Here is a 57,671-nt window from a genome sequence, read left to right on the forward strand (position 1 = left end):
ACGACCATGACCACTAAAACAGGTATGTTTACTTGCAACCGCCTTTAGTATTTACAATTAAATCCGTTAGCTTTAAAAAAAGAAACTAGGAATACGCTAACATGGAGCAAAGGGTACGGCATCAAAAATTCTATAGTCTTGGAATTTGTCTTTGGTCCCTAGTACTGTTTTTAAGTGCTTTTATAGGAGTACTCTTCCTTATCTTCCAAGCCAAAACATCTTACTTTAACACCTATTCCTATTGGCTAATCGGCTATGGCCTCATTTTCGCCACATCACAGCTAATACAAATAAACTACTACCTTTCTAAAAAACAGTATTGGGCCATCGTGGCCTGTGCCAGTTACCTGATAGCTTCTTTGGCACTGTTTACCGTTACTTATTTTATGGTTACTTCCCAACGTTTAGAGCGTTTTCACCTGAGTATTCAAAACTTAATGCTACTTTCCGTCATTTTTTACGGACTCGTTTTAATTGTATCCGTAACCAGGAAAAAGAAATGGTTACAAATAGCAGGTTGGTCCCTTCTACTAATTGGAATTGCCTACCTAACCCTTTTTTATGCGAAGAACTTCAGCTCGAGTTTTGAACTTAAATTAAAGATGACCAAAGCCATCCACATTATCTCCTTGTTAAGTAGTTTGGTGGCTATTCCCTTTATCTTACATTTTAGAAAGGAATTAAAAACACTAAGAACAACCGAAGCGCATTCCTTTTCAAAGTCCTTTAAAGGAGTTATGGGTCTACTGGTCGCCCTAGCCTTAGTGGGTTCCCTTTTTTTAATCAAAGATGTGGTATCAAATACATTGCGACAACCAACTCCCACAACCAAACAACTGGAAATTGCTTCGGCTTTTAAAGCCTTTACGTATACCAATACCAAGGGACAAAAATTGCCGTATCGTCTGCTATTGCCATCAGATTACCAACCAAATAACAACTATCCATTGGCCATATGTTTACATCACGGGGGAGGAAACGGTACCGATAATGTTCGCCAGGTAGAAGCCTCCATGTTTGCCAGAACCTTGGCCACACCTGAAAATCAGCAAAAATTTCCTGCCATTGTATTCGTGCCACAAGCCCCACCGGGATCCTGTTTTGGCGGTATTCCCGAATATGAGGATATCAGCCCCCTTGTCATGGAAGCTATCAAAGAAATTGAAGCTACTTACTCGGTAGACACCCATAGGCGCTACGTCATGGGAATGAGCCTGGGTGGTTTTGGAACATGGACATTGATCGGCAACCATCCTCAACTGTTTGCCGCCGCCATGCCCGTTTGTGGAGGTGGCGACCCCGCAAAAGCTGAACATATGCTGCAAACGCCTATTTGGGCCTTTCACGGGGCGGAAGACCAAAATGTCCCTGTACAACTATCGCAAGATATGGTCAATGCCATTCGTGAAATAGGAGGCCAACCCAAATACACTGAGTACGAAAATGTGGGCCACAACGTCTGGAACCACGTGGAAAAGACCCCCGGAAAATTGGAATGGATTTTTGACCAATCACTAGCGAACTAAACTTTTTCCAAAAATTTTCAGTTTTTAAAAATACCCCTGACATATTTTGACATATGCCCCCGCTACTTTTGGTGCATTGATAATCCTAAAACATACAACATCATGACCAATGCAATCAACTGGTTTGAAATTCCAGTAAAAAAATTCGAAAGGGCCAAAGACTTTTATTCCTCCATTTTGGATATTGAGATCAAAGAAGTACCTATGCCCCAGATGAAATATGGGGTTTTTCCGTATGACTCGGACAATAACAAAACGGGAGGAGCCCTAATGCAAATGGAGGGTGCGGAACCTTCTATCAACGGGGTTACCGTTTACTTAGATGGTGGCCATGATTTGGCCCTTCCCCTTTCCAAGGTAGAAAAAGCGGGAGGTAAAATTATGATTCCTAAAACGGACATAGGCGAAAACGGCTATATCGCCCATTTTATGGATACCGAAGGCAATAAGGTAGCCCTGCACTCTTGGAATTAACCATAAGATTTAGGTCATTTGAATACAACCCCCGTTCAAATGACCTTCTCTTTACGGTAGTTTGTTACCTTTACCTAGCATGTCTCAGTTAAGCCGCCTCATCAATATCCTTACCCTTTTAAAATCACGTAGGGTGCTTACCGCCACGGAACTGTCCAAACGGTATGATGTTAGCATTCGTACTGTTTACAGGGATATTCAAAAATTGATTGCTTCGGGTGTCCCCGTAGTTACTTTGGAGGGCAAGGGCTATACGCTTATGGACGGTTATACCGTGGCCCCGGTTCAGTTTACGGAAAAACAGGCCAACGCCTTGATAACGGCCCACCACTTGGTCAATAAGAGTAAGGATGCTTCCTTTGTCAAGGATTTTGAAGAGGCCCTTATCAAGATCAAATCGGTTTTTCGTTCTTCGGTATTGGAGAAAAGTGAAATACTCCATTCCAAAATCCATGTTTTTGAACCACAACAAGAAAATCTGGCCTCCAATTCCCTTTCAGAACTGCAACTGGCCATTACCAACCTCAACTATGTGGAAATCAATTATCGCAAGGCCAATGACACCCATATTTCGTTCAGAAAAATAGAACCTTATGTGTTTTTCTCTACCGAAAACAAATGGATATTGCTCGCCTGGTGCCATTTAAGAAATGAATACAGGGCCTTTAGGGTAGATCGCATTCAGCACTTTAAGATACTTTCCGAAAAATTTGTAGACCGTAAATTCAACATTCAAGACTATTTTGCCGCCCAGGCCTATGCATACAAAAAACGGAACCCTACCGAAACCTGATTTCCTTTCAGGTCAAAAATAAAGCGAATCCTTCCCTTTTTAATCGTTAACTTTCTGGGACTTAAAATCTAAAAGTTATGGAATCGAATTATAGAAAAATTTACTCCGGAAACCGTTTTACCGTTCAGCGAATAGAAGAGAAACTGGAAGAAATAGGAATCAAGGCCGTTTTAAAGGATGAATCCGAATCTGCCAGACTTGCCGGTTTTGCTGCCAATGTAGGTGGTGAACTGGAAGTACATGTTCACGAAGACCAATTTGAACAGGCCATGATGGTGGTAAGGGCCATTAAAGCCCAGCAGGAAGATTGACATTATCTTGGTCAAAATATTGAATTGTCTATATAGAAATCCCTATTTTTATCGGCTAGCAGTATTAAAACCAAACTTTTATAATGAAATTCAATTCTCGACTCAACTATTTTTTACCCCTTTCCCTGCTTTTAATCAGCCTTGCTTCGTGCGACAACAAACCTCAAAAACCCAAGGAAACCCCTTTGGTCATTAGGGAAGATTCACTTACCGAAGTCTCTAGGGCCCAAGAAATCAGGGAAGGAATTACGCCAACGATTGCGGACGGATTGGAACTGAGCCTCTGGGCATCCGATTCTTTGGCCCCAGACCCCATCGCCATGCAAATGGACAAATACGGAAGGGTCTACCTTACCCGTACCAACCGACAAAAAAATTCGGAATTTGATATTAGAGGCTACCGCGATTGGATGACACCTTCCATTTCTTGGGAAACCCCGGAAGACCGTAGAGCGTTCTTGCACGAAACCTTCGCCCCTGAAAAAAGCGAAGAGAATGAGTGGTTGAAAGATTTGAACGGGGATGGTAGCCATGACTGGAAAGATTTGGCCGTGGAAAAGGATGAAGTCTGGATGCTGGAAGATAGTAACAAGAATGGGGTGGCCGATAAAGCGACCCGAATTCTGGAAGACTTTCACGATGAGATTACCGATGTTGCCGGAGCCCTTTTGGTACGTGACGAAGATGTTTTTGTGGGAATCGGGCCTGATATGTGGCGATTGACCGATACCAATGATGATTTGGTGCTGGATGAAAAGACCTCCATTGCCAACGGTTTTGCCGTGCATATTGGTTTTGGTGGTCACGGTATGTCCGGAGCGGTGGAAGGTCCGGACGGGAAAATTTACTGGGGTATTGGCGATATTGGCGCCAATATTACTACGGTAGATGGTGAAAAGCACAAATATCCCAACCAAGGGGTCATTGTAAGGTCCAACCCTGACGGAAGCAATTTTGAAGTGTTTGCCAGGGGACTAAGAAACACCCATGAGTTTGTTTTTGATGCCTACGGAAATATCATTTCTGCGGACAACGATGGCGACCACGCCGGTGAAAGCGAGCGTCTGGTACACATTGTAGAAGGTTCCGATGCCGGTTGGAGGGCCAACTGGCAATATGGTAAGTATACGGATGACAAAAACAATGGCTACAATGTTTGGATGGATGAAAAACTGTTTGTCCCCCGTTGGGAAGACCAAGCGGCGCACATCATCCCTCCTATCCAAAATTTTCATAACGGACCTACGGGCATGTTGTACAACCCGGGTACGGCCTTGGGCAAAAACTGGCAGGACAAATTTTTCCTGGTAGAATTTGTGGGCAATCCGGACCGTTCTCATATCTGGGCGTTTGACCTGCAACCAAAAGGAGCGTCTTTTGAGCTAAAAAGCGATGAAAGCATCCTGAGCGGTGTATTACCTACGGGAATTCAGTTTGGGCCTGACGGAGCCCTGTACCTGGCCGATTGGATTACGGGCTGGGGTACCAAAAACTACGGCCGTGTATGGAAATTGGACGTAACCGATGAAAAAGACGATTTGGAGGCGCAACGCAAGGAAACGGAGCGCTTGATGACCTTGGACTATGCCGAACAATCTGAAGCGGAACTACAACAATTACTTTCGTATGAAGATATGCGCATTCGTAAGCGCGCCCAATTTCAGTTGGTAAAAAATGGGAATAAGGGCTTCGAAACCTTAAAGGAAACGGCGCAGAACGGTACGAATCAATTCGCCAGAATCCATGCCATTTGGGGAATTGGCCAATTGGCAGCAGAGGATGCCGGGAAGGCCGCTGTTCTTCGCGAACTCTTGGGCGATAGCGATGCGGAAATCATTGCACAATCCCTAAAAGTATTGGGTGATGTAAAGGATACGGAAGCAGCCAGCACGTACATTTCACTTTTAAAGAACAACAACCCTCGGGTACAATTTTTTGCGGCCCAGGCTTTGGGAAGAATACAGCATGAAGCCGCTATTCAGCCTTTGTTGAATATGATTGCGGAAAATGATGACGAGGACGTTTACATTAGGCATGCCGGGGTATTGGCATTGACCCGAATTGGCAAGGCGGCCCCCATGGTTGCTTTGGCAGGGAACGAAGACCGTAGCTTACGCATTGCAGCCGTTTTGGTCTTGCGAAGATTACAGGATGCACAGGTACAGGAATTTTTGAACGATGAGGACGAATTTGTAGTAACGGAAGCTGCCCGTGCTATTAATGACGATTGGTCCATTGAGGCGGCATTGCCGGCCTTGGCCAATATGTTGACCTCTGAAAAATTTGTATCGGAGCCCTTACAGAGAAGGGCGATCAACGCTGCTTTACGCGTGGGTGGTGACAAGGAATTGGAAAACCTTCTGGCCTTTGCCAAAAGGCAGGATGTTCCCAATGTGTTGCGGGGCGAGGCTTTGGCAGCTATCGGTACTTGGGCGGAACCATCGGTGTTGGACCGTGTAGATGGCCGTTACCGTGGGGAAGTGAAGCGCGACCTAGAGGGTGTAAAAACCAAGGTGGAAAAAGAAATTCCAGCTTTTATAGAGGACAGGGACCCAGAAATCTTGATCGGTATCAGCAAAACGTTGGCCAATTTGGGTATCGATAGCCAGAATGACCGACTGTATCAAATCATGAAAAGGCACAACGCGCCCGAGGTACGCGCTACCATTTTAAAGGCCTTGGGAGACCTCAAATACAATGATATTGCCGGTGCCATGCAATTGGGCATGAAGGACAAGGAAGCATCGGTACGTACCACCGCTTTGGGCCTAATTCCGCAATTGGAAATTTCCAAAGAGCAATTACCCAACGTGGTCAACCCTATTTTTAGAAGTGGTTCGGTACGGGAGCAACAGCGTATGTTAGGTGTTCTTGGGGAACTTCCTATTGAAAAAAGTGGTGATGTCCTCGCGGGATTAATCGCGGATGCCAAAACCAACAAATTGAATGAAAGTGTGATTCTGGACTTGGTGGAAGCAGTGGAAGCCACCGATTCCGAACCATTGATTGCCCAATTGGAAGAAATTAAGGGCGATGGCAATTCCGTAGAGGCCTATAAAGAAACCTTGGTGGGCGGTAACCGTAGAAATGGCAACCGTGTCTTCAACAACAATCCTACGGCCCAATGTACCCGTTGCCATGCCGTTGGTGGTGCCGGTGGTACGGTAGGTCCACCGTTGGAAAACATAGGGAACATCCTTACGAGGGAACAAATTTTGGAATCGTTGATCGAACCTTCTGCTCGTTTGGCACCGGGTTACGGTAGTGTTTCCTTGACTTTAAAGGACGGACAGGAAGTCAACGGAATTTTGGAAGCGGAAAATGAGCACGAGCTGATTTTGAGAACGAACCAAGCGGAACCACTTGAAGTTCCTGTTTCCAGAATTGCGAAACGACAAAATATGCCTTCTGCCATGCCGGCCATGGGCAAACTGATTACCAAAAGAGAGTTACGAGATCTTATAGAATTCCTAGCAGGATTAAAACAAGAGCCTACTTCATAAAGTGCTTGCTTCTTGCTTGGCCAAATTGAATTCAGACATCAGATCGGTTACAATACGTGCAGCCGGTTTGATGTCATGAATCAAGGCCGATACCTGACCTATTTCCAATTCCCCATCGTCCATATTGCCTTCAAACATGCCCAATTTGGCACGCCCGCGACCTAACAGGTTTTTTAACTCTTCTACCGAAGCCCCTTTGGCATAAGCGGCCTGCACTTCCTCATAAAACTTGTTCTTGATCAAACGCACGGGCGCCAGTTCCTTTAAGGTCAATTGGGTGGCCCCTTCCCCAGCCTCCACTACTTTTTGCTTAAAAGAAGCATGGGAAGAAGCTTCCTCACTGGCCACAAAGCGGGTACCCACCTGTACCCCATCGGCACCTAAAATCATGGCGGCCAACATGGCGCGACCCGTAGCAATCCCTCCGGCAGCGATTAGGGGAATGTCTATTTTTTCCTTTACGGCGGGAATCAAGGCCAGCGTGGTGGTCTCGTCCCTACCATTATGGCCTCCGGCTTCGAAACCTTCGGCTACAATCGCATCTACCCCAGCTTCTTGGGCCTTGAGGGCAAATTTTACACTGCTCACCACATGCACGACGGTAATGTCTTTTTCCTGCAGCTGGGCCGTCCATGTTTTGGGATTTCCGGCAGAGGTAAACACAATTTTGACTCCGTTGTCAATGATAATGTCCATCAATTTGTCGATATCCGGATAGAGCATAGGCACGTTCACCCCAAAGGGCTTTTCGGTCGATTTTTGACATTTTTGAATTTGCTCGCGCAATACTTCGGGGTACATGCTTCCCGCTCCTAAAACGCCCAGACCACCAGCATTGGAAACGGCTGAGGCCAATCGCCAACCACTGGCCCAAACCATTCCGGCCTGTATGATGGGGTATTGGATATTAAATAGTTGGGTGATTTTATTCGGCATGGGTAAAATTTTATTTACGTCAAAATACTTGTCAGGTCGAGCGGAGCCGTGAATTGTCAGGTCGAGCGGAGTCGAGACCTTATTCAAACTCACAACTTCAAAACACCTCTCGACTGCGCTCGAGGGGACACCAATCTGTTCAGGGAAATTACAAAATAACTAAATAGTCCTAATGTCCAAAAATGGTCAGGTCGAGCGGAGCAGAGGATTGTCAGGTCGAGCGCAGTCGAGACCTCATTAAAACTCACAATTTCAAAACACCTCTCGACTGCGCTCGAGGGGACACCAATCAGTTCTGGAAAATTACAAAATAACTGAACAAACCTGATGTCCAAAAATTGTCAGGTCGGGTGGAATCTTGAATTGTCAGGTCGAGCGGAGTCGAGACCTCCTCAAAATGGGTAAAAAACAATACCTCTCGACTGCGCTCGAGGCGACACCAATCTGTTCAGGGAAACTACAAAATAACTAAATAGTCCTAATGTCCAAAAATGGTCAGGTCAGGCGGTGCCGTGAATTGTCAGGTCGAGCGGAGTCGAGACCTCCTCAGATTGGGGAACAATAAATACCTCTCGACTGCGCTCGAGGGGACACAATTGCACCTTACGCTATCACGCCCGAACCCAAAAGCTCATCGCCTTGGTACCAAGCCACAAATTGCCCTTCAGTGATGGCGGATTGCTTTTCCTCAAAATCAACGTAGAGTCCGCCCTCAATTTTGTACAAGGTCGCTTTTTGCAAAGGCTGACGGTAGCGAATGCGGGCCATTACTTCCATATGTTCGTCAGGTTGCAAGGCCAAATCGGTACGTACCCAATGCAGTTCATCGTCGGAAACAAAAAGCGTTTTTCGGTACAGCCCCGGGTGGGCCTTGCCCTGTCCCGTATAGATCACGTTTTCTTCCACATCGGTCTCGATGACAAACAGCGGTTCTTTGGTACCGCCTACATCCAAACCTTTGCGCTGGCCTTTGGTAAAATAGTGCGCGCCTTGATGCTCGCCCACCACTTGGCCGTCTTCTACATGATAGACCGGTTTGCTGGCGTTGAAGGCCAATTCTTCTTCCTTAGAGGCAAAAACGGGTACTTCTTGGCGGTATTGGTCTACCGTGGAAGGCACCTCAACAATCACCCCTTTTTTAGGTTTCAATTTTTGTTGTAAAAACTCCGGAAGGCGCACTTTCCCGATAAAACACAAACCTTGGGAATCTTTTTTATCTGCCGTGATCAAATTGTTCTCTGCGGCAATTTTACGTACCTCCGGTTTGGTAAGTTCGCCAATGGGAAACAAGGTTTTGGACAATTGTTCTTGTGACAGTTGGCAAAGAAAGTACGACTGGTCTTTGTTGCCATCTACGCCCGCCAATAGACTATATATTTCCTTTCCGTTAGCATCCACGGACGTGGCCTTGCGGCAATAGTGGCCGGTAGCCACATAATCGGCACCCAATTGCAAGGCGATCTTTAAAAAGACATCAAATTTTATTTCGCGATTACAGAGCACATCAGGGTTGGGGGTTCTGCCCTTTTCATACTCGGCGAACATATAATCTACAATACGCTCTTTGTATTGCTCACTTAGGTCTACGGTCTGAAAGGGAATGCCCAACTTCTCGGCCACGATCAAGGCATCGTTGCTATCTTCTAACCAGGGGCATTCTTCAGAAATGGTCACGGAATCATCGTGCCAGTTCTTCATAAACAGGCCAATGACCTCATAGCCCTGCTCTTTTAACAGATAGGCCGTTACGCTAGAATCTACCCCGCCGGAAAGCCCTACCACTACCTTTTTCATTGCGTTTTATTTAGCGTACAAAATTAAGGATTCTTGTGGAATTTTGGGTGAATGTTGGAATGGGTTGTAATGGAGAAAAGTAATAAGGAAATTAATTGAGCAATATCATTTCAATAACTAGGTAAAAAATCTATTTTACAATTTCATGAGTTAATTTTATATCTTTTATTTCATAAACGTTGCTTTTAAAGCATTCCAATTTTTTGGGGTTAAAAATTGCAATATTGTACCCTTCTGAATTTAATGAACTTTGGTATTCAACACCATCAAATCCTAAAGATTTAATAAATTCGGATATATATTGAGTAGGAATATAATCTAAAAGTTTGTCACGTTTTCTAATTGGTAAGGAAAGCTCCTTCTGCAATGTTTGAATAAAAGGAATATATATTAGATAATTTTCTATTTCCTCAAATTCTGACCAATAAATTGGGTCGTCTTTTGGATTTCGAAGGTTTAATATTTTGATATCGTCTGTAAGTTTGAATTCACCAACTGTAACATAATCAAACAGTGATGCTCTAGTTTCATACATTGACGTTTCAAGACTATCAGCAACATATAAGTATGAAATTCCTTTTGGGTTTGCTCTTCCACTAGAGGCAAGTTCAATTGGTGGATTTCCCATCTTTTCACAAGGAAAACCATTTTTATCTGAAACTCGACACCTAAAAAAGATTCTACCTTTTTTAATTTCTTTATAAAAACTTTCGTGAAGAAAGTAAGTCTTTAATTTATCAAGATTAATTGTATTTTGAATATGGTAACGATTAACAAATTTGATTTCTTCTTTAAAATTATCCCAAACGTCATTTAAGTTGTCAGATTCTGCTTCCAATAACTCCTTATTTTGAAAAGAAACATTAGTTTCAAGAAGTTTCATTAAGCTTTGTTCTTCATCTTGAAATATTGATTTCAGAAGATTCGATGGTATTCTTACGTTTTCTGTAAAAAGTCCAAAATCCTTTTGTAATGATTCAATTAAAGATGTATTTGAGTTTTCGTCTGGTATATACAAAGAGAGTATGGCTCTAAATTGGTCAGGAAGCTCTCTTGCTAAATAGATTGAAGTATTTTCAGTTTCACAAAAATCACAAGTTCCAACTCTATCATCAGCATTTATTATACTAATCAAGTATGAACTTGTAAAACAATTAGCACAACAATTCATAATTAAATATTGTTGATTACTAGTTCAATGTGATTTATTATAGATAGTTTTTTTAATGTGCCTAGTCCTGGAAAATGACCTCTTTGTTGTAAGTCTCTAAACACATTTATAGCTGAAGTATTTAGATTATTTTGGTCACACCAAATAACTAATTTGCTAATTGCTTCTGAAAATTTACCGCCAATATCTGAAACATCTTCATTCGAATCAGAAACAAAATGTTTTACTTTAATTCTGTCATTATCTAAATAACTTAAATGAATAGCAACAGCTCTAGGTAAGAATCCAGATTCAGAATAGGTGTCTCCAATTGTGAGGAAATCTGAAAAACCTACAAAACCGTCTTGTTGATAAAACCTGTACTCATTCGAAAAATCACTCTCTTGGTTTAAATAGTCTGCATTTCTTGATAATTCTTCAAAGTAGTCGTCTAGACTTACTAAAGTCGATTGGTCAAATTCACGATAATATCTTCGACTTGTTTTCGAAAAGTATATTAAATTGTATGTGATATTTAGCTCATTATGCAATAATTGAATATTCTGATTGCTTATTTCAGTTTTATGAATTAATGTTATTCCGTTGTATTCTAATTCCAATCCATTCAAAAAGTCAATTAGAGGCTGAATGTTTCTTTCAGTTTCTGGGTGAATAATAACTGCTAATTGATAATTAGTATAACCATTAGATAGAGCAGAGCTGATAATTTGTATAATCTCATCATATTGATTTTTTAAGTCTCCAACTCTTGGATTGATGATAATATTGAAATTAGCATTTCGGTTAGCCAATTCACCAAGTGTAGAACTCAAAGTACTAGATGGTTTTACAGGCTCAATTACAGGTGAAATCTTATCTAAATCATCTGGAAATAGAGTGCATAACTCTCTTAGTGCAATTAATTCAAATTGCTTTCCTCTTAAATATGGGAAATACATATTTTGCTATTTTTATTAAGAAATGAGTTTAATTCCTCATATTCATTTTCGGTAAAATCCAATGTATAACAAATATGTTTTAAGCTTTCAGGAATAGATTCTTCTTTGATTATTTTGGGATTAGATATATTTCTTGCTTTAAGCTTATTTATTACCAGTTTTTGAAAAATTGAAATCTCAATTTCTTTAGCAAGCTTTAAACATTCTCTAAAAATCAATGTATTTGAGACTTCTGGTATAAACTTGAAATGCTCTTTGATTAATTCAAGATATTCTTGCTTTCTCAAGGTCTTAAATAAAATCTCGTGGTTTAAAGTTGATAAGTTATTTTCAGCCTCGTTTACAATTTTTAAAGCATTTCTAGAAGTTAACTCAATTATGCCAATTGAAGAATTACCATAAAGTTCAATTAGTTTTTTTATGTGTTTTGAACTAGTAACTATATAAACTTTATCTGCAAATTTGCAATAATCTAAAACTTGCTTATCTAATTTTTCAAGATTATCAAGCTCTGTTTTTATTTCATAAACTCTTGCTTCTCCATTTAACAAAACAAAATCAGCAATTGACTTGCCAATATTGAACTCGTTTAAGGCAATTGTGTTTCTTAAACTATACTTTTTGAGAAGTAATTTGTTTGTAAGTATATTTTTATAGACGTATTCGTTTTTATAATTTTTTAAAAGTGATTTGTAAATAAAATTAATTACTTCTAGGTTGGTAGTGGAGTCTGTAACTTTAGTATATCTTTTTATCTTATAAAATGTTGAATAGCAATCACCTTTTCGCACAATCTTTTTAAAATTAGCTGGCGAAATAATTTGTGATAAACTACGAATCTTACTTATTTCGGTCGTTATTTCCATTCAAAAACAAAGTTACAAATTAAAATTTCGAAGTTCTATGTAACAGAATTAGCAAAATGATCTTGTTTTCTATTCGATATGATGGGGGAGGGTTTAATCAAAAATGATTACAGTCTAAATATAGCTAAAATCTTACTGTTAAGCATGTTTACTTATCCACTTTTACTTAAAAACGAGCCTTTACCAGCAACTTACGTTTGGGGGTAACTGTGGGCGGTGTTTGAAGGGGGTAATCAAGGGGTTGTTTAAGGGGTTGTTTAAGGGTGGCCCATTGCTGGGCGTAGTTAATTATTCATTTTTTTCCTCAACTCCACAGGTCATTTTGTAATATTCTATAAACCTAGGTAAATTCCGCAGAGTTAATTTGTCTTCCTCCAAGTCCAGTTGAATATCAGGACAGTTTTCAATTATAGGCCTAGCTTTCTTTAAAAAACGTTTGTTCTTTTCGCTTTTATAAAGTATCGAATCTCCCTGTTTTAAAAGATAGTAACTTAATGTTGGGCTAATTCCAGAGGCACTTCCGTAACTCAGATTGTAATAGTATGAGTACCTTATTGGCAATGCTATTTTCTTACCATTTGGCAATTCTAAAGTATCAGAACTTTTGAGTCTATTAAAATGTCCAGTGCGATTGTCAAATCTTGCTTGAGCCATCATTTCAGGTATGCTTTGTCTGTCAAAATCCGAGTAAAAAAGTTCATCGGCATCAGATAAGGAGATGTAGATGCTTAAAAAGTCCTGGTAAATTAATTCGGTGAAAATTTTGAATTTACTGTAGTTGTGATTTAGGTATTGAAAAGTCCGTTCGTTTTCTGTATACGGATTGGTTATAATTTTTTCGACTAACTCATAGTCAATTTTACTTTCTTTGTCGCCTTCCTTTTCTTTAAACCTAAGTTTGAAGACGGAACTAGCCAATCTTAAAAATCCGTCTTTTGAACTCCCTTCCTTGAATACAATTTTACTTTTAATGAATGGGGTTATTCTTAGTTCGAAATCTTGGGAGTGAAGATTTGAAAAGCATATAACTACGAACAATAATGATAGTTTTTTCTTCACAAATTTTTGGTCTAATTACACACAACGCAGGGCTATGTGTAGTCGTGCGTTTGATTTTTGATTATAGTACCGACAAGGTACATAAAAAAGAAAAACATGAAGAGCGCAGCATATGGCATACCCGCCAGAACGGTTTTATCGGGCTGGTAGGGGTTGATCCGTACAGTTATGATCGAGGGTCCCTTTAGGTGACCGAGCGAAACAACCATTGAATGCCTTTAAAAAAATAAAGTGTTTTATGACTCATTGAGCATCATCGATCATGGTTTTGAAACATAGGGCATTTCGAAGCACTTTCCTTTTGTCCGAATCAAACTTGGCTACAACGCAAAAAACTTGCAGTTGCCGTTCACCCGTTATGAGCTATATGCGTCTTTAGCGGCAGTATTTTATTATTCAGTACTCTTTTGGTCAGTATATGGTTCTTTGGCAATTTGACTTATTCTTGAAAGAATTTGCCACATACCACCATCATTTTTTTTCCATATGTCAATCATATCAAAATGAGGTGGTAATTTGCCAACACCTTCCTGTTCCCAATCCAATGTCATCGTAATTCTTGCAACAACTATTGAATCCAATTCTTCAGAAATATTTAATGATGTAACATCTGCCGATAAGGCGCTCATTCCTTCCATTCCAAGATACATATCTTTACTAATAGGTGGTGCATCGCCATATGCTCTAATTAGCCGAAAATCTCTATGCATTAAAGAGGCTACCGTGCTCATCTCATTAGCGACTAGAGCAGCTGCCCAAGCATTTTCTTGTGCTAAAATCTCTTCAATAGCTTCACTCTTGAGTGCAATTTCGTTCGATTCATTCTCAATTTTAGTTTCTGGATTGGTTTCATTTTTATCGTTTTTACAAGCTTGAATTAGAAAGCACGTAACTACAATAAATAGAAGTCCTATTATTCTATGACTAGTCGAAAAGAAATGTTTGGAGTGATTCATAATTATTTACTTTGGTTGGTTGTTATTACCGCTAACAAATAGAGATTTTAAACTTCGCAACTATATACATCTATAGACTAACCCTTTATAGGTATAAAGCTGATTTTTTGTATATCAAATAACATCATGCAATACTACACTTGTTTATTTGATATGTTTTAGGGGAGAATTTTAATCTTAACGATCAACGTCTAAATATAGGTAAAATCTTATTACCTAGTACGTTTACTTATCCGTATTCACTTAAAAAACAATCCTTTACCAGCAACTTACGTTTTGGGGTAACTGTGGGCGGGGTTAGAATAGGGCGTTTGAGTTCATCTTTAGGTGACCAAGCGAAGCGACCAATGAATACATTTGAAAAACAATAAAAGTGTTATGAATCATTCTTCAACATAGGCTCCTTTAACCATAGTTACGTCTCAATATGCATTAATTTTCGGTTTTGTACTTGCTTTAGCAATTTCAAGCGGATTTAGGCGTGATTGTACCGATAGGCATGGGTACCCCAAAATTGGGGTTATATAAAATTGCAATAGTTTATTCCATCATATTAGTTGTAGCAACTTCTCTGTGTAATTTCCATCTACCATTATTTTTGTCCTTTTTTAAAATAGCTAAAAAAGTGTCAGTAATTTCTACTGTTTGACCCTCTGTATTAGTATAATAAACAGAGCTCGTACCAAAATCATAAGCGACGCTATCACTTACTATAATTGTCTCTTTGGGTCTCATAACCAAACTGTCGTAACTAAATAATTCATTGGGGTTCGCCCTTTGGGTTTTATATTGCTCCCATTCCCCACAAACAGGTGTTAACGAAATAATATCTTTCGTTCCGTACATTTTAAGATCTCCATACCTTTTTTCTTTAATTGCAAGTTCGAAACCACTTCTTAATTCTTCAATTGAGTTTAATTCTGCTTCTAGGTCTATTCCCTTTGAATTTGACGTTTTTAAATCATTTTCTTTGTTTGTTTCGTGACAGGAAATCAAAAACAAAGCCAGCAGAATAAATAATGTATATTTCATTTGATATCGGATTTATGATTATTCCAAATTATTGCAACGCAGGGCTATGTGTAGTCTCGCGTTTGGATTTTTGACTGTCCAACCGAAAGGTACGTAAAAAAGAAAAATACAAGGGAGCACACCAGATTGCATACTCGTCAGAACGGCGTTGTCGGGCTAGTATTGGTTGATATGATCAAATTATATGGAAGTAGGCCGTTGGTAACGATGGTTTTAGGGTAACTGAATTCATCACCCAAACTATAATCTAAAGTCCGTAAAATTCTTCCACCACCTTTGCTCGCCAAATATCGTTTTCTTTGAACTGGAGTAAGGTACCACCCCAAATGTCATTAGGATTACTCATGATTTGTTTGACCATAAGATTGATATGCGGAAAGGTTATTGTTTTCATCACTTCATCAACAGAAAGACATTTAATTTCCGATACACCCTCAGGCCTTTTGGCCATACCTTTCTGAACTTTGGCCGTGTAAACGTTTCGTAAAGAGGTATAACTTGCTCCTTTTAGTTCCCTTTTAAGCATAAAGGTTCCACTTAAATGAATTTCTTTTAATTCGAGACCATATGTTGAAGCGATACTAAACCATCGATAGATTTTACCGCTAAATCATTTTGTTCAAAAATTAAATCACTGTTTTTTTTCAAGACTCAAATTCATTTATCAATTATTTTTTTGAATTGCCTTCGGAAAGGGCCAAATACAACTCAAAAAGCATGGGGTCTTTAAATTCATTGTTCCAGAGAATAACTATTCGGTTTTCTTTCAAAAACCGGAGTGCATAGCTGGAGGTACCCTTACCTGCCCCACCGTGGCTTATGGTCTTAGCGGTTTGATTAGGGGAATATGGAAGATCTATCAGGCTAAAGCCATACCCATAGGGACTTTGGTGCGGACCCCAATCGCTCTTTGCTTCCGAAGGAAGCGAATGGGGAGTAAAAGCGAGGTTCCAAGATTCTTGAGAAAGCAATTGGTTCGTTCCCGCCGCCAGCATGAACTTATGCATATCACGAAGGGTAGTTTTTTCCCCTCCGGCACCTGTGAAATCACGATCATGTAGCGCTAAGTAGGCATTGCCATCTTGAAGGTATAGCACCGGAGTATTGGGTCCGTATACGGCTTCTGACCAATAGGTTTGTTTCATCCCGAGGGGAATAAAAAGGCGCTCTTGCAAGATTTTGTTGTAGTCGGTTCCCCAATTTCCCATGATTATTTCGGAAAGTAATACATAGCCCGTATTGCTGTATAAAAAGGCGGTCCCCGGTTCAAATGCCAAATCTACTTTTGAAATCTTGTGTTCTAGAATACTTCGCTGACTTTTTTCATTGTGCTCAGCCTTGTCTCGTTCCTCATACACCGTACTCTTGAATCCCGAACGATGCGCAAGCAAGTCATGAATGGTTATTTTATCACTCTCTGGGTGTTTGAACCAAGTTAGATGTTTCGAGATGGGGTCATTTAATTGGAGTTTACCCTCTTCCACTAATTGAAGTATAAGTACAGCGGTAAACATTTTACCTATACTTGCATTCCAGAAACGCATGTGAGGGGAATTGGGAATTTTCAGGTTTCGATCGGCAAAACCAAAAGCCCCTTCATAAATGATTTCTTCCCCTTCAGCCACCAAGAGTGCGCCATGTAATTTTCCCTCTTCATATAACTTTTGGGTAAGTTCCTCTATCTTAGTGCGTAGGTCACCGTCTGCTTGAGCAACCACCGCTAGCGCATTTAGGAATAAAGTAATCAATACTATGGCTATTTTTATCATAATGCCTTCGGTTCTATAAACGGTTTCTACTAACTTTCTCACTCATTAAATATTTAACCTTTAGTCACGATTTAATGTAAATATCAAACTAAGGGGGAAGTTGTAACGGTTCTTTTTTTAGGGGAAGATGTTTAATCCGTTGGATTCAAGACGAATATAAATAAAATATTGCTCCCGCCCCACCTATCTTTTTAATTGAATTTTTCGGTATGCCCATTTGCTCCCTTTTTCCACCACCAAAAAACAATCCCGCTAAAAACAATGGCCATAAAAATCCATGGGAGTTGTAAGGCGGTTAGGGATAAGGTCTCCAAATCGACATCTGACTGAAAAACCCCTGATGGTATGGCTTGGCTTTCATTTACAGGCCTCAAGTCAAATATACTGATCGTGACAAAATTAGCACCGGTATGAATGCCCAAGGCAGCGCCCAATCTTCGGGTCTTAAAATAGATGATACTAAAAAATAGGGTGTGTAGTACCGGAATCAGTATGGTATAGAAAAGGAGTTCGCCTGTCACTTGAGAGGAATAACTTTTGAACCCCACGAAAACCATCATCAACAAGATTGCTGAGTAGGACCCGACACTTTTCTCAAAGGATTGTAGCGGGTAGCCTCTTGTAAAAAGTTCGGTACCCAAATCGGCTATGAAAATAAAAAGGAGACCATAGACTACGTAGTACCAGGTAACATTCGGTTTTAGCTCCCAAGAAAAACCTGCGGTGAAGGATTGCAACAATGAAACGACCGCCCACAAAACGACTCCGATTACAAAACCATAATAAAACTCACGCCGGTTTTGAGCACTTAAGGTAATTCCCAAATCTCGGAGCGTCATTTTATCCGATTTCCCAAACCAGCGGGTCAACTGCCAAGCGGATAAGGCAAACAGCGTAAAAAGAAGCAATATGTTGGTATTCTGCGGCAGTTGAAAGGGCAGGTAAAAAGCAAGCAAGCCCTTACGAAGCAAAAAATCGAGAGCGGTGAGCAGCAGTAAGAATAAAATAGCTTTGAAAAATGATTTCATCCTATTATGATTGGCTATTACGTTTATAGAATTGATTACGATACCTTTTATCCAATAGAGCTCTTCTCCCTGTTTTGAAATTCTCCCATATACATCCCAATTCTTTACCCATGGTAAACCCATTTCCAGTTTGCACCGCTTTTCTCCGCAAAACCAAGACCAGGAAAGTTAAAATGAAAAGCGTTGATCATCATGCGCTCCGTATGTGCCAAATGCAACAATTTATTTCGCGTTTTTTTGGCATTTGCATGATCAAAATCAAAACTGGTCTGCCAATCCAACTTCTCCATATGAAATGGGTGTAAGAAAGCATCTGATATATAGAGGAGCCTTTCATCTTTATCCCCAATAATAAGTGCTATCTGACCTGCCGTATGTCCTTCAGCATTTACCGCCACTACCCCCTCACAGATTTCATGATAGTCTTGGGCGATCAATTGTACATTCTCTTTTTTTAAGGGTGTGATATTGTTATCAACAAAGAATTTGAACAATGGCGGCTGGGAATCCGATTTTGAGGAATGCCAAAAATCCCATTCCTTTTGATGCATATGAAAGGTGGCATTTTTAAAAAGTAGGGTTCCATCAGAGGAAAACAGCCCCCCAATATGGTCCGGATGAAAGTGGGTAATGATTACGTCAGTAATATCATTTGTAGCTATGTGCTCCTTATCCAACAACTGTTGCAATCTTCCTTTTAGCACAAAACTATTTCCTTTAAATTCTATGGGTTCTTGGGAAAATCCTATACCCGAATCAATAAGGATTTTCTGGTTTCCCTTTTGAAGTAGCATGGCTATGTAAGGAGAAGCAATATTTTCGGGATCAATTTTATAGGAGTCCAAGGCTTGCTTCAATTCCTGTTCTGGGGCATTGATAAAATAATCCTTCGCCTTATAAGTGAACATTAGGTCTTTAAAGATGGTGCATTGAAACTCGCCAATGTTACATTTATGAATCTCAGTATTCATAAAATCAAGTTGTAAGGGTTGAAGTCCAATGAGTGGAACTGAAGCTAAAAGACCACAGTTACGTGCAATGAAATGTCTTCTTTTCATGGCCAAGAAATGTTAAGGATGATTGCTTTAACGATCGGGAGGAGTGTAAATATAAGAATATCAGAAATTTACACCTTTACAGATTTCAAAAAAGTTTTACTAGGTTATTACTTGAAGATTTAACATGAGGGTTATCTATAAATTCTCATCCTGCCATTACCTAAAATGTAGGTTCAAAACCTACGGTACCAATAATCCTAAAAAATAGCCTAGCTAAACCACCCCTAGTTGATGTAGTACTTCCCTATAAATCCAATTGAGCCTTACCAAAACTAAAAACGTTCAACTTTTTTTCAAATAAGTTAAACAAATGTGGTTTATAAAAATACCTTGCTACCATTATTAAGTGTAAAGCATTATCCAAAGAAGTGCTTCCAAGAAAATTATTAACTATTTAATTTATGAATTATGAGACTTAACAACATTAAATTACTGGTACCCATGGTCCTAATGCTGTTTTTTGCAGTATCCTGTAGCGACGATGACAACGGGATAACCCCTCCAGACCCTGAAATGGAAGAGGAAATGGAAGAAGAGGAAGAGGAAGAACAAGAAGAGGCCACAACAATTGTTGATTTAGCAGTTGCCACGGCCGACCTTAGTATTTTGGTGGAAGCACTTACCGAAGCTGAATTGGTAGAAACATTACAAGGAGATGGTCCTTTTACCGTTTTTGCCCCTACCAACGCTGCTTTTGAAGCATTCTTGGCAGATAACAATTTTGCCTCATTAGATGATATTCCAGAAGATGTTTTGGAGCAAGTGCTTTTGAACCATGTGGTCTCCGGTGATTTGATGTCCGGTGATTTATCAACTACCTATGTAAGTTCTCTATCTACTGCCGGAGTTGGTGAAAAGAATATTAGCCTGTACGTAGATACAGCAGACGGTGTAAAAATCAACGGATCCACTGTGGCTACGGCCGATGTTGAGGCTTCCAATGGAGTGGTTCACATCGTTGACCAAGTAATTGGTTTGCCAAATGTAGTTGATCACGCGCTGTACAATGCCAGTTTCTCCGAATTGGTTGGCGCTTTGACCATGGATGACAACACAACTTTTACCGATTTATTGAGTGATGGAGAACAGATGTTCACCGTTTTTGCTCCTGTAAACGATGCTTTTACGGCTTTTGAAAACCCTAATGGAAACGACTTAAATGCCATTCTATCCAATCACGTGATTGCGGGTGCTTCTTTGGCCGCTGCCGACTTATCCAATATGTATGCGAGTACCGCCGCCACTAATGAGGATGGTGATAATTTGAGCATCTACGTGAACGTGGATGACGGTGTGATGCTAAACGGACAAAGTATGGTAGTTGTGAGCGATGTTGTAACCACCAATGGAATTATCCATGCGGTTGATACCGTTATTGACCTACCTACCGTAGTTACTTTTGCAGTTGCCGATAGCGAAAACTTTTCAAGCTTGGTTGGCGCATTGATCGCCGATGACCAGCCCGATTTTGTTTCAGTATTAAGTTCTACCACAGAAAACACTCCTTTTACAGTATTTGCCCCAATTAACAGTGCATTTGAAGCCTTGGAAGAAGTGCCTTCCGGTGAAACATTAACGGCCGTTTTAAATCATCATGTTATTGCGATGGCCAACGTTAGGTCTGAAGATTTAAGTGACGGTCTTGTGTCACCTGCTACTCTTGAAGGTGATTCCGTAACCTTCACTGAGGCAGATGGTTCTTTCACCATTACCGACGGCGCCGGAAACATGGGAGTTGGAATTGTGAAAGCAGACGTTCAGGCAATGAACGGTGTTATTCATGCAATTGATATGGTATTGATTCCCAATACCGAAGACTAAATAAATTTTTCCCCCGAATTAAAAAAGAGCCGCTAGAAATAGCGGCTCTTTTAATTTACAAACACCTCTCCGTTTGGCAATAGCTAAATCAATTTATGGACAAGACCACTACTTCTAACTAGTTAGCATACAGTTTTGACCGCTTTACAACTCTATTTTTTTTGAACAGTGATTATGTTGCATCTTCACAATCCCAAATCTTACCAAACCAGCCTAACTAATGCTATAAAACCCTGACGGAGACCGTCAGGGTTTTTGCATTTTATTATTTAAGATATCGGTTCGGCTATGGCAAGTAGGGCAGGCTAGGAAACTTTTCGTTTCCGTCTGGTCCGCTAACCAGAGCTTTTTGTTTTGTAATTATCTTTTCTTTTCAAATTGCCAATTCCAAAAGATTTGGCGGACTTAATAAACAAACCCAAGCCATTAAACATAGCACTTTACACCTTATTTGCTATAGGTACTGTTGACAATAGTTTTTACTTTTTGGTTATCAATTTTTCAATCGAGTCAATTGCTTTTTGACCAATATTTTGAGTGGTGTAAAATTCAGTTTTAGAATTTTGCCAATCCTGTCCTTTTTTCTGAACATCCATCGCTAACTCTCCAATCCTTTGATTCAATTCCGGTTTATCAACTAGCGTTGAGTCAAAAATACTTTCAACGAAAACAGGAATATTTTCTTCCAATAATTTAACGGATTCTAGATAAGTAATAGTTGATTCAAATAATGATGTCACACTATGGTCTTTTTTTTCAACCGATAGTAAATCGATATTTTTTTCAGTTTTCTTCACCAACTGTTGCGATAAGCTATGAATACCCATAACGTCCTCCATTTCAAAATTGTTGTCGCGGACTTTATACAATAGTGAATTAATATTTTCGGAGGCCAAATAAGTTTCATATCCAATATTTAGCGAGGTATGAGCTTGTTCAAGTGCCTTTGTTTTATCGTATTGTTCTTCTACACAAGAATTAAGCAAGAGAATTATGAAAATCCATAATGCTGTGAAGTAATTCAATTGTTTTTATCCTTTCAATTAGTGTTATTTAATTTATTGCCAACAAGGGGCTTACTTGTTTTTTTGCTGACGTTCTGCCTCTTCCATCATTTCCCTCATTTTTTTCTGGAACTTATTCTCCTTTTTAGGCTTTTTCTTGTTCTCTTGTATCCTAGCATGAATTTTATCATTGTCCAAAATAAAGTTCTTAATCACCAACATAATACCGATGGTAATTAGGTTGGATACAAAATAGTACAAACTAAGTCCGCTCGCATAGTTGTTAAAGAAGAACAACATCATCACCGGCATCAAATACATGATAAATTTCATGTTTGGCATACCCGGTTGTTGTGGCATATTCTGCCCGGTTGTCATCGTCATATAAAAGAAGATTGCTACCGATGCCAAAATGGGAAACAAGCTTATGTGATCCCCATAGAAAGGAATATTAAATGGAAGCTCTGCAATGGTATCGTATGAGGAAAGGTCATCTGCCCATAAAAAGGACTTCTGCCTTAAAGCGAACGATGTTGGGAAAAACATGAACAATGCATAGAAAATAGGCATTTGTAGTAAAGCGGGTACACAACCACTCATGGGGCTCACACCGGCCTTGCCGTACAACTTCATGGTTTCTTGCTGCTTTTTCATGGCGTTGTCCTTGTACTTTTCATTCAGCTCATTGATTTCCGGTCTTAAAACCTTCATCTTCGCTTGGGACAAGTATGACTTGTAGGTAGCTGGAGACATGGCCAAACGCACCAATATGGTCATGACCACAATGGCCAATCCGTAAGGTAAAAAAGAACTAAGGAAGGTGTAGAAAGGCGTAAACACATAGCGGTTCAACCATCCAAAAATTCCCCATCCAAAAGATATGGAGTCATCCAGTCCCAATTCCTCATACTGTTCCAACACCTTAATATCCGTAGGACCGTAATACCAGTGCATGTTTTGCGCCAATTCACCTCCGGCCAATTCCAAGGGAATCACGGAACTAAAGGCTTTGGTAAACTTGGTATCCTTACTTTCTTCCTCTACCAGGTTCTTAGAAGAAAATTCCACTGTTTTAAATTTGCTCTGATTAGTAGCCAAAATGGAACTGAAAAAGTGTTGTTTATAGGACAACCACTTAACATCCTCTTCCGTTTCCTCATCATCACCACCAACGGATAAGTAGTCGATCTTATCATCCTCGTAATTATAGGTAAGCTCTACATACCTATTTTCATACTCCACACTTTGGTCCAGCCTAAAGCTTTTTAGGTCCCATTGAAGTTCAATAGGCTTGCTACCATCGATTATTCCGTTTAAACCTTGGGAACGTACGGTAAAGTCTACCAAATAATCATCTTCCTTCATTTCATAACGGTACTCCAGAAAGGCGGTTGGTCCTGCTTTCGCTTTCATGGAAAGTACTTGGTTACCATTACTTTTGCTCAATGAAGGCTCAAAATAAAGATCTTTGGTATTTAATACCCGATTATCCGATGTGGTAAAATTAAGTCCGTATGAAGCGTTTCCGTCTTTTACGAGGTATACGGGTACCGAATCATAGGTATGGAATTGCTTCATTCGAGCTTCCACAATTTGGCCACCCTTATTGCTAATTTCAAGGGAAACGAGCTTATTCTCCAGTTTGGTGATTTTGTCGCTAGGATTTGTGAATCCAAAAGCACCTAACTTGCTTTTGTAGTTGGCTACCGCCGATGAATCTTGAAAATTAACTGCTGGGGCCACGGTATTGGACTCTTCTTCTACTTTTTGGGCTTCTTCCGCCATTTGCTCCTGTTCCGCTTTTTGAGCTTCCAGTTCTTCAGGTGTAGGCCTGTTTTGATAGAACATAAAAATTAGAATCCCAAAAATGAGTACAAACCCTATAATTGAGTTAACGTCCAGTTTCTTTTCTTCCATTGAAATATAATTACTTGGAACCTTGATGTGGTTCAATATCTGTATTGGTCAGAATTGCGATCTGCAAATATATGCCCAAATACGCATATTATGCCATACTGGCACTCGATTGTTTCTTTTTATATGCCAAAGCGGCTTTTACAAAACCAACGAACAACGGATGCGGATTGGCCACTGTACTTTTATATTCAGGGTGGTATTGTACCCCAATAAACCATGGGTGCACCTTAGGTTCCAATTCCACTATTTCAACCAAGTTGGTTTCCTTGTTGATGCCACTGGCCCTTAAGCCAGCTTCCTCCAATTGGGTCTTGTATTCGCTATTAAACTCGTATCTGTGGCGGTGCCTTTCAGAAATTTCGGAAGCTCCTTCATAAACTTCCTGAACCAAACTGCCATTGGAAAGTTCGCATCCCCAAGCTCCAAGTCTCATGGTACCTCCCTTTTCGGTAATATTCTTCTGCTCTTCCATCAAATTGATAACAGGATTTTCCGAGTTGCCGTTCATTTCAGTAGAATTGGCATCGGCCAGTCCAACCACGTTACGGGCGTATTCAATGACCGCCATTTGCATACCCAGACAGATTCCTAAAAAGGGAATTCCGTTTTCCCTTGCAAACTTTACCGCATTTATTTTTCCTTCGATTCCTCTTTCCCCAAATCCCGGGGCCACTAAAATTCCGTCAAGGCCTTTCAGCTTCTTTTCCAGGTTACCATCTGGCAGGTGTTCTGAATGAATGGAGCGAATATTCACCTTCACCTCGTTTGCGGCACCTGCATGAATAAACGACTCTAAAATGGATTTATAGGAATCTTGAAGTTCCACATACTTACCGATCAATCCTATGGAAACCTCGTGCTTTGGATTCTTGTGTCTTTCCAAAAACTGGCTCCATTGGGTGAGGTTGGGTTCCATGATATTGGCAAGGGCCAATTTTTGTAAAACCACCTTGTCCAAGCCTTCTTCCTGCATTAAAACCGGTACGTCATAAATGGTGGAGGCATCAATGGATTGGATAACGGCCTCTCTTTTTACATTGCAAAAAAGCGCCAATTTATCCTTTATTTCATCTGATATCTGATGCTCGGTCCTACAGACAAGAACATCTGCTTTAATTCCACTTTCCATCAAGGCCTTCACGGAGTGCTGTGTAGGCTTGGTCTTTAATTCTCCTGCCGCTGCCAGAAAGGGCACTAAGGTCAGGTGAATGACAATAGCGTTATTTTCACCCAGTTCCCAGAGCAATTGCCTAACCGCTTCAATGTAGGGAAGCGACTCTATATCACCAACGGTACCACCTATTTCGGTAATAACGATATCATAATCGCCCCCGTTGCCCAATATTTGGATTCGTTCTTTAATTTCATTGGTAATATGGGGTACTACTTGCACCGTTTTACCTAAAAATTCTCCCCTACGTTCCTTATCAATTACACTTTGGTAGATACGTCCTGTAGTAACGTTATTGGCCTGTGAGGTCTTAACGTTCAAGAAACGCTCATAGTGGCCCAAATCCAAATCGGTTTCAGCACCATCATCCGTAACATAGCATTCACCATGTTCGTAAGGGTTTAATGTTCCCGGATCAACGTTGATATAAGGGTCTAATTTTTGAATGGTGGTCTTATAACCACGTGCTTGAAGCAGTTTGGCGAGTGATGCGGCTATAATACCTTTTCCTAGAGAAGAAGTAACACCTCCCGTAACGAAAATATACTTTGTCTGAGACATATTGGGTTTCTTTGTTACGGGGCACAAAGATACAAATTGCCCTAAGATATCACAGTTTAAGGGGAGGAAATTCTTTCTGAATTTTACGGATCAAGGACTCTAAACCGTTCTCTTTGATTTCAAGTGTAGATTTCAGTAATAAGCCTAATTTTCCTTCTGGAAAGCCTTTTTGCTTGAACCACACCAGGTAAGCCTCGGGCAAGTCTACCAAATAGCGGTCTTTGAACTTACCAAAAGGCATGCGGTAATGTGCCAATTCTATGAGTTTTCTCTTATCGGGAAATACTTCCATATACCAATACTTCTACAATCATTTTTCCAATTACAAAGGAAGTATTTCATTTGGAAAAAAGAAGTTAAGACTAAAAATGGATATTAATAATTTTAGTTAATGGGATCTTGTGACTGCGGATCGCATTGATCAAAAACCAGTGCCCCATGTATTTCAGCATCATAAGGGTTTTCCCTGGTAAACTGAATTGCCTGTATGCCATTTGGGCTACCATCCAAATCATACGTACGTATACTCATATAGTCATAATCCGAAGGAACTGTAATATGATACTGATTGAATTGTGACCATGTGTATCTTTCCGGAACCCTGTAACCATCTATTGTAACCGTGAAATAATCGGCACAGAGGTCCATATAGGGTTCATAAACACCTTCTTCATTGGTGAAACCACCTTTATCTTCGATACCTGTAATGTAGATGGGTATGGTCATGAGTTCGCCCGTGTTGATACCCCCGCCCAACGAATCGGGTACCGGCAAGTCAAGTACGGTATTACAAAAAGCCGTGGCTTCGATCACTGTATTTTCTTCTGAAATTGTGATACTTAAGGGCAGTACAGTATCCAAATAATCGGCCATGGGTGTCTGGGCGTATGCAGGCACCTCGCCCTCCACATAATCAATAATATCCGTATCCGCCTTCGTAGGAACGCCATAAAGCGTATCTCTTTCAGCAGATAATAAATTTATGTGCTTGATGGTGTAGTTTCCTATAGGCATACTATCAACTTCCGACATAAAAACTCCCTTTTGTTCTACAACCGGTTTTTCGCTCAACCATCTTGTTCCAAGAGAATCTACCATATCAAACTGCACTAATTTTGGAACCCCATCCGTACAATTAGGAATCTTCGCCGTGCTACTGGGAATTATTCCCGAAAAATTAAACGTGCCATATGTAATTTCGGCTGGGAAATCTGCTTTGGTAGTATCCATTTCTACCACAGGTGCAAGTCCAGATTGTGAAGAATCAATAGCTGTGCGGTTGCTTTCACCTTCCAGTGATTCTTCAGCATCTATAGAATGCGAACAACCGATCATTATAAACATATAAGAAATTATCGTAAAATAAAGAGCCCTTTTCACCATCTTATCAGCGTATTGTTATTTTTAGGCAAATTACACAAGGGGAAATAAATCTAAAAAATATATCTTTAAAAGCTCTTTAACACTCGACAACATGAAACGTAGAAATTTTTTAAGTACTTCTGCTGCTGCATCGGTAGGTATTATGGCCTGTAAAAGTACCAACGCAATGCCAAACGAAACTTTGGAAGCAGAAAATAAATTGAAGAACAATATCAACCACAGTGTTTGTAGATGGTGCTACAGCAAAATTCCGATGGAAGACTTCCTAAAAAGTCTCAATGAATTGGGCATTAAGGCCATGGACCTTACCGGTCCGGAAGACTGGCCCATCATGAAAAAATATGGTATTCACGCCTCCATGTGCTGGGGTGCCGGAAAAGGGATTCTGGAAGGCTGGAACGACCCCAAATTACACGAAGAACTGATAGCTGACTATAAAAGAGTGATTCCCTTGGTAGCCGAAGCCGGTTATACCAACCTTATCTGCTTTAGCGGTAATAGAAATGGTATGCCCGATGACGAAGGCCTAAAAAATTGTACGGACGGACTTAAACAAATAATGTCCTTTGCCGAAAAACATGGGGTGGTACTGCAAATGGAACTTTTAAATTCCAAGGTGGATCATGCAGACTATATGTGCGATACCAGTGCCTGGGGCGTAGAATTATGTAAAGCCATTGGTTCCGATAACTTTAAACTGCTCTATGATATTTACCATATGCAGATAATGGAAGGGGATATTATTAGAAACATTCAAGATTATCATCAGTACTTTGGACATTACCACACTGGTGGAAACCCGGGAAGAAATGAAATTAACGATACGCAAGAATTGTTTTATCCCGCGATAATGAAAGCTATTTTAGAAACGGGCTATAAAGGATACGTAGCACAGGAATTTATCCCTACTTGGGATGATAAGATCGCGGCCCTTAAAGAAGGCGTTACCATTTGCGATGTATAAAAAAATTGGAGGGGTTTTTAATTGCTAAAATGCTTTAAAAACTCCTCTTTTCTTCTTACCGCCACTTCTATTTTGGCACCATCGGACATGACCACATACCCCCCTTTTCCTTTGATGTATTTTTCCACGTGGGACAGATTCACAAAATGGGACTTATGAATGCGGAAAAACTGGTTGCCGTTTAAAAAACCTTCAAAGTATTTTAGGGTTTTACTAGAGGTCAGTCGTTTTCCATGCACCGAAAATATGTTGGTATAATTTCCGTCTGACTCACATCTTATAATTTCGGGAACATTCAAGAATATATAATCTTTTAAGGTGGGGATGGCTATCTTTTTAATCCCCACCACCTTGTTTTCAAAATTATGTACCAGAACTTCCAACCGTTTGGCATGACTGTCCTTATTTTGTTTGTTCATCAAACGCTCTACCGTTTCCTTAAACTCATCGGCATCAATAGGTTTTAAAAGGTAATCAAAGGCTGAAAATTTAAAGGCCTTAACCGCATACTCCTCAAAAGCGGTGGTAAATACAACATAGAAATCTGTATGTGGCAACTCCTTAAGAAGATCAAACCCTGTTTCATCATTTAGATGTACATCTAAAAAAACCACATCAGGTTCATGAGTATAAATTGCGGCTTTAGCCTCGGCAACACTAGCTACCACTTCCACCAATTTAATACCCGTACCGTATTGCGAGACAAGTTTTATCAGGGCATCTTGGCAGTGTTTTTCGTCATCTACAATTATTGCTTTCATCATAGGCTAAAATTGTAACTCTAAAGGCAATTTCACTTCAACACTTACACCTTCCTCCTTGTCCTTCATGGTGAAACTACCGTTTTTATTTTTTAATTGGTTCATTATTTCGATTCGGCTTTTGGTAATTTTTAAACCCATGGACTTTTCTGAGGTAATCATACCAATAGATTTCTTTCTTCCAACACCATTGTCATCTACCACACATATAAGAAATTCCCCATCACTGTGTATATGAATTTTTAATTTACCCCCTTGATTTTTAGTTGACAGACCATGCCAAATACTGTTTTCGATAAAAGGTTGTAGTATCATAGGTGGAACGAGGGTGTTTTCCAAATCAATATCCTCCTCCACTTTCAAAACATATTCAACAGGATATTTTAAACGCAAAGACTCAATTTCAATATACATACGCATGAGGTCCAAGTCTTCTTCTAACGAAATCCATTTCTTATTGGAATTTTCTAGAATGGCCCTAGTCAGTTTTGCAAACTTCATTAAGTACAGCTCCGCTTTGGCAAAGTCGTTTTTAGACATATAATCCCTAATGGAGTTAAAAGAATTGAATATAAAGTGCGGATTCATTTGTGATCGGAGAGCCTTGAGTTCCGTTTCGGAAACCTGGGCATTGAACTCCGCATTTTTTTTCTGCGTCAGCGCATCTCTTCTTTTCTTATACAGCACAAAGCCTACAGCTGCCATGAGGCAAAGTAGCACTCCGGAAACCAGTAGTATTCTATTGATGGTGTGTTGCTTTTTTAGCTCCGCTTTGGCAACGGCTTGTTCCTTTTCAAAATTGGCGGTTAATTGGGCCTTGTCCTTTTCGTATTCGTATTTAGCCTCTAAGCGGGCAATCTCTTCCGTCTTGTCCGTAGACATAAAACTATCCCTTAAAACCGCGGCGTTTTCCTTACTTGCTAGGGCTTTGCGAAACTTACCCTGTTCTTTATAAACCTTGGATAAGGCATTATTGGATTCAAATTGGAGATTTATGGCCTTTGCCTCTTCTGCATTATTCATGGACTTCTGGTAATAGTTTTCAGCCGTCTGCAAATCCCTTGCATTACCCTTGGCCTTAAAAAGACGGTAATAACAATCACCTAAATTCTTTTGTACTATGGATAGGTTATTTTCATTATCTAGGTCTTGATAAATTTTCTGGGTCTTTATAAAGTAGGGAATCGCTTTTTCATAGGCTTTATCTTCTACATATGCGATACCAATATTGGTAAGCGCACTGGCCATTCCCCGTTGGTTTTGATTTTTTTCCATAATGGAAAATGCCTCTTGATACAAAACCACAGCTTTTTTGGTATTGCCATTTTCAGTGCTCAATCTTCCTAAATTGGTCAGAGAATTGGCTTCACCTTCCTCAAAACCAATTTTTTTATATTGTTCTAAAGCTATTTTTTGAAACTCTTCCGCCAACTCCAATTTTTCCAACCGGGCATAGAGCAACCCTATGTTGGAATTGATATTGGCATACTCTAAATTATCCTGAAGTTTTAAGTCTTCGTAAATCATCTTAGCTTCCAAATAGGCATCTAAAGATTGTGGTAATTGGGAAAGATACATGTAATTGATACCGATGCTATTAAGCATCTTGGCCATTAAAAAGCTGTCTTTCTCTTTTTTGAAAACCTCGTACGCTTGTCGGTTGCAGTCATTCGCCCTTAAATAATCCGCGCGGTTAAAATATACCAGACCCTTATTATAAATGAGCCGAGCCATACCACTTTCATCCTTATTCTTTTTTCTAATTTCAGATGCCTGTTCATACATATTAAGGGCGAGGGAATCTTTACCCAAGGCGCTATAATTATGTCCTTTATAAGCGTAGGCCGTTGCTATTTTATTGGAATCGGACAATTGTTGAGCAAGGGAAAGGGCTTCTTCGGAAGATGCAATACCCTTTAGGGGGTCAATGGAGTAATAGAGATAGGTTAATTCTGTAAGTAAATTTAAGCGGAGGGTATCTTGACCGGTATGTTTAGCTAATTCCAATTGTATGGAATCTATCTGCCTTTGCTGGGAATACAAAAACTGCGCAACAACCAAAAAGAGGGGAACCCAATAATATCTCATTGACGATACTAACTGTAAATTTTTATTGGGGGAAGGTAAATTTAACTAAACACAGAGGAGTAAACTATTTTTTTTGGAAGTAAAATGTCAATTATTTGCTCCAATAACAAAGTTTAGCGGTTTAAAAAATGAAAAACGTTCAATTAGAAAGTACCAACGTTCATTTATAATATACCACACTCAATAATTACAAATAGCTTGACATTGGTAAAACTCTTATTTTCACTGGAGCTATAGGGCCCTTACTCTGACTTTAGCCCAAATTGTTATTGAACCTAAAGTACCGTAAAAGTTATATTTTTCCAGTAAATAGAATCCAATTTAATAGTAATGATAAACCGCCAACTTATGAGAAAACCACTACGTTATTTAACCATTTTAGCATCTGTACTTCTATTTTCCGCTTGCGACCAAGCCGAAGATATCAAAGAATCTTTTGACACCCTGGAATGCGCCAACCTACTTATTAGAATAGATGAAGAATGGGATAAGGATGACCCTGATTGCTCGGATATAAAATCGGATATTGATAAAATACTAAAATCCTGTAGTGAATTTTTAAGCGAGGAAGACAAGGCACAACTAAAGTTCTATCAAGATAATTGTAGTGACGATTAAGTAATATTTTGTTTTCAACAAATCCACCCTACCTAATGTACAAAGCTTTTTCCATTAGACCACTTCTTTGTTTGCTGTTGTTTTACTTTTTGCTTGCCTGCTCTGAAAGTTCCCCGGGCGATGATAGCCTGCCTACTCCTACCCAAGAGGAAGAGATAAATAACGAGGATTCTGAAGAAGAAGAAGAAGAAAGTGATCAAAATGAAACTGAAGACGATTCTCAGAATGAAACTGATGAAGAAGATGGAAGCGAGCAAAATGAAAATCCGGATAGTGATGAGGATGGCAATGCTGAAGATCAAGGAAATAGGATAGAATTAAGCGGCGATGAAACATCAAAAGTAGGAAACGAATTGGTCGTTGGGCATATAGCTGTAGGACTTACCCAGGTTACCGGTAATGAAAGAACGGTAATTTTAAGTGATGTACATACGCCTATTGGAGAAGACGGACCTGAACCACAGGATGTGGAAAATAATTTTATAATTGTTTGTCTAGACCTTGGAGACCAAGCAACGGAACAAGCGGACAGGGCCCTTTCCATAAATATTTCCGTGGATGGAAACGATTATAAATACGCCTGTGCTTCACCTGCGGCGGGTACTTTTATAGAATGCGGTGATGATTTTAGCATTGATTTTGAGGAAAAGGAAATCGTTTTTATAGAGACGACAGTTGTTAATACGGACAATAACAATATGATAACGTTGTCGGGTACCGTTAAATGGACCGATTAAATCTTAAATTGGCTTTATGCCCCCAAAGAATTAAATCTCTTTATTTTTACACCTAATTTCCTAACTAAAAAATAAGAACTTTTGAAAATGAAAAAGACACTGTTGTTTCTTTCCGTTATGTTTTGCTTTACCTCGTTGGTAAAAGCACAAGAATTTCAGGTTGGTACCAACGCCATTAATGTGGGTGTAGGTGTTGGCGGATATTATTATGGATATAATGTATCTGACCAAAGTCCGGTTTTTAGCGTAAGCTATGAGCGTGGTGTTTGGGATGTTCCTGGCCCTGGTGTGGTAAGCCTTGGCGGCTATTTAGGCCACAAAAGGTTTAGCCGAAACGATAATTTTGATGACTACAATTGGTCCTATACCACTGTTGGCTTTAGAGGTGCTTACCACTACACAGGTTTTGAAATAGACAATTTGGACGTATATGGAGGCGCAATGCTTTCCTATCGCGTCTATGGCGGAGATGATTATGAAGATTACAGAAGTAGACCTGGAGCATCTGCCTATGCGGGGGGTAGATGGTACTTTAACGAGCACATTGCCGCCTTTGCAGAAATTGGTTATGGCTCTGCTTATCTAACTTTGGGAGCTACTTTTAGGTTCTAAAAATTATAGATATAAAAGAATATAAAAAAGCCTTTTCGATGAACTATCGGGAAGGCTTTTCTTCTTTCAGGGCATTGGCAATCATCTTGTTCCAGTAAATTTGCTCTTCCCTGTTTCGGCTAAAGTTGGTTTCCCGGTCATACTTATTCTGATAGAGATAAAGCTCCTTCAGCAATTTTTGATATATATCCTTGACTTCTTCCTTAATGTTTGCGGTAAATTTCCCTTCTGCCAGCCTTTTTCTAAGTTTTCTGGCATACAGTTCAGAGATATCAAAATGTAACTGCTCATGGCTTAAAATAAGGGAATCTACCATTTCGGGACGGTACCAAGACTTTTGTGGATAAAACTCACACCCTACTTCAAAATCAACAAACCATTGACCGTTTTTCTCGTGTGTTGAAAACCTATAGCTAATACTGCTAGCCGTAGTTGCCGCAGCCCATTCGGTCTTTAGAAATTTACCTTTAAAATCGCTCCATTCCAATTTTCTATCCGCGCTCCATGGAATGACTTCCTCCTGACCATAACCCGATACCGAGCATATCAAAAGCAAATAAAAAAACAAGATTCTTGTCATAGGTAAAAAATTGGCTTAGAAACAATAAACCCCAACAAAAACCGCACCGTTTAGGTTAAAGTTCCCAGTGATAGGTCACCACCCTTTCAATATCTGGGTGCAGGCTGTAATGCACTGGGCAGGTATTGGCAGTATGCTCCAAAATCTTTCTATTCTTTTCAGACACATCTTTGGGAAGCATAAGCTTGGCTTCAATCTTCGAAATCCTACGTGGATTACTTTCCATATGCTTGGTAATCTCCACCACGGAATTGTTCAAGTCTACTTCCAAGCCCCTTGCTTTTATCCCCATAACCGTAATCATACAGCTTCCGAATCCAGTTGCAACGGTATCGGTAGGCGAAAAAGCTTGCCCAAGACCATTATTGTCCACGGGAGCATCGGTTATGAATGTATTTCCAGACCTAATATGCTCACAGGTAGTTCTTAATTCTCCCGTATAGGTAATTTTTGATGTCATAGTGGATTTAATTAAAATGGACTTTCTTTACCTTCCCTTTTACTATTTCAATTCCTTTATCCGAAGGTCTTCAATGGTCATGATATAGGAGGACTGATTAAAATAGCCCGAAGGACCTTTTCGTTCGTAATCGAACTTATTACCGGAATATGCCGTTTCCCCCACAAACTTACTTGCCTCGATCAGATTGTTTTTAAAAGCAAGTTTTAATAACAGATCAAATGTTAAATCGAATCCGCGAACAGCATATCTATCCGGTACACTACCAAACTTACGCTCATATCTTTGGGAGAAAGAGTTGTTCTCTGGTAACTTATAAACCGAAGGATAAGTAAATTTAATGTTGGACAAATGGGTATTTGAAATCACCTCGTTTTCAAAAGCCGAATTTTTGTTGGTGGAAAACAACCTCAATTGAATTCTTTCGCGCTTGGTGTTGTCCGGGTTTTTCAATGCGTTCTGAAAGGAGTTAAGTATAGAAGTTACACTGGAAACCAGCTTAAAATTTTCCGTTTCCAGGAACACCCAGTTCTCCACTTCATCACTTAGCAGCTGCCTAAGGCCATCAATATTCACACCAATATTTTTTTCTTCCTCAATAACCTTGGCCGACTTAGCATCCGGAAACTTTTGAAGAATGAAATTCTTTATTTTAGAACTAGCAGAATCCGCAATGATAATGATGTTTTGATCATCATGCTTATCCATCATATAATCCAACATATGGTCTCTAAGAACATCTGTAGAAGTATAAGAATAGAACACATTGGACAAACTAAGATCACTTTCCGCAGGAATAGGGGCTATTACCGGCACCTGTTTGTTGCTGGCCCTAACCGCCGTTTCCTTTAAGGACGCTAAATCCAATGGACCAACAATGGCACTTGTAGTGGATAAATTTTCTTTTTGCAATATTTCCTTTGTTTTTGCAAGCTGAAGCTGATTGTCAAATGTCTTGACATTGACGGACACTCCTAGGTCTGCAATGGAATCCAAAGCAACCAAAGCACCAGAATAAAGCCCAAGACTGTATTTTAAGCTATTTCTTTTATCAATGGTATTAGCCACTTCAGACTTGTCAGAAAGGTCTAAACGGTCTAACCTAAATGGCAAAAGGAACATTATTTCCGGTCTGTTGGCAACATCAATGCTGTCTATAAGATTGATTTTATCCAAAACCAATGAATTTCTTACCTCAAAATCACCTTCCTGTTCTTTGGGCAGCTTAAGTACCATTCCCGCTTTCAATCCTTCTTTTAAATCTGGATTAAGTTGTAATAATTCCTCATAGGAAATCCCAAATTTACGGGTAAGGGAGAATTCTGTCTGCTTCGGTTTAACTTCATAAAAATTGAAGTTGTCCGTATTCACCTCGCCAGCGTCCAATTTTTTTTGTGGTATTCTTATGACCATCCCCTCTTTCAAACCTCCTTTTTCTGTAATCTCCGGATTCAGGCGTACTATCTCATCCGGTTCCACACCGTACTTTTGCTTCAACTGAAAGAAGTTCATTTTTGGAGGAACGGTATAGGATAGGTACAATTGGGTCTCCTGATTTTCAACCGTACTGCCCGGCAATTTTGGCATTTTAAGCTCTTGCCCCGCCGCCAAATAATTATTGGCCTTGCTAAGTTCTGGATTAAGAACCAACATACTATCAATGGTTATCCCGTATTTATGCGCAATGCTCCACCGGGTTTCCTTGGGTGCTACCGTATACATCTCAAAATCTCCCTCATTGCCCCCCAAAGTTTCATTGGTTCTTCTGTACTGGGGTATTTTCAAGGTCATTCTTTTATCTAGCTGACTCGAATAAAGTTCAGGGTTGTACTTTTTAATATCTTCCTCAGTGATATTAAAGCGCCTTGAGATGCCATAGAGGGTCTCTTTTTTACGGACCTTATGGGATGTAAAACTGATAGGTTCCTCCTGAGTTGATTTCTTGATTTCCCCACCACCATTTGAGGCGACACCTGTACTTTTTGGAATTACCAAGATGGTATTGGGCCTTAAATCATCTCCCTGCTTAATTTCCTTGTTTAGCTGAAGAATAGAGTACTGCGTAACATTGTATTTCTCGGCTACACTCTCCAACGTTTCCCCTTTCTCCACGGAATGCGTCGTAAACTTCTGGGCCTTACAGCCAGAAACCGAAACGGCAAAAATTATAAGCAGTAAAAATCTTTTTATGAAGTGATTCATTTTATTCCCATTCTATTGTTGCCGGTGGCTTTGAGCTAATATCATAGACTACTCTATTTACACCTGGCACTTTATTTATAATATCGTTTGATGTTTTTTGCAAAAACTCGTAGGGTAGATTTACCCAATCCGCGGTCATACCGTCTGTACTTTCTACCGCTCTCAAAGCTACACATTTTTCGTAGGTGCGCTCATCTCCCATTACCCCTACACTATTTACGGGCAAAAGCATGGCTCCGGCCTGCCAAACCTTATCATAAAGTCCCCAATCTCTCAATCCTTTGATAAAAATATGGTCAACTTCCTGTAATATTGATACTTTCTCTGCCGTAATATCCCCTAAAATTCTAATAGCTAGACCTGGGCCGGGAAATGGGTGCCTTCCCAAACGCTCGTCACCGATCGCCATACTTTTTCCTACCCTTCTAACCTCATCCTTAAACAGCATTTTTAGGGGCTCTACCACCTTTAGCTTCATAAAGTCCGGCAGACCGCCTACATTATGATGACTTTTTATAGTTGCTGATGGGCCACCTGTTGCCGAAACGGATTCGATGACATCCGGATATATGGTTCCTTGGGCCAGCCACTTGGCATCTTCCACCAAATGGGCCTCATCATCAAAAACTTCAATAAATACCCTTCCAATGGTCTTTCTTTTCTTTTCAGGGTCACTTTCGCCCTTGAGGGCATCCAAAAAACGTGCCGAAGCATCCACTCCCTTAACATTTAGGCCCATTCCCTGGTACTGCTCCAATACTTCTTCAAACTCATTTTTACGAAGCAAGCCGTTATTTACAAAAATGCAATGCAAATTTTTACCAATAGCCTTGTGAAGCAATACGGCAGCAACGGTTGAATCTACCCCGCCGGACAAACCAAGAATTACCTTTTCTTGGCCAATTTTCTTTTTAAGTTCCGCAACGGTGATATCCACAAAGGCATCCGGCGTCCATGTTTGTTCTAGGCCCGCTATTTTCACCAAAAAGTTCTCCAAGAGCTGCTTTCCGTCCGTAGAATGATAAACTTCCGGATGGAACTGGATAGCATAGGTATCTTCATTTTCCAATTTATAAGCTGCATTTTCCACATCATGGGTGCTTGCCAAGACAGTAGCACCTTTTGGCAAATCTTTGATGGTGTCACTATGGCTCATCCAAACCTGACTTCCCTCCGAAATGGATTCAAAAAAGGTCTCACCATCTTTAATATAAGAAAGATTGGCCCTACCGTACTCTCTAGTATTGGATGGTGCTACTGCCCCACCACCAAAGTGGGCCAAATATTGCGCCCCGTAACAAACGGCCAATAAGGGTTTCTTCCCTTTGATCTGCGACAGATTTGGATGGGGAGCATCCTCTGCCCTAACAGAAAAAGGAGAGCCTGAAAGAATTACAGCCTTGTACTTTTCCAAGTCCTCAGGCAGATTATTATAAGGTTTAATTTCACAGAAAATATTGAGTTCCCTAACCCTTCTTGCAATGAGTTGTGTGTACTGGGAACCAAAGTCTAGGATAAGTACGTTGTTTTGCATGGCCAAAAATAGGAAATTCCCATTTCTCAAAAAGCCTCTTGGGGCATATTTATATCAGGTTTTTTCAACTACAAGGTTAGAGCAATACTTAACAAAAAGAATCGCAATAATATTAAAAAGACACTAGAGATTGTCTAAAGTAAAGTTTGAAATAAACCTTGATTTGATAATAGCCTAGCACATGAAAAAATCGGTTTTCAAAAAAATTTTTATTAATCGCACAAACAGTGTAACCTCACAACAAATTTAAACTAAAAACACAGATAAGTGCACTTAAAAAACTGGATTTAAATTAATTAAATCAATTCCTACAAACATAAAAACCCCAACTATTTATCATACCATCAGCACAATATACACCTTTTAATTATAACCTGAAGTCATAAATGAAAGGAGCTAGAAAAGCCTGTAAAAAGTAGTTGATACAGCAAAAAAGAGTCCGGAGGAAGTAATCTTAATGACTGGCAGATTCCAAAAAAACATTAGGCTAGAAAAAAGAAAAGCCCGGGCTACCAAACCCAGGCTTTACATCAAAATCAAAAAACCAACCTAAACACATAAACTAATTCAAAGAATTAAATCTTTTTCTTAGCAATTTATATCTATAACATCCCTCTGGTAAAATACCCTACCCGAAAAAGAACTTTTTTCTAATTTTATCTAAAACTAATAGTCATGACACAACATTTTTGGTCTGAGCTAACCGAAGAACTCAATAAAAGCGTAACAGAAAAAGACCATGCATTTAGGTTTGCCACTTTAGGTACTGTGGGGAATGAACGGCTTGCAAGGCTGCGAACCATTGTTTTAAGACATGTTAACGAGCATCTGAACCTTGTTTTTTACACGGACAAGCGCTCAAAAAAAGTACTTCATATCAAAGAAAACAACCGAGTTAGCCTGCTTTTTTACCATCCGGAACTTTTACTGCAGCTAAAAATTGAAGGCCTGGCATATATCTTAAAGGATGAAGAGGCTAAAGACAGCTACTGGAACCATATAAAAGAGAATAGCAAAAGAGACTACACTACACATAAAGCTCCCGGTAGTGAAATAAATAACCCGGACCAAGTTGAGTACTTGAGCGGCGACCATTATTTCTGTGCCATAGAAGTGGAACCTTTTAAAGTTGAGTATCTAAAACTAAAAAGACCCAACCATATTAGGGTTAGATTTTCAAAAGAAAATGATGAATGGAACGGAGAGTTTTTAGTACCTTAAACCTTTAAAATTGAGAATTTTAAATCCAACGGCTTAAAGGCTTTCAACAACATAGGAACCAGGTCTTCACCAAGTTCCAAATAAAGTTCAGAGAAGTTTAGGGTGCGTTCCTGCAAAGAACCATTTGGAAAAAGTTCATTTTGAATTTCACTCATTCTACTTACCTGATCCTTTAGTTTTCGCTTTTGAGCTTTTAACAATCTTTTTTCTAAATTATCCAACCCCTTTTTTTGTTTGACTTCTTGGGCTTTAACGGCCCCAAGAAACGACTTATCGGTCTGCTTCGCCAATTCGTATAAACCTTGGAATTGCTCTTCCAGCTGTTTTTTCTGAGGAGAGAAATCAATGTCAATATTAGATATCTCCCTAATTTTTTTGTTGATAAAACTACTACGCTTTAGAAATAAATCGGCCACCCTTAGATTCATTTTCTGTAATTTTTCATCTTGCTTCTGACTGATGACCAATGCGGAATTTCGAAGTAACAAAATGGGAAACGGCACTTTCATACCATCAAACATAGACCTTAACTGCAGCCAATACGCTATTTCGCCTCCTCCTCCAATATAACATAGATTGGGCAAAATAACTTCTTGATACAGGGGTCTAGCAATCACATTTGGAGAAAAACGTTCTGGATGTGCCACCATCTCCTGCTTTAGCTCTTCCTCGGTAAACTTCATATCCGTGTCCAGTACATGGAACACTCCATCTTGTTGTACCAAGCGCGCCCTGATAGCATCCTTTAGATAAAAGTAATTGATTTCCCTTGGGTTGACCTGTATACCGTAATTGGACTTCAATTGTTCAATTTCGGCAATGGTATTAGAAACCTCTTTATGACCTAATTTCTCAAAAATATCTTTTTGGGCATATGGTACAAGTAGGGTTTTAAGATTTACATCATCCCCGTCTACAATAACCAAACCATATTCCCCAAACAGTTCATTAGCCAAGTACCTGGTAGCTTTGGCAAGATTATTATGTTCTAAATAAGCCTTTTCAAATAAGTCCTTTAAAGTTTGGGCATTCTTGCTGTTGCCCAGCTGATCGGATAACGTTTCAAAAACATCTTCAAGGCCTGTATTTTCAAATGGACCTACCGCTCCCGTTCTTCCATCTCCCGGATTCCATTGAATCTTCTTTCCCTTAAAATTAAAGTAGTTAATTTCCTCAAAATCATGATCCTCCGTAGCCATCCAATAAATAGGGACATAATTATACTTTGGATACGCCTTTTTCAGTTCCAAGGTCAGATTTATGGTAGACACAATTTTATATAAGAAGTATAAAGGCCCGGTAAAAAGGTTTAATTGATGCCCCGTAACCACTGTAAAGGTTATAGGCTCCTTTAATTTTTTAAGATGCGTCTGTGTGGCCTCACTTAGTTGAAACCCCTCATATTGCTTTTGTAATGAGGAATAAAGGACTTCTCGGTTCTTTTCTGGAAAACTCTCCGCCTTTTCCTTTATCTGAGCTTCAAAATTAGCCAAATTGGGATACCGATTGTAAAATGGTTTAACCTCTTCTTTTTCAGCTACATAATTACAAATAAAATCCGAAAAGTATCCGGTCTGGTTAAAAGGTAAACAGTCAATATCCATAGAGGTGTAAATATAAAACAGTTCACCATTAGGTCTTCCTAAAAAATCGTTAATACGTTTAACCAAAATATATGCCTATAATGGAACGTAAAGCCCTACTTCTTATAATAATCACTAGATTTGAGTTGCTTACAAATCCTCTTAAAAGATACAGTCTTTAATAGGGTGCTAACTAAAGAAAATGCGATTAAAATTACCTTTCCTGCTCATCCTGGCGCTTTTTTTAGGCGCACTTACATTTGCACAAAATTTTAAAAGCCCTGCAGAATTTCTGGGCTATGAAATGGGCGAAAAGTTCACCCGCCACCACAGAGTGATGGACTATTTTGAACATTTGGGAGAAACCAATGCTGACCGTGTTCAATTAATGGAATACGGTACCACTTATGAAGATCGGCCTCTAATGCTTGCCTTTATCTCCTCCGCGGAAAATATGGCAAAACTAGATGAAATACGTCAATCACATATTGCCAATAGCAATGGACAGGGCAATCCCGAAATAGCCATTGTTTGGATGAGCTACAATGTACACGGTAATGAAAGTGTTAGTACAGAAGCATCTATGCAGACTGTCTACGAATTGCTAACAACAAAAAAGGAATATCTGGAGAATACCGTGGTTATTGTTGACCCCTGTGTAAATCCTGATGGCCGGGAACGTTACGTAAACTGGTACGGTCAATATAAAAACAGTACACATCAAGTAGACCCCAATAGCAAGGAACATCATGAACCTTGGTTAAACGGTAGAGCAAATCATTACATGTTCGACCTTAATAGGGATTGGGCTTGGCTTACCCAAAAAGAGAGCCAGCAACGCCTTAAAATTTATAATAAATGGTTGCCCCACGTACATGTGGATTTTCATGAGCAACAAGTAGACAGCCCCTATTACTTTGCTCCTGCCGCAGAACCATTTCATGAGGTAATCACCAATTTCCAAAGGGATTTTCAGGTAACCGTAGGTAAGAACCACGCCAAATATTTTGATGCCAATGGTTGGTTTTACTTTACCAAAGAGGTTTTTGACCTTCTTTACCCCAGCTATGGAGACACCTACCCCACCTATAATGGTAGTATTGGCATGACCTATGAGCAGGGCGGTAGTGGGCGCGCCGGGTTAGGTATCGTGACATCATTGGGAGACACCTTAACTTTGAAAGACCGTATTGAGCACCATAGAACAACAGGCCATTCCACATTGGAAATTGCTTCCAAACATGCAAAAAAACTAAATGAGGAATTCAAGAAATTTCATCAAAGCAAGGATTATAAATACAAAAGCTATGTTCTTAACGGAAAAAAGGACAAGCTAAAAGCGTTAACAGATTTATTGGATTTACATGAGATTACCTACGGTAAAGCCAATTCTGGCTCAATACGAGGGTTTCATTATACCACCGGAAAGACAGGTACACTTAGAGCAACTGAAAAGTCCATTGTTGTTCCTGTGGACCAAAAGAAAGGCACTTTGGTCAAGGTTTTGTTTGAACCCAAAGCCAAATTGACCGATAGCCTCACTTATGATATTACCGCCTGGTCCTTACCTTACGCTTACGGACTAGACGCCGTTGCTACTGAAAACAGCATAAAGTACGAAGCTATCGTTGATGGGGAAAAAGTCAATACTAACACTGATTTATCCGATGCTTATGCCTACATAGCCCATTGGAACAGTTTTAGCGATGCCCAGTTCCTCTCCCATTTACTAAAAAATAAAATTAAAGTAAGGTTTGCTATGAAGCCCTTTACGCTTGATGGCCAGAAATACCATAGAGGTTCATTGATTATCACTAAATCTGATAACCAAAATAACCAATCATTTTTGACAACCCTGTCCACCGCGGCCAAAACATACGACAAGGAGATAACCCCTACAAATACGGGATTTGTAGAAGCCGGAAAGGATTTTGGTTCTTATTATGTGCAGATGGTTCCCAATTCAAAAATTGCCGTCTTATCCGGAAATCCCACCTCAACCCTAAGATTTGGTGAAGTATGGCACTTTTTTGAACAACAATTGGAGTATCCCGTTACCATTTTGGACGAAAGCTATTTTGACCATGTAGAGTTGAGCGAATATGATATTCTTGTTTTACCTGATGGTGAGAGGTATGGAAATTTTCTAACAGATTCCATTTCTGAAAAAATAACAGAGTGGGTTTCCAACGGTGGAAAGCTTATTGCTATGGGTGGAGCCCTAAAATCTTTTGCCAAAAACAAATCCTTTTCCTTAAAAGCAAAGAAAATGGTGGAAGACAGTACTCTAATTACCCCAAATTTTGATTACTCTCAAAGGGAACAAATCAAGGAGGAAATAACCGGAGCCATATTTAAAACTCATGTGGATACAACACATCCTTTAGCCTATGGTTATGATGATATTTACTTTTCCATGAAACTTGGTAGCGATTCCTATGACTATTTAGAGAAGGGAACCGTAGTATACCTAGATGAAAATAACGTTGATCCAGTTTCCGGTTTTGCCGGTAGTGAAGCGAAAAAGAGAATTGGCAACTCCATGATTTTTGGTTCTTTAAATCATGGAAAAGGGCAAGTTGTTTTTATGGTAGACAATCCTTTGTTCAGAGGTTTTTGGGAAAATGGGAAACTATTTTTTGCAAATGCCCTTTTTATGGTCAACTAGCATATTTAATCAACTTTACGGTAACATTACAGTGTTCTGAACGACTTGTTTACAAACAAGATTGGAATGAAAGCACTTTGTTACTCAAAATATGGGCGGCCCAGAGACATTTTTACCATTAAGGATGTCCCAATACCCAAAATTGAATCCAACGAAATTCTGGTACAGGTTAAAGCAACTACCGTAAACCGCACCGATGAAGGCCTCGTTACCGCCCGTTATTATATTAGCCGATTCTTTACAGGTTTCACACAACCAAAAAAACAATCACCGGGAACCGACTTTGCGGGAGTGATTACTGAAATAGGCGAAAATGTAAAACATTTTAAAGTGGGTGACAGGGTCTTTGGATTTAACGATGAAATTTTAAGCTCCCATTCCCAATTTCTAGCTATAGAAGAGAACGATTCTTTACTTCACATGCCTATTAGTTTGGATTTTGTAACAGCCGCAGCTTGTTGCGAAGGAGCACACTACGCCTTGAACTGCATAAACAAAATGCAGTTAAAAAAAGGCCAAAAAGTTTTGGTCAATGGTGGAACTGGCGCTATTGGCAGTGCTGCCATTCAAATACTAAAAAGTAGGGGGCTTATCATAGTGGCGACCGCTGCGACTGAACATTTGCAGCTAGTAAAAAATTTAGGAGCAGAGACAGTGATAGACTACACCCAAGAAGACTTCACAGAATATCCCGACACATTTGATTTGGTGCTTGATGCAGTAGGTAAGAGTAGTTTTAGAAAGTGCAAAAAACTATTGGCTCCCAAAGGAGTCTACATTTCTACAGAGCTTGGAACAGGGGGCGCCAATATTTTTTTAGCCCTTTTCATGCCACTTCTTGGAAGAAAAAAAGTGATTTTTCCTATTCCATCAAATATTAAAGATAGTCTGTCTACAATGAAGGTTTTAGTTGAAAAAGAGCAGTTCCACCCTTTAATTGACAAAATCTATCCCTTTGAAAAAATTATTGATGCCTACGAATACGTCAGCTCAGGTCAAAAGGTCGGTAATGTAGTTATTCAAATGGAACACTAATTTATTTCAAATTTAATTTTAGGATAAAATCGTCGGCAGTCATAAAAAGACTTTTTTCATTGGAGCCAAAAGTGCAATTAGCCGTTTTTTCTCCTGTATAGATTCTTGCAACCGGCTTTTTACTATTAAAGACCCAAACCCCACCTGGACCCGTCGCAAATAGAAATCCTTTGCTGTGCATTTTCATACCATCGGGCAGTCCTTGTTGTCCTTCCTTATTAACCAAAGAAGTAGCATTAAAGAATATTCTTTTATTCTCCACCTGACCTACGTCCAAAACATCATATTCATACCAAACGGCATGCTCAGGGTTGGATACCGCAACATACAATGTATCTTCATCGGGTGAAAGAGCCACGCCATTAGGTCTGGTTAATTTATCCAAAAGGACCAATTCACCCGTAGCTTTAAAACAAAAAAGTCCTTGAAAATCCAATTCCTTGTTTGGGTCGTCCATTTTTTGGGGTAATCCATAAGGAGGATCGGTAAAATATAAATTTCCGCTCTTATCGAACACCCCATCATTAGGGCTATTAAACCGCTTACCATTATAGGAATTTGCTATTACCTCGTATTCGGCTTTTGGTGTTTTTAAGTCTGATTTCATTTTGGCCACTTGACGTTCCCCGTGCTGCATCAAGACCAGTTGGCCTTGGGGACTAAGCAACAATCCATTGGAACCGGGTTCATCACCATATTCAGAGGCCCCTAAAAATCCGGACGGTTTCAAATAGGTTTCCACCTTACCGTCTTCCTTTAATTTAAATACCGTGTTGTTAGGAATATCTGAAAAAAGCAACGCTTGTTCATCCTCCAAAAACAATGGTCCTTCGGTCCATTCAAATCCCTTTGCCATTATTTGTACCTTGGCCGTAGTATCGATTACCTCTAAAGCGGAGTTATCCAAAATTTCAATCCAGGCACCCTTTTTCACCTCTTGGCAATACAATGCATTTTGAATCATAAAACAGATACTCAACAAGCCGATTATTCTTTTCATTTTAATCAAATTTTATTTAGCCCCAATAATTAAAAACCTACACCATGACCTTTGACACTATATAAATAAGCGTTATGGCAGTACTACCCAGAACAAGCGTCCCCAAAGTTTGCACTTGATTTCCCTGTTTTACATCCATCCCCGTCAACTGCGTCAACACCCAAAAGAAACTATCATTGGCATGGGAGACCACCGTAGATCCTGCGCCAATGGCAAGTACGGTCATGGTTCTCATAAAACTTTCTTCCAGTCCTAAAGCGGGCATCATGGGCGCAACAATAGATGCCGTAGTAATCAAGGCTACTGTAGAGGAACCTTGGGTGGTTTTGAGACAGGCCGCTAATAAAAATGGGAAAAAGAGGCCAATGGACATGCCAGAGAAATTTTGGGTAATTACATCCGCAATACCGGAATTTTGCAACATAGAGCCGAAAATTCCTCCCGCACCGGTAATCAAGATAATGGGAGCGGCTATTCGCACTGCATCTCCCAACCATCCCGTAGCGGAATACACTTTTTCATCTAATTTTTCTGGTAACAATAAGGCTAGTGCAACCCCTATCAACAATGCAATGACCGGACTTCCCAAAAAGGCGATGACCGGGTACATAGCTAAATCCGTTAGTGCCAATTCCGGATAATCAAAAATGGATTTTACAACAATTAGCACAATAGGAATCACGATACAAAGAAGGGATAGCCTTAATTTTGGTTGATGTAGCGCATCTTTTGACGTCGCCATTACAATGGGCACTTGCACCTTAGCCGCAACCCTGATGGCAAAAAAGTAGCAAGAAACCAAGGAAAGCGAGCTTATGATCAGGCCCCAAAGAATAACACTGCCCAAATCTGCATTTAAGATACCGGCAGCGGCAATGGGGCCAGGTGTTGGTGGTACCATTACATGCGTAGCGGTCAAACCTAAAGCCATGGCCGCAGTAGTGCCAGCAAAGGATACTTTGGCCTTATCGGACAACGCTTTGTTCAATGAGTTCATGATGATAAAGGCACTATCTGCAAACACCGGAATAGACAACAAGTAACCGGTAAGCATCATGGCCAAATGAATGGATTTTTCTCCAATAAGCTTGATCATTCTACTAGCAATTACCATGGCACCTCCTGATTTCTCCAAGATAGTGCCTATAGCTACCCCAAAGAAAATAATCAGACCAATTTTCCCCATGATGCTGCCAAAACCATCATTTACCGATGCTATAATTTGGTCAATGCCCATTCCCGTAATAAAACCGTATGCTATAGCCGCAAGTAGCAAGACAAAAAAGGGATGTATTTTCCATTTGACAATCCCTACCACAATAAAGGTCAAGGCCAATAGAAGTGCAATTACATAAATCATAAAACTGGTTTCTTACTGTTTTTTCTACTTAAATGATATAATCAGGATATTACGGAACTACCATTCGGCAAAGCTTCCATCAGGACTTCGCCAAATGGGATTGTTCCAATCGTGACCTAATTTTTGGCCTTCCCGCAGCTTTTCTTCATTAATTTCAACACCCAAACCAGGTCCTTTAAGCAAATTGATACAGCCATCCGTTACCTCAAACACTTCAGGATTTTCCATATAATCCAATAAATCAAAACCTTGATTGTAATGAATGCCCAAACTACTTTCTTGAATGAATGCGTTAATGGAAGTAAAATCTACATGCAAACAGGAAGCTAGTGCGATAGGCCCCAGAGGACAATGTGGAGCCAATGCCACATCATATGCCTCTGCCATGGAGGCAATTCTTCTGACCTCGCTAATTCCGCCAGCATGGCTTAAATCGGGTTGAATTATATCTACAGTTCCCCTGTGAAGCAGCTCTTTAAAATCCCATCTGGAAAACATACGTTCACCGGTAGCGATTGGAATGGAGGTGTAGGGGTAAATATGGTTTAACGCCTCATTGTTTTCACTTAAAACGGGTTCCTCAATAAATAGGGGGTCATACGGAGCTAACTCATCAATCAAACGTTTGACCATGCCTTTATGGATTCTTCCATGAAAATCAAGACCTACATCCAATTGATTACCAAACTCTTCCCTTAGAAGTTTAATATTTTGAGCTACGGTTTTTACTTTTTCAATAGAATCTATCCAGGCAAAGGCTCCGGTAGCGTTCATCTTAACTGCCTTAAATCCCTGCTGCACTTTCTCCCTAGCTTGTTCAAGCACCACTTCTGGGTGATCACCGCCGATCCAGCAGTACATTTTCATTTTTTTGCGGACCGCCCCTCCCAAAAGTTCGTAAACAGGAACATTAAGGTATTTTCCTTTAATATCCCACAAGGCTTGATCAATTCCTGAAAGAGCACTCATTAAAATAGGACCGCCCCTATAGAATCCACCGGCATAAAGGGTTTGCCATATATCCTCTACATCGTTTGCGCACCGTCCAATGATAAATTTTAAAAGTTCGTGGACACAGGCTTCCACGGTTGCGGCCTTACCTTCAACTACTGGTTCGCCCCAACCTATAAGTCCATTTTTAGTAGTAATTTTTAGAAAAAGCCATCTTGGGGGAACTTTAAAAAGTTCCACTTTTTCAATTAGAAGGTCATTCATTATAGTTAGGTAGTTTCAAATATGTCAATTTAAAGTATTGACAAAAATTTAGTTGATTTCCCTAAAGTAATGAAAAAATTAAAGTCTAGAAATGCAAAACCGCTAAAGCAATGGGAAGCATGAAATAAATATATATTCTAACTAGACGGGCTCTCCATACAAATCAAAATCTGCCGCATCAAATATTTTGATTTCTGCAAACTCCCCTTGTTTTAGATAGTGCTGTGTAGCATCGATTAGCACCTCATTATCCACGTCTGGAGAATCAAATTCCGTTCGCCCCACAAAATAGTTACCTTCTTTCCTATCGATCATACATTTGAAAGTACGACCAATTTTTTCTTGGTTCAGTTCCCATGAAATCTGGGACTGAAGCTCCATGATTTCATTGGCACGTTCCTGCTTAACATCCTCTGGCACATCATCTACCAATGAAAAGGCATGGGTATTTTCTTCGTGACTATAGGTAAAACAACCCAATCTCTCAAAGCGCATTTGCCTAACCCATTCTTTTAATATCTGAAAATCTTCTTCTGTTTCCCCTGGATAACCTACTATTAAGGTAGTTCTAATGGTCATTCCGGGAACAGCTTGCCTGAAGTCCTGCAACAGTTTAGTTGTTTTGGCTTGGGTAGTACCTCTACGCATACTTTTAAGGATGGAATCCGAAATATGCTGAAGCGGTATATCAAGGTAATTGCAGATTTTTGGCTCCCTTTTCATTACCTCCAGTACATCCATAGGAAAGCCGGTTGGAAAAGCATAGTGCAAACGAATCCATTCAATACCCTCCACCTTGACCAAATTTTCCAAAAGTTCGGCCAAGTTCCGTTTTTTATAAAGGTCCAAACCATAATACGTAAGGTCCTGAGCAATTAAAATAAGTTCCTGTACTCCCTTAGAAGCCAATTTTTCAGCCTCCGTAACCAAATCTTCAATAGGTGTACTTTTATGTTTGCCACGCATTAATGGAATTGCGCAAAAAGAGCAAGGTCTATCACAACCTTCGGCAATTTTAAGGTAGGCGTAGTTTTTAGGAGTAGTAGTCAACCGCTCCCCAATGAGTTCATGTTTATAATCCGCACCTAGCGCTTTTAAAAGATTAGGTAGCTCACTTGTACCAAAGTACTGGTCTACGTTGGGAATTTCCTTCTGGAGGTCTGGTTTGTAACGTTCGCTCAAGCACCCTGTCACAAAAACCTTATCTACTTGCCCAGCTTCCTTTTTCTGAACATACTCCAAAATTGTGTTCACACTTTCTTCTTTCGCATTGGCAATAAACCCACAGGTATTTATGACCACAACATTACCATCTTCTTCATGAACCACCTCCTTTTGATTTGCCCGAAGCTGCCCCATGAGTACTTCTGAGTCATAGAGATTTTTGGAGCAACCCAAGGTTACCACGTTGATTCTGTTTTTCTTAAGAGTCTTTGTGCGCATTGAATTTTATTGGGATGCAAAAATACAACTTGAAGTCTGTTTGGTGATATAATTAAGACGATTTCTTACTTTTTTACGTTTTCTTCCTAGAAAGAAAACAATACCTATGAAATTACGATATTGGACTTTTATATTATGCTCAGCCCTATGGATCAGTTCCTGTTCTACTGATAAAGATGGAATGGAGACCGAACAACAAATAATTAGCGCTGAAGATGAGAGTGATAGCCCCGGCATTAACAACGGTGACCCAGCGGAAGAATCCCTTTATTTTCCTCCTGTTACTTCCAATGAATGGGAACAATATACCTTGGATGAACTAAACTGGAACCCAACTGAGGCAGATAATTTATCAGAATACCTACAAGAAAAGGGTACCGATGCCTTTTTGGTATTAAAGAACGGACGACTCGCCATTGAATGGTATTACGGTGATTTTTCACAAGAAACAAAACACACGTGGAACTCCGCCGGCAAAACACTTACCGCTTTAATGGTGGGCATAGCCCAAGAAGAAAGCAAGTTGTCCATTGAGGACCCCGTAACATCACATTTAAACGAAGGCTGGACCAATATGGAACTAGAAAAAGAAAGCGCCATAACCATTAGAAACCAGTTAACTATGACCACAGGTTTGGATTATAGGGAAGATATCTTTTGCTATGACCCAGAATGTTTAAATTTTCTGAACGACCCCAATGATTTTTGGTATTATCACAATGCCCCCTACACCTTGCTTGATCAAGTCATCAGCAATGCTACCGACACCGATTTTAAAGAATATTATAAAACTAAAATTGGTGATCCAATTGGCATGGAGGGCAACTGGGTAAAGGTAGGTTACAATAACCTCTTTTTTAGCAACGCACGTAGTATGGGCAGATTTGGTCTCCTAATTTTAAATAAAGGGGATTGGAACGATGTATCCGTTCTTTCCAATAAAGACTATTTTGATTCAATGACCAACATTTCTCAAGAAATGAACCCTAGTTATGGTTATTTATGGTGGTTAAACGGAAAAGAATCTTTTAGGGCCCCAGGTTCAGAAAATTTATTTGAAGGGTCCCTAATTCCTTCAGCCCCCATAGACCTCATTGCCGGGCTCGGAGCAAATGACCAAAAACTATATGTTGTACCTAGTGAAAATTTGGTAGTTGTTCGCTTAGGTGGGGACGCCAGCGAAAACAACCTTGGTCCTTCCAGTTTTGATGAAGGTATTTGGACCCGATTAAATGCAGTAATGAACCCCTAAATACTATCCGAAGAAAGAATCTACAAATTCGTATTTGTTGAAAACCTGAAGGTCTTCTATTCCTTCTCCTACGCCAATATATTTTACAGGTATCTGAAATTGGTCACTAATCCCTATGACCACACCCCCTTTGGCGGTGCCGTCCAATTTAGTGACGGCCAAAGAGGTAACCTCGGTGGCCTTGGTAAATTGTTTGGCCTGTTCAAAAGCATTTTGACCCGTAGAACCGTCCAAGACCAATAATACATCATGCGGGGTATCTTCCACAACTTTTTGCATTACCCTTTTTACTTTGGTAAGCTCGTTCATTAAATTCACCTTATTATGCAACCTTCCCGCCGTATCGATAATGACCACATCGGCATCTTGCTTTACCGCAGAGCTCAAAGTATCAAAAGCAACGGAAGCTGGATCACTCCCCATTTTTTGTTTGATGATAGGCACCTCTACCCTATCTGCCCAAACCTGTAATTGGTCAATGGCCGCAGCCCTAAAGGTATCTGCCGCCCCCAATACTACTTTTAATCCTTTTTGTTTGTATTGGTGTGCCAATTTTCCAATGGTAGTAGTCTTACCCACTCCATTTACTCCTACAACCATTATCACATAAGGCTTTTTATTCTGTGGAACGGTAAACTCCGTCTCTTCGCCAGAATGGGTTTCAGAAAGAAGGCCTGCAATTTCTTGTCTTAAAATGGTATTGAGCTCTTCCGTACCCATATATTTATCCTTGGCGACCCGAGCTTCAATTCTATCAATAATTTTTAGAGTCGTATTTACCCCCACATCCGAGGTGACCAATACCTCTTCCAGATTATCCAGAACATCATCATCTACCTTGGATTTTCCGGCAACGGCCTTACTTAACTTTGAAAAAAAGGAAGTTTTGGATTTTTCCAGACCTTTGTCCAAAGTCTCTTTTTTCTTAGAAGAGAAGATATTTTTAAATAAACTCATGATATACTAATTGATGGCTGTAAATATAAGAAAGTAAGCGCCAAGTTCATAAAGGGAAAAAGTGCTTAATTTTTAAATGTAATTCAAAAAAAAAGCCCCTTTCTTTCGAAAGAGGCTTCAAATATTTTTAAAAGCGATTATTTTTTGGACAACCACTCATTAACAAGTTCCGGAGCCATAACAGACTCTACGAATGTGTAAGCACCACTTTTTGGAGACTTAACCATTTTAATGGCCTTTGTCAATCTTTTTGAACTTGTCTGTAAACTTGCTACCGTCTTCTTTGCCATGGCTATTATTTTTTTATTCTACTTTTTGGTAGAAACTATCTTACTTAATTTCTTTATGAACCGTCATTCTTTTAAGAATGGGGTTGAATTTTTTAATCTCCATTCTTTCTGGAGTATTCTTCTTGTTTTTGGTAGTAATGTACCTTGAAGTACCTGGCTTACCAGATTCCTTATGCTCAGTACACTCTAAAATAACCTGAATTCTATTACCTTTTTTTGCCATCGTAGTCTAGCTTATTTTATAAGTCCTTGTGCCTTAGCCTCCTTCAAAACGGCAGAAACACCTCTTTTGTTGATAATCTTCAACGCTTTGGCAGATACCTTCAAAGTTACCCAACGGTCTTCTTCCGGAATATAAAAACGTTTCTTAGAAAGATTAACGTTAAACCTTCTTTTGGTCTTATTGATGGAAAAAGAAACATTGTTTCCAGACATCGCCCTCTTACCCGTAATTTCACAAACTTTTGACATTGCGCTGATTTTTCTTTAAACAGGCTGCAAATTTATATCATTTTTACGGGACAGACAAAAGAAAATTCTAGATTTTTAAAATTTCTTTTTGCAGCAGCTCCAGCGCCTTGTGTACGGTCTTTTGGACTATTCTTTCCCTATGGTTTCCCATGTTGAATTTCTCTACAATAATTTCGGTAGGAGTAGCAACAGCTATAAAAACCGTTCCAACCTCCGCATCTGAATCTCCCTTTGTAGGCCCTGCATTTCCTGTTGTGGCAATCGCAAAATGGGATTGCATTAAATGTTTCACACTTTCGGCCATTTGAACGGCCACCTCTGCACTTACCACGGAATGTTCGTTGATGGCATCTCTTTGAACTTTTAAAACATCAATTTTAACCTCCGTAGCATAGCTTACCACGGTTCCCTTATAATAGGCAGATGCTCCGGGAAGGGACGTTAATTGCTCTGCAATTTTTCCGCCCGTACAACTCTCCGCGGTGGCTAAAGTCATTTTTTTACTTGTAAGCAACTTGGCTATAACTTCCTCCAAAGTCTCCTCATCGTCTACACCATATAAGATATCCTTTACAAGATTGTGTAGTGCCCCTACTTCCTTTTCCATGGCCTTATGCAACTTCTCTCCATCCGTACCTATTGCGGAGAGACGTAATCTAACCTTTCCAAGACTTGGTAAATAGGCCAATTTTATAATAGGTGGCAGGTTGTCCTCAAAATCCTCCAACCTAGCGGCAATGGAACTTTCTCCCATACCATAGGTCACCAAAGTTCTATGAAGTATATAAGGTCTTTTAAACTCTGCTACCACCTTTGGAAGTACCTTTTCTGTTATGAGGTGTTTCATTTCAAAAGGAACACCCGGGAGGGAGACAAAAACTACCCCGTCCTGCTGCATCCACATGCCAGGGGCGGTACCATATGTATTCTGTAGTACTTGGGCCTTGGATGGAACCAAAGCCTGTTGCCTGTTTATATCCGATATGGGTGTATTGCTTATATGCTTTTTGAACAGCATTTCAACATTTTCCAGAACCTCATCATTCTGAACCAAGGTATCATCAAAAAACTCGCAAAACGTACGTTTCGTGATATCATCCTTGGTGGGCCCCAAACCGCCTGTTACTATAACAAGCTGTACGCGCGATTTTGCATCTGCAAAAGCTTGCAAAATATGCTCCCTTTCATCTTGTACAGATGTAATCTGATAGACGGAAACCCCTATCTTATTAAGTTCTTTTGAAATAAATGCCGAATTGGTATCAACAATTTGACCTATAAGAATCTCATCCCCAATTGTGATGATTTCCGCTAGCAGTGAATCCATTTAAAAATTATTTGGAAAATTTAGAACTATAGATCGAAGTCTTTCTTTAGTTCTTCTACTACTTGATGGATGTCTTTTTTTAGCATTGGAAACAAGGAACGTATTTCTTCCATACTGGCCTTGTCCTTACCCATGGTCTCCAATTGCAAGGCAGTGGCCCTGGTCTGTTCCATGCCCAAGAGATCCACGTTAGGCTTGATTTTATGGGACAGCTTATATACTCTATCATGGTTATGTTGCTCCAAGGCAGATTCAAGTTCCTCCAAATCATGAGGCACTTCTTCCAAAAAAACAGAGATAACGGAGTTGATAAAAGCTTCATCCCCTTCTGCCATCTCATTGATCTTATCTAGATTATAAATCATTATTTTACGTTTATTTGAAAGAGTTCTTGTCCTTCCAACCTACCCGAAAGATAGTCATTTGCTTCAATTCTTCCAACACCTGCCGGTGTTCCAGTGAATATTATATCACCCTTTTTGAGCATAAAAAACTTTGAAACATAGGCAACCAATTCATCTATCTTCCATAGCATGAGCTTGGTATTCCCTTTTTGTACCTCATTTTCATTTTTAAAAAGTGAAAAATTAAGATCGTTCAAATTCTCAAAATTTGATTTTGGCAACCATCTACCCACTACCGCAGACCCATCAAAACCTTTGGCCTTTTCCCAAGGCAGACCCTTTTCCTTTAATTTTTGCTGAAGATCCCTTGCTGTAAAATCTATTCCTAGTCCAATTTCATCATAATACTTATAGGCAAACTTTTCTTCTATATGTTTGCCCACCTTTTTGATTTTCACCAATACCTCTACTTCATAATGAATATTATTGGAGAATTCAGGTATGTAAAAATCCTGTTCATTGGGTAGAATGGCAGAATCCGGTTTTATAAAAACCACCGGTTCATCTGGCCGCTCATTATTCAGTTCATCTATGTGCTCCGTATAATTTCTACCAATACAAATGAGTTTCATAGACTAGACCAATTTATTATTTAACTGACTGAGCTTGATCTGTGTAAGTACTTTTTTGGTGTATAGCGGAAAATCTGCATTTAGAATCCAGCCAAAATAGCCAGGTTCCTTTTCTAATACATCAAGCACTTTTTTACCCTTGTGCTTGCCAAAGGCAAAGGTTTCGTTACCTTCCTTATCAAACCCTAAAAAACCAGCAAAATCTGCAAACTGCCTATGGGTAGAAAAATCCGCCAATTTTTTCACATTGTTCTCCAACTCGGGATATTTATCCAACTGCGCCAATAACACTTCATAGGTTGCCAAGGTATCTGCCTCCGCACTATGGGCATCGGTCAATTCTTTATCGCAATAAAATTTATAGGCCGCTCCCAAGGTTCTTTTTTCCATCTTGTGGAAAATTGTCTGCACATCTATGGAAACCATTTTTTTCATATCAAAATCGACCTCGGCACGTAACATTTCTTCGGCCAGCAATGGAATGTCAAACCTATCTGAATTAAAACCACCCAAATCGCAATCCTTGATCATGGCAAAAATCTCTTTGGACAATTCCTTAAAGGTTGGCTCATTGGCAACTTTTTCGTTGGATATACCATGAATGGCCACAACCTCTGCCGGAATTTCCACCTCCGGATTTACCAACCACGTCTTACTCTCCTTATTTCCGTTGGGATATACTTTTAGGATAGAAATCTCTACAATACGGTCTTTTGCCACATTGGTTCCCGTAGTCTCCAAATCAAAAAAACAGATAGGTCTCGTTAAGTTAAGGCTCATAACAGTTACAATTTGTTGCAAAGATAGGTTTTAACAACAACCACGGAAATGAAACTAAGCATAATCGACCAAGCAACAACTTACAATCTGGTATTGATGATGTTATTAAAAGCCGAACCAAACGTATAACTTAATCCCACACTGAACCCTAATTGATAGGCAGTTGCTATTTGTTTCTGTTGAAGCAAAACATCTTCAATGGAAGCATCTCCGGATGGCAAATTAATTTGATCCCTTATTATTTCGTACCTGCTAGCAAAGCGTACGGCCAACCCTTTTAAAAGCCGAACATTTAGGTTACTGTTAAATTGAAGCCTATTCTTTTCAAAATCATTCAAGAAAGACGAACCTACAATTCTTGCGTAAATATTGCCCCATTGCTGTCTATATCTAACCTGAAGATCCAACCTATGATTAAAAACCCCTTCTTCCAGCTTATTGAAAATAGTAGTTTCAATATAGTCGTTATGAAAGTATCCAATTTTGTAGGCGAAGACAATTTCCCTTCGTAACACTTCGCTATAAGGATAAATATTGTACTCAATAGCAGGTTGAAAATAATATCTAAAATCTAGATTGGTAAAAGTGTCATGTCTTAAACCTGAAAAGATTCCTGTAGACCAATGATCACTAATACTACGTACGATACTGCCATCCGCATAATACTGAAACCGCTCGCTCGTATAAATTTCCCCATCGGTTTCATATTCACTATCGGCTTTAAATAGCCCCAGATCTGTACGGATTCTCCAATTTTCCGTAACGTGGTCACTTTCAAACCCTAAGCGATATTTAAAATCTTTCCTACTGGTTTCCTTGCCTAAGTCTGCCGACCCAAAAACTTCAAAAATCCAATTGTTCCAAGGGTCCCTAAAATCAATTTCCTGCACTTCTGCAAACCCGCTTTGATTAACGGTGTAGGTGATATCTTCTGCCAACCCGGATTCCAACACATACTTTAACAAACCTGATTGTACCTTTTTAAGCAGTCCTTTCCGCACCTCATCCGAAGTCATATTGGCTGTAGTGTCATAAGAGAGCTTATCCGAAATATTTTGGTAATCTCCACTTCCTGTAAATTCCAGGTCATAGGTGCGGCCTCCACTACCGTTGGCAATATCAAATATAAATAAGGTAATATTTGCTTGGGCTTGATCGCGAACATGCCCCACATATTTTATTTCCTGTCTGAGGTAATTTTTGTCACAATTACAATTGATGAAGAGGCGCATAGGTGCCTTTTTATCCTCATCTTCCTGTGCGGAGGCAGAAAATTGGACTACAAAAAGAATACAAAACGTTAGGTAGCCAAGGATGCCCTTGATATTAAAAATTGGATTTTCTGGCATTATTTTGGTCGGTATGGACCAAAGTTAATGGCTGACGAACAAAATATTTGTTAGAAAATTGTTAATCGGGAATATCCAAAAAAAACCAGCATTTTGCCTATAATATGACAGACAAAAAGCTGATAATCAAAAACGAATTATGAAATCCTTTTTTTAACCAGTTTTTTCAGACATCCCTTTCAGTATCCCATCCTTCCAGATAGTCCGCCACCGCCTTTACGAACATGCTGCCCAAGGCTCCGTTCACCACACGATGGTCGTAACTATGTGATAAATACATCTTGCTTCTGATACCGATAAAATCACCTTCCTCCGTCTCAATTACAGAAGGTATTTTTCTAATAGCTCCCAGTGCAAGAATACCTACTTGAGGCTGGTTGATTATGGGAGTTCCAAAAACACTGCCAAAAGTTCCTACATTGGTTACGGTATAAGTGCCGTCTTTTACTTCGTCTGGCTTTAGTTTATTCTCCCTGGCCCTGTTCGCCAAATCATTCACCACTTTGGCCATCCCAACCATGTTGAGTTGGTCTGCGTTCTTAATTACAGGAACGATTAAATTTCCATCTGGCAAGGCAGCTGCCATACCCAAATTAATGTTTTTCTTCTTTATTACCGTATCCCCATCTACGGAGATATTCATCATGGGATATTTTTTCAAAGCCTTGGCTACAGCCTCCATAAAAATGGGCGTAAAGGTTAGCTTCTCCCCTTCCCTTTTCTCAAATTCATTCTTTACTTTATTGCGCCAATTGACCACATTGGTCACATCTACTTCAATAAAACTTTGGACATGGGCAGAAGTACTCACACTATCTACCATATGTTTGGCAATAAGCTTGCCCATGCGAGACATTTGAATGACCTCGCCATTTACATCTGCAGAAGTTGTTTCCGATGAAGTTGTTTCAGAAACGGGATTTTCCTTTACCGTTGTTGCAATGGGCTCTGGAGCCTTTATTTCTTCAACTGGTTTTACTGGTGGAGCTGGTTGGTGATGGCCATTTTCAACGTAGGCCAATATGTCGTTTTTGGTAACGCGACCTTCCTTTCCAGTACCCGCAATAGTATCCAATTGCGCTAAGGAAATACCCTCTTGACGGGCTATGTTCTTAAC

Annotated in this window: 53 protein-coding genes (2 of these 53 running past the window's edge); 15 read left to right on the forward strand and 38 right to left on the reverse strand. The window is 39.8% G+C overall.

Annotation, left to right across the window (positions count from 1 at the left end):
- The 6 genes from IL355_RS12215 to IL355_RS12240 all read left to right on the forward strand — a co-directional run.
- Positions 1-17, forward strand: partial view of a DUF3500 domain-containing protein gene (locus IL355_RS12215; RefSeq protein ID WP_192462397.1) — the end only. 1,000 nt of this gene lie to the left of the window's left edge; 17 of the gene's 1,017 nt are visible here — the last part of the coding sequence; the start codon falls outside the window, past its left edge; its stop codon occupies positions 15-17.
- A gap of 84 nt (positions 18-101) precedes the next feature.
- Positions 102-1,526, forward strand: coding sequence for a prolyl oligopeptidase family serine peptidase (locus tag IL355_RS12220; RefSeq protein ID WP_192462398.1), 1,425 nt, complete (start codon positions 102-104; stop codon positions 1,524-1,526).
- A 102-nt stretch (positions 1,527-1,628) separates the two neighbouring features.
- Positions 1,629-2,000, forward strand: a complete 372-nt coding sequence (locus tag IL355_RS12225; protein ID WP_192462399.1) for a VOC family protein — start codon at positions 1,629-1,631, stop codon at positions 1,998-2,000.
- 79 nt (positions 2,001-2,079) lie between these two features.
- The gene (locus IL355_RS12230; protein ID WP_192462400.1) at positions 2,080-2,793 is read left to right on the forward strand and encodes a helix-turn-helix transcriptional regulator; all 714 of its coding nucleotides are present in this window, start codon (positions 2,080-2,082) and stop codon (positions 2,791-2,793) included.
- A 77-nt stretch (positions 2,794-2,870) separates the two neighbouring features.
- Positions 2,871-3,104 (forward strand): putative signal transducing protein, encoded by a 234-nt coding sequence (locus tag IL355_RS12235; RefSeq protein ID WP_192462401.1) that lies wholly within the window; start codon positions 2,871-2,873, stop codon positions 3,102-3,104.
- Positions 3,105-3,187: 83 nt separating this feature from the next.
- The gene (locus tag IL355_RS12240; RefSeq protein WP_192462402.1) at positions 3,188-6,607 is read left to right on the forward strand and encodes a DUF7133 domain-containing protein; all 3,420 of its coding nucleotides are present in this window, start codon (positions 3,188-3,190) and stop codon (positions 6,605-6,607) included.
- Here IL355_RS12240 and IL355_RS12245 read toward each other — a convergent pair.
- The 12 genes from IL355_RS12245 to IL355_RS12300 all read right to left on the reverse strand — a co-directional run bounded on the left by IL355_RS12245 (position 6,602) and on the right by IL355_RS12300 (position 19,214).
- Complete coding sequence (locus tag IL355_RS12245; protein ID WP_192462403.1) at positions 6,602-7,543, reverse strand: NAD(P)H-dependent flavin oxidoreductase; 942 nt, start codon at positions 7,541-7,543, stop codon at positions 6,602-6,604. The two genes, IL355_RS12240 and IL355_RS12245, sit on opposite strands and share 6 nt — an antisense overlap.
- A gap of 603 nt (positions 7,544-8,146) precedes the next feature.
- Complete coding sequence (gene mnmA / locus IL355_RS12250; protein ID WP_192462404.1) at positions 8,147-9,337, reverse strand: tRNA 2-thiouridine(34) synthase MnmA; 1,191 nt, start codon at positions 9,335-9,337, stop codon at positions 8,147-8,149.
- Between the two features lie 130 nt (positions 9,338-9,467).
- The gene (locus IL355_RS12255; RefSeq protein ID WP_192462405.1) at positions 9,468-10,472 is read right to left on the reverse strand and encodes an RES family NAD+ phosphorylase; all 1,005 of its coding nucleotides are present in this window, start codon (positions 10,470-10,472) and stop codon (positions 9,468-9,470) included.
- Between the two features lie 38 nt (positions 10,473-10,510).
- Complete coding sequence (locus IL355_RS12260) at positions 10,511-11,446, reverse strand: sce7725 family protein (protein ID WP_192462406.1); 936 nt, start codon at positions 11,444-11,446, stop codon at positions 10,511-10,513.
- Positions 11,428-12,312, reverse strand: a complete 885-nt coding sequence (locus IL355_RS12265; protein WP_192462407.1) for a sce7726 family protein — start codon at positions 12,310-12,312, stop codon at positions 11,428-11,430. The genes IL355_RS12260 and IL355_RS12265 overlap by 19 nt, the downstream gene beginning before the upstream one ends.
- A gap of 288 nt (positions 12,313-12,600) precedes the next feature.
- On the reverse strand, positions 12,601-13,371 hold the full coding sequence (locus tag IL355_RS12270) for a hypothetical protein (protein WP_192462408.1): 771 nt from the start codon (positions 13,369-13,371) through the stop codon (positions 12,601-12,603).
- Between the two features lie 392 nt (positions 13,372-13,763).
- Positions 13,764-14,327: a nuclear transport factor 2 family protein gene (locus IL355_RS12275; RefSeq protein WP_192462409.1), complete on the reverse strand. Its 564-nt coding sequence runs from the start codon at positions 14,325-14,327 to the stop codon at positions 13,764-13,766.
- A gap of 540 nt (positions 14,328-14,867) precedes the next feature.
- A complete protein-coding gene (locus IL355_RS12280) occupies positions 14,868-15,359 on the reverse strand; it encodes a Cif family virulence factor (RefSeq protein WP_192462410.1) in 492 nt (163 codons plus the stop codon).
- A gap of 247 nt (positions 15,360-15,606) precedes the next feature.
- A complete protein-coding gene (locus tag IL355_RS12285; protein ID WP_192462411.1) occupies positions 15,607-15,885 on the reverse strand; it encodes a hypothetical protein in 279 nt (92 codons plus the stop codon).
- 142 nt (positions 15,886-16,027) lie between these two features.
- A complete protein-coding gene (locus IL355_RS12290; protein ID WP_192462412.1) occupies positions 16,028-17,170 on the reverse strand; it encodes a serine hydrolase domain-containing protein in 1,143 nt (380 codons plus the stop codon).
- A 149-nt stretch (positions 17,171-17,319) separates the two neighbouring features.
- Positions 17,320-18,279 (reverse strand): CPBP family intramembrane glutamic endopeptidase, encoded by a 960-nt coding sequence (locus IL355_RS12295; protein ID WP_192462413.1) that lies wholly within the window; start codon positions 18,277-18,279, stop codon positions 17,320-17,322.
- Positions 18,261-19,214 carry an MBL fold metallo-hydrolase gene (locus IL355_RS12300; RefSeq protein WP_192462414.1) on the reverse strand — a complete coding sequence of 318 codons (954 nt, stop codon included), beginning with the start codon at positions 19,212-19,214 and terminating at the stop codon, positions 18,261-18,263. Before IL355_RS12300 ends, IL355_RS12295 begins: the two co-directional genes overlap by 19 nt.
- A gap of 408 nt (positions 19,215-19,622) precedes the next feature.
- Between IL355_RS12300 and IL355_RS12305 the strand changes: the two genes are divergently transcribed.
- On the forward strand, positions 19,623-21,035 hold the full coding sequence (locus IL355_RS12305) for a fasciclin domain-containing protein (RefSeq protein ID WP_192462415.1): 1,413 nt from the start codon (positions 19,623-19,625) through the stop codon (positions 21,033-21,035).
- Positions 21,036-21,514: 479 nt separating this feature from the next.
- Here the strand turns inward: IL355_RS12305 and IL355_RS12310 are convergent, their stop codons facing one another.
- From IL355_RS12310 to IL355_RS12330, 5 genes are all read right to left on the reverse strand, one after another.
- Positions 21,515-22,060 (reverse strand): hypothetical protein, encoded by a 546-nt coding sequence (locus IL355_RS12310; RefSeq protein ID WP_192462416.1) that lies wholly within the window; start codon positions 22,058-22,060, stop codon positions 21,515-21,517.
- A gap of 51 nt (positions 22,061-22,111) precedes the next feature.
- Positions 22,112-23,956 carry a membrane protein insertase YidC gene (gene yidC, locus IL355_RS12315; RefSeq protein WP_192462417.1) on the reverse strand — a complete coding sequence of 615 codons (1,845 nt, stop codon included), beginning with the start codon at positions 23,954-23,956 and terminating at the stop codon, positions 22,112-22,114.
- A gap of 88 nt (positions 23,957-24,044) precedes the next feature.
- A complete protein-coding gene (locus tag IL355_RS12320) occupies positions 24,045-25,688 on the reverse strand; it encodes a CTP synthase (RefSeq protein ID WP_192462418.1) in 1,644 nt (547 codons plus the stop codon).
- 49 nt (positions 25,689-25,737) lie between these two features.
- A complete protein-coding gene (locus IL355_RS12325; RefSeq protein WP_192462419.1) occupies positions 25,738-25,980 on the reverse strand; it encodes a DUF3820 family protein in 243 nt (80 codons plus the stop codon).
- 92 nt (positions 25,981-26,072) lie between these two features.
- The gene (locus IL355_RS12330) at positions 26,073-27,032 is read right to left on the reverse strand and encodes a hypothetical protein (RefSeq protein WP_192462420.1); all 960 of its coding nucleotides are present in this window, start codon (positions 27,030-27,032) and stop codon (positions 26,073-26,075) included.
- Positions 27,033-27,162: 130 nt separating this feature from the next.
- Between IL355_RS12330 and IL355_RS12335 the strand changes: the two genes are divergently transcribed.
- Positions 27,163-28,035: a hydroxypyruvate isomerase family protein gene (locus IL355_RS12335; protein WP_192462421.1), complete on the forward strand. Its 873-nt coding sequence runs from the start codon at positions 27,163-27,165 to the stop codon at positions 28,033-28,035.
- Between the two features lie 17 nt (positions 28,036-28,052).
- On the opposite strand, the gene IL355_RS12340 is transcribed toward IL355_RS12335, so the two are convergent.
- Together IL355_RS12340 and IL355_RS12345 are read right to left on the reverse strand one after the other, a co-directional pair.
- Complete coding sequence (locus tag IL355_RS12340; RefSeq protein ID WP_192462422.1) at positions 28,053-28,799, reverse strand: LytR/AlgR family response regulator transcription factor; 747 nt, start codon at positions 28,797-28,799, stop codon at positions 28,053-28,055.
- 3 nt (positions 28,800-28,802) lie between these two features.
- Positions 28,803-30,884, reverse strand: a complete 2,082-nt coding sequence (locus IL355_RS12345; RefSeq protein ID WP_192462423.1) for a tetratricopeptide repeat-containing sensor histidine kinase — start codon at positions 30,882-30,884, stop codon at positions 28,803-28,805.
- 348 nt (positions 30,885-31,232) lie between these two features.
- On the opposite strand from IL355_RS12345, the gene IL355_RS12350 reads away from it, so the two are divergent.
- From IL355_RS12350 to IL355_RS12360, 3 genes are all read left to right on the forward strand, one after another.
- Complete coding sequence (locus IL355_RS12350) at positions 31,233-31,502, forward strand: hypothetical protein (protein ID WP_192462424.1); 270 nt, start codon at positions 31,233-31,235, stop codon at positions 31,500-31,502.
- A 35-nt stretch (positions 31,503-31,537) separates the two neighbouring features.
- Entirely contained in the window at positions 31,538-32,239 is a 702-nt protein-coding gene (locus IL355_RS12355; protein ID WP_192462425.1) for a hypothetical protein, read from the forward strand.
- A gap of 87 nt (positions 32,240-32,326) precedes the next feature.
- Positions 32,327-32,851: a hypothetical protein gene (locus IL355_RS12360; RefSeq protein WP_192462426.1), complete on the forward strand. Its 525-nt coding sequence runs from the start codon at positions 32,327-32,329 to the stop codon at positions 32,849-32,851.
- 43 nt (positions 32,852-32,894) lie between these two features.
- Here IL355_RS12360 and IL355_RS12365 read toward each other — a convergent pair whose 3' ends face one another.
- From IL355_RS12365 to guaA, 4 genes are read right to left on the reverse strand one after another with little or no spacing between them, the layout of a single operon-like run.
- Entirely contained in the window at positions 32,895-33,431 is a 537-nt protein-coding gene (locus IL355_RS12365; RefSeq protein WP_192462427.1) for a DUF922 domain-containing protein, read from the reverse strand.
- 55 nt (positions 33,432-33,486) lie between these two features.
- The gene (locus IL355_RS12370; protein ID WP_192462428.1) at positions 33,487-33,891 is read right to left on the reverse strand and encodes an OsmC family protein; all 405 of its coding nucleotides are present in this window, start codon (positions 33,889-33,891) and stop codon (positions 33,487-33,489) included.
- A gap of 42 nt (positions 33,892-33,933) precedes the next feature.
- Positions 33,934-36,093, reverse strand: a complete 2,160-nt coding sequence (locus IL355_RS12375; protein ID WP_192462429.1) for a PBP1 and LysM peptidoglycan-binding domain-containing protein — start codon at positions 36,091-36,093, stop codon at positions 33,934-33,936.
- A gap of 1 nt (position 36,094) precedes the next feature.
- Positions 36,095-37,627, reverse strand: coding sequence for a glutamine-hydrolyzing GMP synthase (guaA, locus tag IL355_RS12380; protein WP_192462430.1), 1,533 nt, complete (start codon positions 37,625-37,627; stop codon positions 36,095-36,097).
- A 675-nt stretch (positions 37,628-38,302) separates the two neighbouring features.
- Here guaA and IL355_RS12385 point away from each other — a divergent pair.
- Complete coding sequence (locus IL355_RS12385; RefSeq protein WP_192462431.1) at positions 38,303-38,848, forward strand: pyridoxamine 5'-phosphate oxidase family protein; 546 nt, start codon at positions 38,303-38,305, stop codon at positions 38,846-38,848.
- On the opposite strand, the gene bshC is transcribed toward IL355_RS12385, so the two are convergent.
- On the reverse strand, positions 38,845-40,452 hold the full coding sequence (gene bshC / locus IL355_RS12390; RefSeq protein ID WP_192462489.1) for a bacillithiol biosynthesis cysteine-adding enzyme BshC: 1,608 nt from the start codon (positions 40,450-40,452) through the stop codon (positions 38,845-38,847). The two genes, IL355_RS12385 and bshC, sit on opposite strands and share 4 nt — an antisense overlap.
- 181 nt (positions 40,453-40,633) lie before the next feature.
- On the opposite strand from bshC, the gene IL355_RS12395 reads away from it, so the two are divergent.
- Entirely contained in the window at positions 40,634-43,099 is a 2,466-nt protein-coding gene (locus IL355_RS12395) for a M14 family metallopeptidase (protein WP_192462432.1), read from the forward strand.
- 66 nt (positions 43,100-43,165) lie between these two features.
- Positions 43,166-44,134 (forward strand): NAD(P)-dependent alcohol dehydrogenase, encoded by a 969-nt coding sequence (locus IL355_RS12400; RefSeq protein WP_192462433.1) that lies wholly within the window; start codon positions 43,166-43,168, stop codon positions 44,132-44,134.
- A 1-nt stretch (position 44,135) separates the two neighbouring features.
- Here IL355_RS12400 and IL355_RS12405 read toward each other — a convergent pair whose 3' ends face one another.
- The 4 genes from IL355_RS12405 to rimO all read right to left on the reverse strand — a co-directional run bounded on the left by IL355_RS12405 (position 44,136) and on the right by rimO (position 49,152).
- The gene (locus IL355_RS12405; RefSeq protein ID WP_192462434.1) at positions 44,136-45,134 is read right to left on the reverse strand and encodes an SMP-30/gluconolactonase/LRE family protein; all 999 of its coding nucleotides are present in this window, start codon (positions 45,132-45,134) and stop codon (positions 44,136-44,138) included.
- Between the two features lie 37 nt (positions 45,135-45,171).
- A complete protein-coding gene (locus tag IL355_RS12410) occupies positions 45,172-46,494 on the reverse strand; it encodes a GntP family permease (RefSeq protein ID WP_192462435.1) in 1,323 nt (440 codons plus the stop codon).
- A 57-nt stretch (positions 46,495-46,551) separates the two neighbouring features.
- A complete protein-coding gene (gene dgoD / locus IL355_RS12415) occupies positions 46,552-47,709 on the reverse strand; it encodes a galactonate dehydratase (protein ID WP_192462436.1) in 1,158 nt (385 codons plus the stop codon).
- Positions 47,710-47,850: 141 nt separating this feature from the next.
- Complete coding sequence (gene rimO / locus IL355_RS12420) at positions 47,851-49,152, reverse strand: 30S ribosomal protein S12 methylthiotransferase RimO (protein ID WP_192462437.1); 1,302 nt, start codon at positions 49,150-49,152, stop codon at positions 47,851-47,853.
- 106 nt (positions 49,153-49,258) lie between these two features.
- On the opposite strand from rimO, the gene IL355_RS12425 reads away from it, so the two are divergent.
- On the forward strand, positions 49,259-50,404 hold the full coding sequence (locus IL355_RS12425) for a serine hydrolase domain-containing protein (RefSeq protein ID WP_192462438.1): 1,146 nt from the start codon (positions 49,259-49,261) through the stop codon (positions 50,402-50,404).
- 3 nt (positions 50,405-50,407) lie between these two features.
- On the opposite strand, the gene ftsY is transcribed toward IL355_RS12425, so the two are convergent.
- From ftsY to IL355_RS12475, 10 genes are all read right to left on the reverse strand, one after another.
- The gene (gene ftsY / locus IL355_RS12430) at positions 50,408-51,361 is read right to left on the reverse strand and encodes a signal recognition particle-docking protein FtsY (protein ID WP_192462439.1); all 954 of its coding nucleotides are present in this window, start codon (positions 51,359-51,361) and stop codon (positions 50,408-50,410) included.
- Positions 51,362-51,498: 137 nt separating this feature from the next.
- The gene (locus IL355_RS12435; protein WP_187459329.1) at positions 51,499-51,651 is read right to left on the reverse strand and encodes a DUF4295 domain-containing protein; all 153 of its coding nucleotides are present in this window, start codon (positions 51,649-51,651) and stop codon (positions 51,499-51,501) included.
- 40 nt (positions 51,652-51,691) lie between these two features.
- On the reverse strand, positions 51,692-51,874 hold the full coding sequence (gene rpmG / locus IL355_RS12440; protein ID WP_187459328.1) for a 50S ribosomal protein L33: 183 nt from the start codon (positions 51,872-51,874) through the stop codon (positions 51,692-51,694).
- An 11-nt stretch (positions 51,875-51,885) separates the two neighbouring features.
- Complete coding sequence (gene rpmB, locus IL355_RS12445; protein ID WP_187459327.1) at positions 51,886-52,122, reverse strand: 50S ribosomal protein L28; 237 nt, start codon at positions 52,120-52,122, stop codon at positions 51,886-51,888.
- Between the two features lie 67 nt (positions 52,123-52,189).
- A complete protein-coding gene (locus IL355_RS12450) occupies positions 52,190-53,440 on the reverse strand; it encodes a competence/damage-inducible protein A (RefSeq protein ID WP_192462490.1) in 1,251 nt (416 codons plus the stop codon).
- A 35-nt stretch (positions 53,441-53,475) separates the two neighbouring features.
- Positions 53,476-53,814 carry an Hpt domain-containing protein gene (locus IL355_RS12455; RefSeq protein ID WP_192462440.1) on the reverse strand — a complete coding sequence of 113 codons (339 nt, stop codon included), beginning with the start codon at positions 53,812-53,814 and terminating at the stop codon, positions 53,476-53,478.
- The gene (locus IL355_RS12460; RefSeq protein WP_192462441.1) at positions 53,814-54,425 is read right to left on the reverse strand and encodes a fumarylacetoacetate hydrolase family protein; all 612 of its coding nucleotides are present in this window, start codon (positions 54,423-54,425) and stop codon (positions 53,814-53,816) included. Before IL355_RS12460 ends, IL355_RS12455 begins: the two co-directional genes overlap by 1 nt.
- A 3-nt stretch (positions 54,426-54,428) precedes the next feature.
- Entirely contained in the window at positions 54,429-55,205 is a 777-nt protein-coding gene (locus IL355_RS12465; protein ID WP_192462442.1) for a 3'-5' exonuclease, read from the reverse strand.
- An 80-nt stretch (positions 55,206-55,285) separates the two neighbouring features.
- Positions 55,286-56,554 (reverse strand): DUF481 domain-containing protein, encoded by a 1,269-nt coding sequence (locus IL355_RS12470; protein WP_192462443.1) that lies wholly within the window; start codon positions 56,552-56,554, stop codon positions 55,286-55,288.
- A 166-nt stretch (positions 56,555-56,720) separates the two neighbouring features.
- On the reverse strand, positions 56,721-57,671 hold the 3' portion of the coding sequence (locus IL355_RS12475) for a dihydrolipoamide acetyltransferase family protein (protein ID WP_192462444.1). It continues 417 nt past the right edge of the window; 951 of the gene's 1,368 nt are visible here — the last part of the coding sequence; its start codon lies beyond the right edge, outside the window; the stop codon is at positions 56,721-56,723.

The sequence above is a fragment of the Euzebyella saccharophila genome (assembly GCF_014855495.1).
Taxonomy (GTDB): domain Bacteria; phylum Bacteroidota; class Bacteroidia; order Flavobacteriales; family Flavobacteriaceae; genus Euzebyella; species Euzebyella saccharophila.

Coding starts and splice junctions, on each gene's coding strand:
- IL355_RS12220 (WP_192462398.1), top strand. CDS start 102: ATGGAGCAAAGGGTACGGCATCAAAAATTCTATAGTCTTGGAATTTGT.
- IL355_RS12225 (WP_192462399.1), top strand. CDS start 1,629: ATGACCAATGCAATCAACTGGTTTGAAATTCCAGTAAAAAAATTCGAA.
- IL355_RS12230 (WP_192462400.1), top strand. CDS start 2,080: ATGTCTCAGTTAAGCCGCCTCATCAATATCCTTACCCTTTTAAAATCA.
- IL355_RS12235 (WP_192462401.1), top strand. CDS start 2,871: ATGGAATCGAATTATAGAAAAATTTACTCCGGAAACCGTTTTACCGTT.
- IL355_RS12240 (WP_192462402.1), top strand. CDS start 3,188: ATGAAATTCAATTCTCGACTCAACTATTTTTTACCCCTTTCCCTGCTT.
- IL355_RS12245 (WP_192462403.1), bottom strand. CDS start 7,543: ATGCCGAATAAAATCACCCAACTATTTAATATCCAATACCCCATCATA.
- mnmA (WP_192462404.1), bottom strand. CDS start 9,337: ATGAAAAAGGTAGTGGTAGGGCTTTCCGGCGGGGTAGATTCTAGCGTA.
- IL355_RS12260 (WP_192462406.1), bottom strand. CDS start 11,446: ATGTATTTCCCATATTTAAGAGGAAAGCAATTTGAATTAATTGCACTA.
- IL355_RS12265 (WP_192462407.1), bottom strand. CDS start 12,312: ATGGAAATAACGACCGAAATAAGTAAGATTCGTAGTTTATCACAAATT.
- IL355_RS12275 (WP_192462409.1), bottom strand. CDS start 14,327: ATGAATCACTCCAAACATTTCTTTTCGACTAGTCATAGAATAATAGGA.
- IL355_RS12280 (WP_192462410.1), bottom strand. CDS start 15,359: ATGAAATATACATTATTTATTCTGCTGGCTTTGTTTTTGATTTCCTGT.
- IL355_RS12285 (WP_192462411.1), bottom strand. CDS start 15,885: ATGCTTAAAAGGGAACTAAAAGGAGCAAGTTATACCTCTTTACGAAAC.
- IL355_RS12295 (WP_192462413.1), bottom strand. CDS start 18,279: ATGGGTTTACCATGGGTAAAGAATTGGGATGTATATGGGAGAATTTCA.
- IL355_RS12300 (WP_192462414.1), bottom strand. CDS start 19,214: ATGAAAAGAAGACATTTCATTGCACGTAACTGTGGTCTTTTAGCTTCA.
- IL355_RS12305 (WP_192462415.1), top strand. CDS start 19,623: ATGAGACTTAACAACATTAAATTACTGGTACCCATGGTCCTAATGCTG.
- yidC (WP_192462417.1), bottom strand. CDS start 23,956: ATGGAAGAAAAGAAACTGGACGTTAACTCAATTATAGGGTTTGTACTC.
- IL355_RS12320 (WP_192462418.1), bottom strand. CDS start 25,688: ATGTCTCAGACAAAGTATATTTTCGTTACGGGAGGTGTTACTTCTTCT.
- IL355_RS12325 (WP_192462419.1), bottom strand. CDS start 25,980: ATGGAAGTATTTCCCGATAAGAGAAAACTCATAGAATTGGCACATTAC.
- IL355_RS12330 (WP_192462420.1), bottom strand. CDS start 27,032: ATGTTTATAATGATCGGTTGTTCGCATTCTATAGATGCTGAAGAATCA.
- IL355_RS12335 (WP_192462421.1), top strand. CDS start 27,163: ATGAAACGTAGAAATTTTTTAAGTACTTCTGCTGCTGCATCGGTAGGT.
- IL355_RS12340 (WP_192462422.1), bottom strand. CDS start 28,799: ATGATGAAAGCAATAATTGTAGATGACGAAAAACACTGCCAAGATGCC.
- IL355_RS12345 (WP_192462423.1), bottom strand. CDS start 30,884: ATGAGATATTATTGGGTTCCCCTCTTTTTGGTTGTTGCGCAGTTTTTG.
- IL355_RS12350 (WP_192462424.1), top strand. CDS start 31,233: ATGAGAAAACCACTACGTTATTTAACCATTTTAGCATCTGTACTTCTA.
- IL355_RS12355 (WP_192462425.1), top strand. CDS start 31,538: ATGTACAAAGCTTTTTCCATTAGACCACTTCTTTGTTTGCTGTTGTTT.
- IL355_RS12360 (WP_192462426.1), top strand. CDS start 32,327: ATGAAAAAGACACTGTTGTTTCTTTCCGTTATGTTTTGCTTTACCTCG.
- IL355_RS12365 (WP_192462427.1), bottom strand. CDS start 33,431: ATGACAAGAATCTTGTTTTTTTATTTGCTTTTGATATGCTCGGTATCG.
- IL355_RS12370 (WP_192462428.1), bottom strand. CDS start 33,891: ATGACATCAAAAATTACCTATACGGGAGAATTAAGAACTACCTGTGAG.
- IL355_RS12375 (WP_192462429.1), bottom strand. CDS start 36,093: ATGAATCACTTCATAAAAAGATTTTTACTGCTTATAATTTTTGCCGTT.
- guaA (WP_192462430.1), bottom strand. CDS start 37,627: ATGCAAAACAACGTACTTATCCTAGACTTTGGTTCCCAGTACACACAA.
- IL355_RS12385 (WP_192462431.1), top strand. CDS start 38,303: ATGACACAACATTTTTGGTCTGAGCTAACCGAAGAACTCAATAAAAGC.
- bshC (WP_192462489.1), bottom strand. CDS start 40,452: ATGGATATTGACTGTTTACCTTTTAACCAGACCGGATACTTTTCGGAT.
- IL355_RS12395 (WP_192462432.1), top strand. CDS start 40,634: ATGCGATTAAAATTACCTTTCCTGCTCATCCTGGCGCTTTTTTTAGGC.
- IL355_RS12400 (WP_192462433.1), top strand. CDS start 43,166: ATGAAAGCACTTTGTTACTCAAAATATGGGCGGCCCAGAGACATTTTT.
- IL355_RS12405 (WP_192462434.1), bottom strand. CDS start 45,134: ATGAAAAGAATAATCGGCTTGTTGAGTATCTGTTTTATGATTCAAAAT.
- IL355_RS12410 (WP_192462435.1), bottom strand. CDS start 46,494: ATGATTTATGTAATTGCACTTCTATTGGCCTTGACCTTTATTGTGGTA.
- dgoD (WP_192462436.1), bottom strand. CDS start 47,709: ATGAATGACCTTCTAATTGAAAAAGTGGAACTTTTTAAAGTTCCCCCA.
- rimO (WP_192462437.1), bottom strand. CDS start 49,152: ATGCGCACAAAGACTCTTAAGAAAAACAGAATCAACGTGGTAACCTTG.
- IL355_RS12425 (WP_192462438.1), top strand. CDS start 49,259: ATGAAATTACGATATTGGACTTTTATATTATGCTCAGCCCTATGGATC.
- ftsY (WP_192462439.1), bottom strand. CDS start 51,361: ATGAGTTTATTTAAAAATATCTTCTCTTCTAAGAAAAAAGAGACTTTG.
- IL355_RS12435 (WP_187459329.1), bottom strand. CDS start 51,651: ATGGCAAAGAAGACGGTAGCAAGTTTACAGACAAGTTCAAAAAGATTG.
- rpmG (WP_187459328.1), bottom strand. CDS start 51,874: ATGGCAAAAAAAGGTAATAGAATTCAGGTTATTTTAGAGTGTACTGAG.
- rpmB (WP_187459327.1), bottom strand. CDS start 52,122: ATGTCAAAAGTTTGTGAAATTACGGGTAAGAGGGCGATGTCTGGAAAC.
- IL355_RS12455 (WP_192462440.1), bottom strand. CDS start 53,814: ATGATTTATAATCTAGATAAGATCAATGAGATGGCAGAAGGGGATGAA.
- IL355_RS12460 (WP_192462441.1), bottom strand. CDS start 54,425: ATGAAACTCATTTGTATTGGTAGAAATTATACGGAGCACATAGATGAA.
- IL355_RS12465 (WP_192462442.1), bottom strand. CDS start 55,205: ATGAGCCTTAACTTAACGAGACCTATCTGTTTTTTTGATTTGGAGACT.
- IL355_RS12470 (WP_192462443.1), bottom strand. CDS start 56,554: ATGCCAGAAAATCCAATTTTTAATATCAAGGGCATCCTTGGCTACCTA.